50 protein-coding genes and 1 other RNA gene (2 of these 51 only partly in view) are annotated in these 57,671 nt (G+C 26.2%); 20 read left to right on the top strand and 31 right to left on the bottom strand.

What is annotated here, in order from left to right; all coding sequences use genetic code 11:
- Positions 1 to 527: the 3' portion of a polyamine aminopropyltransferase gene (speE, locus tag BU_RS01125; protein ID WP_009874167.1), read on the top strand. Its footprint begins 334 nt before the window's first position; the window shows 527 of its 861 coding nt (coding positions 335-861); its start codon lies off the left edge, out of view; it ends in the stop codon at positions 525 to 527.
- Between the two features lie 18 nt (positions 528 to 545).
- A complete protein-coding gene (gene speD / locus BU_RS01120) occupies positions 546 to 1,343 on the top strand; it encodes an adenosylmethionine decarboxylase (protein ID WP_010896004.1) in 798 nt (265 codons plus the stop codon).
- A gap of 172 nt (positions 1,344 to 1,515) precedes the next feature.
- Here the strand turns inward: speD and lpdA are convergent, their stop codons facing one another.
- From lpdA to BU_RS01095, 4 genes are all read right to left on the bottom strand, one after another.
- Complete coding sequence (gene lpdA, locus BU_RS01110) at positions 1,516 to 2,937, bottom strand: dihydrolipoyl dehydrogenase (protein WP_009874164.1); 1,422 nt, start codon at positions 2,935 to 2,937, stop codon at positions 1,516 to 1,518.
- A 44-nt stretch (positions 2,938 to 2,981) separates the two neighbouring features.
- On the bottom strand, positions 2,982 to 4,190 hold the full coding sequence (locus BU_RS01105; RefSeq protein ID WP_009874163.1) for a 2-oxo acid dehydrogenase subunit E2: 1,209 nt from the start codon (positions 4,188 to 4,190) through the stop codon (positions 2,982 to 2,984).
- Between the two features lie 12 nt (positions 4,191 to 4,202).
- Positions 4,203 to 6,866, bottom strand: coding sequence for a pyruvate dehydrogenase (acetyl-transferring), homodimeric type (aceE, locus tag BU_RS01100; protein WP_010896002.1), 2,664 nt, complete (start codon positions 6,864 to 6,866; stop codon positions 4,203 to 4,205).
- Between the two features lie 226 nt (positions 6,867 to 7,092).
- On the bottom strand, positions 7,093 to 8,142 hold the full coding sequence (locus BU_RS01095) for a GMP reductase (protein WP_009874161.1): 1,050 nt from the start codon (positions 8,140 to 8,142) through the stop codon (positions 7,093 to 7,095).
- 55 nt (positions 8,143 to 8,197) lie between these two features.
- On the opposite strand from BU_RS01095, the gene coaE reads away from it, so the two are divergent.
- Entirely contained in the window at positions 8,198 to 8,851 is a 654-nt protein-coding gene (gene coaE / locus BU_RS01090; protein WP_010896001.1) for a dephospho-CoA kinase, read from the top strand.
- Here coaE and BU_RS01085 read toward each other — a convergent pair.
- From BU_RS01085 to truA, 4 genes are all read right to left on the bottom strand, one after another.
- Positions 8,834 to 9,208, bottom strand: coding sequence for an NUDIX domain-containing protein (locus tag BU_RS01085; protein ID WP_010896000.1), 375 nt, complete (start codon positions 9,206 to 9,208; stop codon positions 8,834 to 8,836). The two genes, coaE and BU_RS01085, sit on opposite strands and share 18 nt — an antisense overlap.
- A 75-nt stretch (positions 9,209 to 9,283) precedes the next feature.
- Entirely contained in the window at positions 9,284 to 11,911 is a 2,628-nt protein-coding gene (gene secA / locus BU_RS01080; RefSeq protein WP_010895999.1) for a preprotein translocase subunit SecA, read from the bottom strand.
- Positions 11,912 to 12,140: 229 nt separating this feature from the next.
- Positions 12,141 to 14,423: a penicillin-binding protein 1B gene (mrcB, locus tag BU_RS01075; protein WP_010895998.1), complete on the bottom strand. Its 2,283-nt coding sequence runs from the start codon at positions 14,421 to 14,423 to the stop codon at positions 12,141 to 12,143.
- A gap of 71 nt (positions 14,424 to 14,494) precedes the next feature.
- A complete protein-coding gene (truA, locus tag BU_RS01070; protein WP_010895997.1) occupies positions 14,495 to 15,295 on the bottom strand; it encodes a tRNA pseudouridine(38-40) synthase TruA in 801 nt (266 codons plus the stop codon).
- Positions 15,296 to 15,551: 256 nt separating this feature from the next.
- On the opposite strand from truA, the gene dksA reads away from it, so the two are divergent.
- The 3 genes from dksA to panC all read left to right on the top strand — a co-directional run bounded on the left by dksA (position 15,552) and on the right by panC (position 17,786).
- Positions 15,552 to 16,007 carry an RNA polymerase-binding protein DksA gene (dksA, locus tag BU_RS01065; RefSeq protein ID WP_010895996.1) on the top strand — a complete coding sequence of 152 codons (456 nt, stop codon included), beginning with the start codon at positions 15,552 to 15,554 and terminating at the stop codon, positions 16,005 to 16,007.
- A 115-nt stretch (positions 16,008 to 16,122) separates the two neighbouring features.
- A complete protein-coding gene (panB, locus tag BU_RS01060) occupies positions 16,123 to 16,914 on the top strand; it encodes a 3-methyl-2-oxobutanoate hydroxymethyltransferase (protein WP_010895995.1) in 792 nt (263 codons plus the stop codon).
- Positions 16,915 to 16,928: 14 nt separating this feature from the next.
- Entirely contained in the window at positions 16,929 to 17,786 is an 858-nt protein-coding gene (gene panC / locus BU_RS01055; protein WP_009874153.1) for a pantoate--beta-alanine ligase, read from the top strand.
- Between the two features lie 43 nt (positions 17,787 to 17,829).
- On the opposite strand, the gene hpt is transcribed toward panC, so the two are convergent.
- The gene (gene hpt / locus BU_RS01050; protein ID WP_010895994.1) at positions 17,830 to 18,330 is read right to left on the bottom strand and encodes a hypoxanthine phosphoribosyltransferase; all 501 of its coding nucleotides are present in this window, start codon (positions 18,328 to 18,330) and stop codon (positions 17,830 to 17,832) included.
- Between the two features lie 658 nt (positions 18,331 to 18,988).
- Here hpt and thrA point away from each other — a divergent pair.
- The 3 genes from thrA to thrC are packed head-to-tail and all read left to right on the top strand — an operon-like array spanning position 18,989 to position 23,685.
- Complete coding sequence (thrA, locus tag BU_RS01045) at positions 18,989 to 21,439, top strand: bifunctional aspartate kinase/homoserine dehydrogenase I (RefSeq protein WP_010895993.1); 2,451 nt, start codon at positions 18,989 to 18,991, stop codon at positions 21,437 to 21,439.
- 20 nt (positions 21,440 to 21,459) lie between these two features.
- On the top strand, positions 21,460 to 22,389 hold the full coding sequence (gene thrB / locus BU_RS01040) for a homoserine kinase (protein ID WP_010895992.1): 930 nt from the start codon (positions 21,460 to 21,462) through the stop codon (positions 22,387 to 22,389).
- 6 nt (positions 22,390 to 22,395) lie between these two features.
- On the top strand, positions 22,396 to 23,685 hold the full coding sequence (gene thrC, locus BU_RS01035; protein ID WP_009874149.1) for a threonine synthase: 1,290 nt from the start codon (positions 22,396 to 22,398) through the stop codon (positions 23,683 to 23,685).
- A 75-nt stretch (positions 23,686 to 23,760) separates the two neighbouring features.
- Here the strand turns inward: thrC and ychF are convergent, their stop codons facing one another.
- The 3 genes from ychF to BU_RS01020 form a co-directional block, all read right to left on the bottom strand.
- On the bottom strand, positions 23,761 to 24,849 hold the full coding sequence (gene ychF, locus BU_RS01030) for a redox-regulated ATPase YchF (protein ID WP_009874148.1): 1,089 nt from the start codon (positions 24,847 to 24,849) through the stop codon (positions 23,761 to 23,763).
- Positions 24,850 to 24,889: 40 nt separating this feature from the next.
- The gene (gene pth / locus BU_RS01025) at positions 24,890 to 25,423 is read right to left on the bottom strand and encodes an aminoacyl-tRNA hydrolase (protein ID WP_010895991.1); all 534 of its coding nucleotides are present in this window, start codon (positions 25,421 to 25,423) and stop codon (positions 24,890 to 24,892) included.
- A gap of 187 nt (positions 25,424 to 25,610) precedes the next feature.
- Positions 25,611 to 26,222 (bottom strand): Fe-Mn family superoxide dismutase, encoded by a 612-nt coding sequence (locus BU_RS01020; protein ID WP_009874146.1) that lies wholly within the window; start codon positions 26,220 to 26,222, stop codon positions 25,611 to 25,613.
- Between the two features lie 219 nt (positions 26,223 to 26,441).
- Here BU_RS01020 and rnt point away from each other — a divergent pair, with 219 nt between their 5' ends.
- Entirely contained in the window at positions 26,442 to 27,107 is a 666-nt protein-coding gene (rnt, locus tag BU_RS01015; RefSeq protein WP_009874145.1) for a ribonuclease T, read from the top strand.
- Positions 27,108 to 27,250: 143 nt separating this feature from the next.
- Here the strand turns inward: rnt and grxD are convergent, their stop codons facing one another.
- Positions 27,251 to 27,577: a Grx4 family monothiol glutaredoxin gene (gene grxD, locus BU_RS01010; protein WP_009874144.1), complete on the bottom strand. Its 327-nt coding sequence runs from the start codon at positions 27,575 to 27,577 to the stop codon at positions 27,251 to 27,253.
- A gap of 130 nt (positions 27,578 to 27,707) precedes the next feature.
- Here grxD and ssrA point away from each other — a divergent pair.
- Positions 27,708 to 28,074, top strand: a transfer-messenger RNA (tmRNA) gene (gene ssrA / locus BU_RS01005).
- 39 nt (positions 28,075 to 28,113) lie between these two features.
- On the opposite strand, the gene BU_RS01000 is transcribed toward ssrA, so the two are convergent.
- On the bottom strand, positions 28,114 to 28,422 hold the full coding sequence (locus tag BU_RS01000) for an outer membrane protein assembly factor BamE (protein WP_010895990.1): 309 nt from the start codon (positions 28,420 to 28,422) through the stop codon (positions 28,114 to 28,116).
- Between the two features lie 132 nt (positions 28,423 to 28,554).
- On the bottom strand, positions 28,555 to 29,433 hold the full coding sequence (gene nadK / locus BU_RS00995; protein WP_009874142.1) for an NAD(+) kinase: 879 nt from the start codon (positions 29,431 to 29,433) through the stop codon (positions 28,555 to 28,557).
- Between the two features lie 116 nt (positions 29,434 to 29,549).
- On the opposite strand from nadK, the gene grpE reads away from it, so the two are divergent.
- Positions 29,550 to 30,116 carry a nucleotide exchange factor GrpE gene (gene grpE / locus BU_RS00990; protein WP_010895989.1) on the top strand — a complete coding sequence of 189 codons (567 nt, stop codon included), beginning with the start codon at positions 29,550 to 29,552 and terminating at the stop codon, positions 30,114 to 30,116.
- Positions 30,117 to 30,191: 75 nt separating this feature from the next.
- Here grpE and ung read toward each other — a convergent pair whose 3' ends face one another.
- Positions 30,192 to 30,854: a uracil-DNA glycosylase gene (gene ung / locus BU_RS00985; RefSeq protein ID WP_010895988.1), complete on the bottom strand. Its 663-nt coding sequence runs from the start codon at positions 30,852 to 30,854 to the stop codon at positions 30,192 to 30,194.
- Positions 30,855 to 30,931: 77 nt separating this feature from the next.
- Between ung and BU_RS00980 the strand changes: the two genes are divergently transcribed.
- Positions 30,932 to 31,525 carry a peroxiredoxin C gene (locus BU_RS00980; protein ID WP_009874139.1) on the top strand — a complete coding sequence of 198 codons (594 nt, stop codon included), beginning with the start codon at positions 30,932 to 30,934 and terminating at the stop codon, positions 31,523 to 31,525.
- Between the two features lie 122 nt (positions 31,526 to 31,647).
- Here the strand turns inward: BU_RS00980 and BU_RS00975 are convergent, their stop codons facing one another.
- Entirely contained in the window at positions 31,648 to 32,364 is a 717-nt protein-coding gene (locus tag BU_RS00975; RefSeq protein WP_010895987.1) for a DUF2076 domain-containing protein, read from the bottom strand.
- A 266-nt stretch (positions 32,365 to 32,630) separates the two neighbouring features.
- Between BU_RS00975 and gyrA the strand changes: the two genes are divergently transcribed.
- From gyrA to yfaE, 4 genes are all read left to right on the top strand, one after another.
- Entirely contained in the window at positions 32,631 to 35,123 is a 2,493-nt protein-coding gene (gene gyrA / locus BU_RS00970; RefSeq protein WP_010895986.1) for a DNA topoisomerase (ATP-hydrolyzing) subunit A, read from the top strand.
- A gap of 72 nt (positions 35,124 to 35,195) precedes the next feature.
- Positions 35,196 to 37,481 carry a class 1a ribonucleoside-diphosphate reductase subunit alpha gene (gene nrdA / locus BU_RS00965; protein ID WP_009874136.1) on the top strand — a complete coding sequence of 762 codons (2,286 nt, stop codon included), beginning with the start codon at positions 35,196 to 35,198 and terminating at the stop codon, positions 37,479 to 37,481.
- Between the two features lie 67 nt (positions 37,482 to 37,548).
- The gene (gene nrdB, locus BU_RS00960) at positions 37,549 to 38,679 is read left to right on the top strand and encodes a class Ia ribonucleoside-diphosphate reductase subunit beta (protein WP_009874135.1); all 1,131 of its coding nucleotides are present in this window, start codon (positions 37,549 to 37,551) and stop codon (positions 38,677 to 38,679) included.
- Positions 38,680 to 38,681: 2 nt separating this feature from the next.
- On the top strand, positions 38,682 to 38,945 hold the full coding sequence (gene yfaE, locus BU_RS00955; protein ID WP_009874134.1) for a class I ribonucleotide reductase maintenance protein YfaE: 264 nt from the start codon (positions 38,682 to 38,684) through the stop codon (positions 38,943 to 38,945).
- Between the two features lie 31 nt (positions 38,946 to 38,976).
- Here the strand turns inward: yfaE and pta are convergent, their stop codons facing one another.
- Together pta and BU_RS00945 are read right to left on the bottom strand one after the other, a co-directional pair.
- The gene (pta, locus tag BU_RS00950; protein ID WP_010895985.1) at positions 38,977 to 41,103 is read right to left on the bottom strand and encodes a phosphate acetyltransferase; all 2,127 of its coding nucleotides are present in this window, start codon (positions 41,101 to 41,103) and stop codon (positions 38,977 to 38,979) included.
- 44 nt (positions 41,104 to 41,147) lie between these two features.
- On the bottom strand, positions 41,148 to 42,365 hold the full coding sequence (locus BU_RS00945; RefSeq protein ID WP_010895984.1) for an acetate kinase: 1,218 nt from the start codon (positions 42,363 to 42,365) through the stop codon (positions 41,148 to 41,150).
- 83 nt (positions 42,366 to 42,448) lie between these two features.
- Between BU_RS00945 and nadE the strand changes: the two genes are divergently transcribed.
- Complete coding sequence (gene nadE / locus BU_RS00940; protein ID WP_009874131.1) at positions 42,449 to 43,255, top strand: ammonia-dependent NAD(+) synthetase; 807 nt, start codon at positions 42,449 to 42,451, stop codon at positions 43,253 to 43,255.
- A 7-nt stretch (positions 43,256 to 43,262) separates the two neighbouring features.
- Here the strand turns inward: nadE and sirB1 are convergent, their stop codons facing one another.
- From sirB1 to prfA, 3 genes are all read right to left on the bottom strand, one after another.
- Positions 43,263 to 44,072: an invasion regulator SirB1 gene (gene sirB1 / locus BU_RS00935; protein WP_009874130.1), complete on the bottom strand. Its 810-nt coding sequence runs from the start codon at positions 44,070 to 44,072 to the stop codon at positions 43,263 to 43,265.
- 159 nt (positions 44,073 to 44,231) lie between these two features.
- Entirely contained in the window at positions 44,232 to 45,065 is an 834-nt protein-coding gene (gene prmC / locus BU_RS00930) for a peptide chain release factor N(5)-glutamine methyltransferase (protein WP_009874129.1), read from the bottom strand.
- A complete protein-coding gene (prfA, locus tag BU_RS00925) occupies positions 45,062 to 46,147 on the bottom strand; it encodes a peptide chain release factor 1 (RefSeq protein WP_009874128.1) in 1,086 nt (361 codons plus the stop codon). The genes prmC and prfA overlap by 4 nt, the downstream gene beginning before the upstream one ends.
- A 207-nt stretch (positions 46,148 to 46,354) precedes the next feature.
- Here prfA and ispE point away from each other — a divergent pair, with 207 nt between their 5' ends.
- Together ispE and BU_RS00915 are read left to right on the top strand one after the other, a co-directional pair.
- Complete coding sequence (ispE, locus tag BU_RS00920) at positions 46,355 to 47,239, top strand: 4-(cytidine 5'-diphospho)-2-C-methyl-D-erythritol kinase (RefSeq protein WP_009874127.1); 885 nt, start codon at positions 46,355 to 46,357, stop codon at positions 47,237 to 47,239.
- Positions 47,240 to 47,358: 119 nt separating this feature from the next.
- Positions 47,359 to 48,306, top strand: coding sequence for a ribose-phosphate pyrophosphokinase (locus tag BU_RS00915; RefSeq protein ID WP_009874126.1), 948 nt, complete (start codon positions 47,359 to 47,361; stop codon positions 48,304 to 48,306).
- 77 nt (positions 48,307 to 48,383) lie between these two features.
- On the opposite strand, the gene BU_RS00910 is transcribed toward BU_RS00915, so the two are convergent.
- The 9 genes from BU_RS00910 to nuoH form a co-directional block, all read right to left on the bottom strand.
- Positions 48,384 to 48,578, bottom strand: coding sequence for a hypothetical protein (locus tag BU_RS00910; RefSeq protein WP_231834386.1), 195 nt, complete (start codon positions 48,576 to 48,578; stop codon positions 48,384 to 48,386).
- 306 nt (positions 48,579 to 48,884) lie between these two features.
- On the bottom strand, positions 48,885 to 50,120 hold the full coding sequence (gene folC, locus BU_RS00900) for a bifunctional tetrahydrofolate synthase/dihydrofolate synthase (RefSeq protein WP_010895983.1): 1,236 nt from the start codon (positions 50,118 to 50,120) through the stop codon (positions 48,885 to 48,887).
- A 1,125-nt stretch (positions 50,121 to 51,245) separates the two neighbouring features.
- A complete protein-coding gene (locus BU_RS00895; protein ID WP_164927326.1) occupies positions 51,246 to 52,706 on the bottom strand; it encodes an NADH-quinone oxidoreductase subunit N in 1,461 nt (486 codons plus the stop codon).
- A gap of 6 nt (positions 52,707 to 52,712) precedes the next feature.
- Entirely contained in the window at positions 52,713 to 54,230 is a 1,518-nt protein-coding gene (nuoM, locus tag BU_RS00890; protein ID WP_010895981.1) for an NADH-quinone oxidoreductase subunit M, read from the bottom strand.
- 96 nt (positions 54,231 to 54,326) lie between these two features.
- Positions 54,327 to 56,171, bottom strand: a complete 1,845-nt coding sequence (nuoL, locus tag BU_RS00885; RefSeq protein WP_010895980.1) for an NADH-quinone oxidoreductase subunit L — start codon at positions 56,169 to 56,171, stop codon at positions 54,327 to 54,329.
- The gene (gene nuoK, locus BU_RS00880; RefSeq protein ID WP_009874119.1) at positions 56,168 to 56,470 is read right to left on the bottom strand and encodes an NADH-quinone oxidoreductase subunit NuoK; all 303 of its coding nucleotides are present in this window, start codon (positions 56,468 to 56,470) and stop codon (positions 56,168 to 56,170) included. Before nuoK ends, nuoL begins: the two co-directional genes overlap by 4 nt.
- 30 nt (positions 56,471 to 56,500) lie before the next feature.
- The gene (gene nuoJ / locus BU_RS00875; RefSeq protein WP_009874118.1) at positions 56,501 to 57,013 is read right to left on the bottom strand and encodes an NADH-quinone oxidoreductase subunit J; all 513 of its coding nucleotides are present in this window, start codon (positions 57,011 to 57,013) and stop codon (positions 56,501 to 56,503) included.
- A 9-nt stretch (positions 57,014 to 57,022) separates the two neighbouring features.
- Complete coding sequence (nuoI, locus tag BU_RS00870) at positions 57,023 to 57,565, bottom strand: NADH-quinone oxidoreductase subunit NuoI (RefSeq protein WP_010895979.1); 543 nt, start codon at positions 57,563 to 57,565, stop codon at positions 57,023 to 57,025.
- 24 nt (positions 57,566 to 57,589) lie between these two features.
- A protein-coding gene (nuoH, locus tag BU_RS00865) for an NADH-quinone oxidoreductase subunit NuoH (RefSeq protein ID WP_010895978.1) crosses the window boundary here: on the bottom strand, positions 57,590 to 57,671 show its 3' end. It continues 887 nt past the right edge of the window; only the last 82 of its 969 coding nucleotides appear in the window; its start codon lies off the right edge, out of view; the stop codon is at positions 57,590 to 57,592.

Below are 57,671 nucleotides of genomic sequence, written 5' to 3'. Positions count from 1 at the left end.
ATATCATTGATTTGTGTAAAAAATATTTTCCAAATCATAGTAATCAGGCCTATCAAGATTCTCGTTTAAACTTGATTATTGATGATGGTTTGAATTTCATAAAAAGAACAAAAGAAAAGTTTGATTTAATCATATCAGATTCCACTGATCCTATTGGCTGCGGAAAGAATTTATTTCGATCAGAATTTTATTTTAATTGTAAAAATCATCTTGAAGAAAATGGTATTTTTGTAGCACAGAACGGTGTTTTTTTTCTTCAAAAAAATGAAACCATTCTTACTTATAAAAATTTAAAAAAATATTTTTATGATACAAGATTTTATCAAGCGAATGTTCCAACTTATTATGGGGGGGTAATGGTTTTCGCGTGGGGTACTAATAATATAGAATATCGTAAAAATAGTCTAGAAAAAATACAAATACGTATAAAAAATACAAAATTAGATTTTAATTACTATAATGCTAAAATTCATATAAGTAGTTTTTATTTACCTCAATATATTCTTAATGAATTAAATGAAAGTTAAAAATCCTTTCATAGGGGAGTGATTAAATTGCAAAAACTAAAATTATATGGCTTTAATAACTTAACTAAAAGCCTAAGTTTTTGTATCTATGATATTTGCTATGCTAATACCAATGATTCGCGTAATAGTTATATTTCTTATATTGATGAACAATATAATGCTATTCGATTAACTAAAATTTTAAAAAAAACCTGTTCAATTATTGGTGCAAATGTTTTAAACATATTTCATCAAGATTATGAACCTCAAGGTGCGAGTGTGACTATTTTAGTATGTGAAGAACCAATGAGTATGGAGAAGATCGATGCTTTAAATAAAAACATTGTATCATCTTCTGTGCTTGCTCATTTAGATAAAAGCCATATTTGTGTACACACATATCCAGAAAGTCATCCTCAAAGCGGCATTTGTACGTTTCGTGCTGATATAGAAGTCTCAACATGTGGAATTATATCACCCTTAAATGCTTTGAATTATCTTATACATCAATTAGAATCAGATATTGTAACAATTGAATATCGTGTGCGGGGATTTACTAGAGATATTCATGGAATAAAACATTTCATTGATCATAAAATAAATTCTATTCAAAATTTTATGTCGGATGATATAAAATCAATGTATGACATGGTTGATGTTAATGTATATCAAGAGAATATTTTTCATACTCGAATGTTATTAAGAGAATTTAATTTAAAAAATTATTTATTTAATATTAATTTAGAAAATCTAGAAAAAGAGGAACGTTCTTATATTAAGAAACTACTCTCAAAGGAAATGCGTGAAATCTATTATGGAAGAAATATATCTAGATAGACTCTGTTTTATAAATATTTAATTAAAACATGTATTTGCAAAAATTGAATAAAATATTTAATGTTTGTATAAACTACAATCAAATCTTATTAAAAAAAAGAAAAGATTATAGAAGTTTAATTTCTATAATCTTTTCTTTTTCTAAAAAAAATTTTTTAATAAAAAAAAATCATTATTTATTTAATTTGAAATTTAATACATCTGTTACTGTACCCTGAAAAACTTCTGCAGATAAACCGATTGATTCAGATAAAGTAGGATGAGCATGAATCGTCAAAGCAATATCCTCAGCATCACATCCCATTTCAATGGCCAATCCAACTTCACCAATTAATTCACCAGCATTAGATCCTACTATAGAACCGCCAATAATTTTATTATTTTGTTTATTAAAAATTAGTTTTGTCTTACCTATACTACAATTTGAAGCAATAGCTCTACCAGATGCATTCCAAGGGAAAATTGCAACCTCATAATTTATATTTTCTTGTTTAGCCTCTTTTTCACTCAATCCTACCCAAGCAATTTCAGGATCAGTATATGCAATAGATGGAATTACTTTAGGTTCGAAATAATGATTTTTACCAGAAATAACCTCTGCTGCAATATGACCTTCATGAACTCCTTTATGCGCCAACATAGGTGTACCAGCTACATCACCAATAGCGTAAATATGAGGTATGTTCGTTTTTAACTGATTATTTACTTGAATAAAACCAAAATTATTTATTTTCAACCCTATTCTATCTAATCCTAATGAATCAATATTAGGAGTTCTACCTATTGCTACTAATACAGCATCATACAATATATTTTTTTTGGGAATATTTTCATGTATCATGTCTACTATCAATGCATCTTTTTTCACTTCTACTTTATCTATATGAGTATTTAACATCAGATTAAATTGTTGATTAATAGATTTTTTATATATACTAGAAATATCTTCATCTATTACAGGAAGAAAATGATTAAAACGATCAATAATATCAACTTTCGAACCTAATGCACTATATATTGTTGCCATTTCTAAACCAATAATCCCACTACCTATAATTAAAAAATTGTTGGGTATTTTTTTTAATGATAAGGCATCAGTCGAATCCCAAATTCTTATATCATCATGAGGTATTGAAGGGATTTTAATTGGTTTAGAACCAGTTGCAATAATTGCATTATCAAAAAAAATAGTAAATTTATCTTCTGTATTTGTAACACAAAGACTTTTATCGGTCTCAAAAATAGCATGGCCTTGAAAAATTCTTATTTTTCTTTTTTTTCTCATACTACTTAAACCATCAGTTAGTTTATTTACAATATGCTGTTTCCAATTTTTAATTTTTTTAATATCAATATCTGGTTTATTAAAAGAAACACCTGTTTTATGCAATTCTTTTGCTTCTTTAATAACTTTAGCTATATGTAATAATGTTTTTGAAGGAATACAACCAACATTTAAACAAACACCTCCTAATTTATCATAACGTTCTATTAAGACAGTATCTAAACCTAGATCTGCACAACGAAAAGCTGCAGAGTAACCTGCTGGACCTGATCCAATAACTACTACTTGTGTATAAATTTTTTTATTCATTAAGACCTCTTAAAAAAAATTTAAGTAATGTGAAATAGCGAAAACTACATAATTAAAAAATGCATATCTGATAAAACTCTACTAATAAATGTAATAAAACGCGCTGCATAAGCACCATTTATTACACGATGATCATAAGATAAAGATAATGGTAACATTAAAGAAGGAATAAATTCTTTTCCATTCCATGACGGTTTTATCTGAGATTTTGAAATACCAAGAATTGCTACTTCCGGTGAATTGATAATTGGTGAAAACCAGCTTCCTCCAATACCTCCTAAATTAGATATTGTAAAACAGCCTCCTGTCATATCTTCAATATTTAATTTTCTTGTTCGTGCTTTTTCTGATAGCAATATTAATTCAGAAGATAATTGTTTAATATTTTTTTTATTGACGTCTTTTAAAACAGGAACAAATAAATCGTTATTTACATCTATTGCAAACCCGATATTAATATATTTTTTTAAAATAATTTTTTTATTATTAATATTTAGTGAACTGTTAAAAATAGGGAATTTTTCTAATGCATATGCAACTACTTTTATTATAAAAACTAAAATTGTAATATTTTCATTTGTTTTTTTTTGATTTCTCTTTTCGTTATTATATTTTTGACGAAACTTTTCTAATATAGTAATATCAACTTCATCAAATTGTGTAACATGAGGTATATTCATCCAATTCCGATGTAAATTATTACCAATATTTTTCTGGATATCACTTAATTCTAATTCTTTTGTTTTTGATTTCTTAGAATCACCAAAATTAATTTTATTTTTTTCTTCTATAAGATTCTCTTTAATATTACTTTGATATAGATCTAAATCTTCTTTTAAAATCCTATTTTTAGGTCCGGTACCAACAACATCGTATAAATTTATATTTAAATTTCGAGCTAAACGTCTTATTAATGGAGTTGCATGAAAAAAAATATCTTTTTTGAAATTTTTTTCAACCTTATTTAAAACATTATTATCTAAACAAATTTCTTCTTTTTTCTTTACATGAAAATCAATATTCTCCACTTCACATCTCATAATGAGAGCATCAGTTTTAATTTTTTCGCCAATTTTAATAAAGATATGCTTTACAATACCTGATATAGGTGAAGGTATTTCCATAGAAGTTTTATCTCCTTCCACAGTTATTAATCCTTGTTCTGGTGCTATTTTTTCATTAATACTTACTAATATTTCAATTATTTCTACTTCTTCTAAACCAATATCAGGCATTTTGACTTCTATATCCACTGTTTTCACCTCTCAAGATAAACGCGGATTAATTTTATTAGCATCAATATTAAATTTCATAATCGCATCTTCTACAACTTTTTTCTTAATATCGTTTATATTAGCTAATAAATTTAACGCAGCTATAACAATATAATAAGCATTCACTTCAAAGTGATCACGCAATTTATCACGACTATCTGAACGACCAAAGCCATCTGTGCCTAATACATGATATTCTTGAGAGGGAATGTAGTGTCGAATTTGCTCAGCGAATAATTTCATATAATCAGTAGCCGCAACGGTGGGGTTTTTATTCATAATTTGTTTAACGTATGCTATTTTGTTTTTTTCATTAGGATGAAGCATGTTCCATCGTTCACAATCTTCACCATTTCTAGCTAATTCTGTAAAAGAAGTAACACTATATATATCCGTTGTAATAGAATAGTCTTTTAATAAAATCTCTGCCGCTTCACAAACAGATCGTAAAATAGCACCAGAACCTATCAGCTGTACTTTTGATGTAGTACCATGTAAAGTTTTTAATTTATAAATACCTTTACAAATTCCTTCTTCTACACCTATAGGCATAGCAGGCATATAATAATTTTCATTAATTGTGGTAATATAATAATATATGTTTTCTTGAGAAGGACCATACATACGTCTTAATCCATCTTGAATAATTACAGCAACTTCATAAGCAAAAGCAGGATCATAAGATATGCAATTAGGAATAGTCAAGGATTGTATATGACTATGTCCATCTTCATGTTGCAATCCCTCACCATTTAAAGTAGTTCTTCCAGAAGTTCCACCAATTAAAAAACCTCTTGCTTGTTGATCTCCAGCCGCCCAAAACAAATCTCCTATTCTCTGAAAACCAAATATTGAATAATAAATATAAAAAAGAATCATAGGAAAATCATTAGTGCTATAAGAAGTAGCTGCTGCTAACCAAGATGAAGCTGCACCTAATTCGTTTATTCCTTCTTGTAATATTTGACCTTTTTTTTCTTCTTTATAGTATGCTAATTGTTCTCGATCCTGAGGAGTATACTTTTGACCACTAGAACTATAAATCCCAATTTTACGAAATAATCCTTCCATTCCAAAAGTACGAGCTTCATCCGCAATAATTGGTACTATTAAGTGTTTAATAGAATTATTTTTTAAAATAATATTTAACACACGTATAAAAGCTACAGTTGTAGAGATATCTTTTTTTTGCTCTTCTAATAATGATTGAAAATCTATTAATTTTGGTAAAATCAATTTTCCAGTAAAACTGGATAAACGAAAGGGAATATAACCACCTAATTTTTTTCGTTGCGAATGTATGTAACAATATTCTTCAGAATTTTTTTTAAAAGTTACATATGGTAATTTATTTATTTCATCATTTGATACAGGGATATTAAAACGATCTCGAATGTGTATTATTCCATTGATATTTATTTTCTTTATTTGATGAGCAATATTTTTACCTTCTGCTATTACTCCCATTCCATATCCTTTCACAGTATGTGCTAGAATTACTGTTGGTTTATATTTTGTTTCTTTTGCTTTTTTTAAAGCATTAAACATTTTTTTAGGATCATGTCCACCTCTGTTAAGTTTCCATATTTCTTCATCAGTCATGTCTTTAACTAAGTCGTATGTTTCTTTATATTTCCCAAAAAAATACTTACGAACATACGCACCATCTTTAGATTTAAAAGTCTGATAGTCTCCATCAACTGTTTCATTCATTAACTGAATCAGTTTGCCAGATGTATCTTTTTTTAATAAACAATCCCATCTACTCCCCCATATAACTTTTATAACTTTCCACCCTGCGCCATAGAAAAAACTTTCTAATTCATTTACAATTTTTCCATTTCCAACTACTGGACCATCTAATCTTTGTAAATTACAATTGATTATAAATATTAAATTATCTAATTTTTCACGAACTGCTATAGAAATAGCGCCTTTAGATTCAGGTTCATCCATCTCACCATCACCTAAAAAAGCATAAACTATTTGTTTTGAGGTATTTTTTAATTCTCGATTATGCAAATATTTTAAAAATTTTGCTTGATAAATAGCACAAAGTGGTCCTAAACCCATAGATACAGTAGGAAATTGCCAAAAATTTGGCATTAGCTTAGGATGCGGATAAGAAGATAAGCCTATTCCATCAACTTCTTGTCTAAAATTATCAATCTGTTCTTCGGATAAACGTCCTTCTAAAAAAGAGCGAGCATAAATTCCAGGTGAAATATGACCCTGGAAATAAACTAAATCACCTCCATCTTTATGATTTTTAGCTTGGAAAAAATGATTAAAACACACTTCGTATATTGTAGCAGAAGACTGAAAAGATGATAAATGACCACCTAATTCCAAATTTTTTTTTGATGCACGCAGCACCATCATGATGGCATTCCAACGAATAGCTGAACGAATACGCTTTTCTAAAATAAGATTTCCAGGATACTCATATTCATCTTCTCTAGAAATAGTATTAATATAATCACTAGTAAAAGAGGACCTAAAAAATTCTTTTCTATTTATTTTTGCAGTTTTTAAAACTTGTTCAATCAAAAAATGTGCTCTTTTATGACCTTCTCGGCGAATAACAGATTCAATAGCTTGCACCCAATCACGAGTTTCAATTGGATCCACGTCATTATATAAATTTTCTGACATGGTATAAATTCCTTATACATTATATATATTTAACGATTAGATTAATATTTCATCTAAAAAATTATTACAATTATTTTTTAACTTTAAAAAAATTTTATTGTGAATGCTCTTATATTTTTTTAAAAAAATCATAAACATCTAAAAAAAATCAATAAAATTAAATATATATATAAGTATAATTAATTTTATTGATTTTAAAATGTAAAATGTTTATAATAAATATTATTTATTCTTTAAAAGCATTAAATATACAATTTTCTTGCTCAGTGACTCGTATAAATGTAGTTCTTTTCGTTAGTTCCTTTAATTTTTCTGCACCGACATAGGTACAAGAAGAACGTAAACCGCCTAAAATATCACGTATAGTACTATCTACACCACCACGAAATGGTATTTTTACTGTTTTTCCTTCAGATGCACGATATCCTGCAATTTTTCCTTCATAACGCTGCATTGCAGAAACGGAGCTCATTCCATAAAAAATCATATATTTTTTTGACTTTTCTTCAATTATATCTCCTGAGCATTCTTTATGACCTGATAGCATTCCTCCTAACATGACAAAATCTGCACCGCCTCCAAAAGCTTTAGCTATATCTCCAGAAACAGTACAACCTCCATCACTAATAATTTGTCCATTCAAACCATGTGCTGCATCCGCACATTCTATAATTGCTGAAAGCTGAGGATAACCCACTCCAGTTTTAACTCGTGTAGTACATACAGAACCTGGACCAATTCCGACTTTAACTATATCAGCTCCAGAAAGTATTAATTCTTCAACCATTTCACCTGTAACGACATTTCCTGCGCAAATAATTTTATCAGGAAAATAATCTCTTACTAATTTTAAGAAAGAAACAATGTGTTCAGAATAACCATTGGCAACATCAATACAAATATATTTTAATTCAGAAGATAATAAAAAAATTTTTTTAATTTTTAAAAAGTCTATATTAGAAGTTCCAATTGACACAATTACATGATTTAATATCTCTTTAGAAGATAAACAGACAAAATTTTTCCACTCTTCAAAAGAGTAATATTTATGAACTGCGGTTAATATATTAAATTTCGATAAAGATTTGACCATTTCAAATGTACCTATTGTATCCATATTTGCTGCAATAATAGGTATGCCAGACCATATACTAGCGGAATATTTAAAAGAAAAACAACGCGCAAGATTAACTTGAGAACGACTTTTTAATATAGAACGTTTCGGTCTAATTAATACATCTTTAAAACCTAATTTAATATCTTCTTCAATTCTCATAAAATGATCGTCCTAATTTAAACATAAAATACTAACCATGAAAATTTAAAATAGTATGACTTATATTGTAGCACTTACTGGAGGCATTAGTAGTGGAAAAACTACTATCTCTAATGGTTTTAAAAAAATAGGTATTAACGTTATTGATACAGATATTATTGCAAAAAACATAATAGAAAAAAATCTACAAGTATCATTTTCTATTAAAAGAAAATTTGGAAAGAAAATATTAAATATAGATAATTCTATTAATCGATTGCTACTTAGACAGTATGTTTTTAATAATCATCATCATCGTTTATGGTTAGAAAATCTATTGCATCCTAAAATCTATCAAGAATCCAAACATCAAATAAAAATGACACAATCTAATTGGTGTTTATGGGTGGTACCACTGCTAGTTGAAAAAAAATTAGAAAAAAAAGCTCATCGAATTCTTTTAATTGATACTCCTGTAAAAGAACAAATAAAACGCACAGTCAGAAGAGACAAAATTAGCTTTTTAGAAGCTAAAAAAATTATTGCGTTACAATCTAGTAGAAAAACCCGAATTTCTTTATCAGATGATATTATTTTTAATAAAAAAAATTTTAAAAAAATTAATCTATATATTTATTATTTTAATTTGCTTTATTCACATTTATCAAGAATATATAATAAAAATAAAACAATAAACATCAAAAAGAATTTTTTAACGAAATTTTATTAAAATATTATTTTTTTTAAGAGCATTTATGACACTATGATTTGCAAGTGGAAAATCCAAAGCTCTTAAATGACATAAACGTTTCCAAAGATAAGTATAGCCCTCAATACTATAAGGTCGCCCTTTCCATTTTTTTTTTAAAAAAAAGTATAATTTTATTTTTTTTTCAGGATAAATATATTCTATATATTGAAAAAAATTAATTTTTAAGACAATAATTCCAACTTCTTCTAATAATTCTCTCTTTAATGCATGTACTATGTTTTCATGTTTTTTAACTTTTCCTCCTGGAAATTCCCATATATTTTTTTTATATTTCCCTCTAGTAATATAAACCTTTTTTTTTGATAATAATTCCAATTGCAGCTTCTACATAATTCACAGAGTCTATCCTTTATAAAAAAGATTTTCTTGTTTTATAAAAAAAATTAATAGTTACAAACTACCATGACAATACTTGTATTTTTTCCCTGAACCACATAAACAAGGTGAATTTCTGCTAATTTTCATAGTATTATTATGAGTTATTACTAAATGTTTATTTAAATCTATATATTTTTTTGCATAAGATGAATTAATTCTACTAAGAAATGAAACTACTTCAAATTTCAATAATTCTAACATGCTAGAAAACATATTAAAAGATTCTCGTTTATATTCTTGTTTCGGATCTTTTTGAGCATAACCGCGTAAATGAATACCTTGTCTGAGATAGTCTACAGCTGCTAAATGCTCTTTCCAAAGTGAATCTAATGTTTGCAACATAATAATTTTTTCTATGATACGCATATTGTTTGAACCAATTAATATTTCTTTATTTTTATAATTAATTCTAGCAAAATCAATTATTCTTTTTATAATTTTTTTATCTGTTAAATTTGGTTCTATATTTATCCAATCTAAAATAGGCGCATTTAAATAAAAATCTATATTTAATTTATCTTTTAAATCAGTAATATTCCATTTGTCGTGAAATGTATTTTTAGGTATATATAAAATAATGTTTTTTTTTAAAACATCTTTGAAAATATCATAAATCATTAATTTTATATCTCTTGCATCAATTAATTTGTTACGTTGAGAATAAATTGCACTACGTTGTTCATTAATAACATCATCGTATTCTAGTAGCTGTTTTCTAATATCAAAATTTCGATTTTCTACTTTTTTTTGAGCGTTTTCTATTGCTTTTGTTACCCAGGAATGCTCGATTGCTTCATTAAAAGCTAATCCTAATTTTTTCATCATATGAACAATTTTATCAGACGCAAAAATTCGCATTAATGAGTCTTCCATAGAAAGATAAAAACGAGAAGAACCAGTATCTCCTTGACGACCAGAACGCCCTCTTAATTGATTATCAATACGGCGTGATTCGTGGCGTTCGGTGCCAATTATATGTAGTCCTCCAGCAGAAACAACTAAATCATGTTCTGATTGCCATTTTTTTTTAATTTCTTCAATTTTCCTTGAAGTTATATTTTTATATTTATTTAATTCAACTTCTAAATTACCACCAAGAACTATATCTGTACCTCTACCCGCCATATTAGTAGCAATGGTAATTGATCCAGGTTTACCTGCTTGTGCTATAATTTCAGCTTCCTTAGCATGAAACTTAGCATTTAAAACATTGTGATTAATATTTAATTTTAACAATTCTTTAGAAATAATTTCTGACTTCTCAATAGATACAGTTCCAACTAGAACAGGTTGATTTAATTTTATACATTTTTGTATATCTTGAATAATAGCATTGATTTTTTCTTTTTCAGTCATATATACTAAGTCTGGAAAATCTTTACGTATCATTTTTCTATTTGTTGGTATTACAATAGTATCAAGATTATAAATAGAGTTAAACTCAAACGATTCAGTTTCAGCAGTACCCGTCATACCTGCTATTTTTTCATATAAACGAAAATAATTTTGAAAAGTAATAGATGCTAAAGTTTGATTTTCATTTTTTATAGAAACATTCTCTTTTGCTTCTATTGCTTGATGTAATCCATCTGACCATCTTCTTCCTGGCATAGTGCGACCTGTATGTTCATCAACAATAATCACACTATTATCTTTTACAAGATAATCAACATTTCGAACAAATAATTTATGCGCACGCAGTGCAGATAATACATGATGCATTAATATTATATTATTTGAAGAATATAATGATTCACCTGTATTCATTAATTTTTTATCAAATAATATTTTCTCAACTTTAATCAATCCTCTTTCTGTTAAATAGATTTGTTTTGATTTTTCATCAATAGAAAAATCTCCTGTTCCACAAAAAATATCTGAATCTTCTTTTTTTTGAGAATTTAAAAAAGGAACAATTTTATTAATTTCTTTATATAATTCAGAACTATCTTCTGAGGGTCCTGAAATAATTAAAGGTGTTCTAGCTTCATCTATTAAAATCGAGTCTACTTCATCAACTAAAGCATAATTTAATTTTCTTTGTACTCTTTCTTCAGGAGAAAAAACCATATTATCACGTAAATAATCAAAACCATATTCGTTATTTGTACCATAAGTGATATCAGATAAATAAGCTTTACGTTTAGAAAAAAAAGACATTTCGGATAAGTTTAAACCTACTGTTAAACCCAAAAATTCAAATAAAGGAGTATTTTTTTCAGCATCTCTACGAGCTAAATAATCATTCATGGTTACTATGTGTACACCCTTTCCATTTAATGCATTTAAATAAGCCGGCAATGTGGATGTTAGAGTTTTTCCTTCACCTGTACGCATTTCTGCAATACATTGTTTGTTCAAAGCAATTCCGCCAAGAATTTGAACATCAAAATGACGCATGCTAAAAACACGTTTACTCGCTTCTCTGACTAAAGCAAACGCTTCTGGTAATATATCATCTAAAGTTTCACCATTTCTTAATCGTAAACGAAACAGTTCTGTTTGTGCTTGTAATTCTTTATCTGATAACTTTTCAAAGTTTTTTTCTAATTTATTGACAGATAAAACTATTTTTTTGAACTTTTTTAAAATTCGATTATTATGGTTACTAAATATTTTAGTTAAAAATTGAATTAACATGTATAAATTCTCACATTAAAATTTTTCAAATTAAGTAAAAGTTAAAAATTTTTTATTATTATTCAAATGAACTGATTAATGATTCTATTTTAATTAATGCAAAACATAACTAAAAATTCAATTTAATAAAATACTCTAAAATAAATATTGATAATAGATAGTTAAATAGAATTTAAGTTTTAATATAGATTTATACCATCTCTCTTGAATAAAAATTTTATTTTTTATTTTAAAACAAGTTTTTCAACCAAAACAAAAAATTTTTTTTCTTTTTTATGGAAAAACGTTCTGATAATTTATCATTACAAATTTTTTTATTTTTTATCGACCATATTGGTAGCATTCGATTGTGCTGATTATTTTTTTTACAAAATAATTCTCCTAGATTGTTAATATAAAACATATTAATATTGTTTGGAGCTTTTAATACTAGTGGTACTGGACGCTGATATTGAAGGTATCTCTTGTAAATTTGCATTGCACCAGAAGAACTATATAATCTTGTTGTGTGGTTATTATCTCTTCCTATCCAAGTAATGACAATTTGTTTCCCGTCAATTCCGACAAACCAATTATCAACTAAATTATTTGTAGTACCAGTTTTTCCAGCTAAAGAAAATTCTTTAAAAATGGTTCCTAATGATTTTGCAGTTCCACTCTTAACTACTTGTTGCATACCGTATAGTGTTAAATAAGAAGCTTCAGAAGATTCTATATGTATTGATTGAGGCAAATTCTGATAAAGCACTTTACCATCATCAGATATAATTGATCTTACTGATGATAAAGACGACTTATAACCACCACTTCCAATTATTTGAAAAACTTGTGCTATTTCAAAAGGTGTTAAATTGATAGCACCTAAAGATATTGATGGCAGAGGAGTAATGTATTTTTTAGAAATGCCTAAAAGCAACCAGCTATCAACTAATTTTTTCAAACCTATATTTATACTGAGATTAACTGTGGGAATATTAATTGAATGAATTAATGCGTCTAACAAGAGCACTTTTTTACTAAAAGAAAAATTATTATTTTTTGGTGTCCAATATTGACCACTATCTAATTTAATCGAAAGAGGATAATTAGAAATCCAAGTATTTAAATGATATTTCTCTGGTTGTGATAAAGCAGTTAAGTATGTTATAGGTTTAGATAATGAACCAATAGAACGCCGAGTTTTTAAAGCACGATTGTAACCATTAAATTCTGGTTTAGAACTGCCAATAAGAGCTTGAACTTCTCCTGTAAATCTATCTATAACGATCATAGCAACTTCTAAATCCTTTAGTCTTTTTTTTCTTTTTAATATAGGTATTTCGATTTTTACTGCTTGTTCTACTGCATTTTGTGAAGTATAATCAAGAGTAGTAAATATCTTTGTTCCCGGAAAATTTTTAATAGGATTATAAATTTTTTTGTGAAATTCTTCACATACAAGTTGTATAAAAGAAGGATGAGATGAAATAATATTCCCTTTAGGCTGAACATTTAAAGATCGTTTACATAAATCTTTATAAATTTTTCTTGTAATATATTTTTGTTTATACAATAAAAATAAAACCAAATTTCTTCTTTTTAATGCAAGATTAGGATTAGTCCAAGGACTATATAAAGAGGCACCTTTGACCATACCAACTAATAAAGCATATTGTTCTAAATTCAATTCATTTATTGGTCTACCAAAATAATAAATACTAGCAAGAGGAAAACCTCTAATTTGTTCATCACCATCTTGTCCTAAATAAACTTCATTTAAATACAATTCTAAAATTCGATCTTTTGTATAAAATCTATCTAAAATTAAAGCCATATAGATTTCATTTATTTTTCGTAATATTGAACGAGTATTGGTTAAAAATAAATTTTTTATAAGTTGTTGAGTGAGAGTACTACCACCTTGAATTGTGCGGCCAGCCATTAGATTTACTAAAAAAGCTCGACCTATAGATGATAAGTGAATTCCATCATGCTCATAAAAATACTTATCTTCAATAGCTAGTAATGTTTTAACTAACATTTCCGGGTATTGATTGCGAGGAATAAACATTCGTTTTTTTGCTTCAGGAGATTTTAACATAGCAATTAGTTTGGGCTCTAAACGAAAAAAACTAAAATCATGATTGTTGTCAATGTTTTTAATTTTTACTAAAGTATCTTTATTAAAATACAATCGCGCATGAAATTCATCTTCTCGTATATCAGGAAAATCAAAAGCACGTCGTATAAATTCTATAGTATTATTTTTTATACTGTATTCTCCTGGCAACATAACTAAATCTACTTTTCTATACATTGTGCTTTTCAACAAGTGTAATACTTCTTTTTGAGAATATGAATTTCCTGGTTCTAAATTAACTATACGTCCATATATTGAAGTGGGAAAATTCCATACTTTTCCATTTATGAATCGATTTATCTTAACGTATAAATATAACCCATAACAAAGCGTTAAAATTAATACAAAAAAAAATACTTTTATAAGAAAATATTTTTTAAAATTAAAAAACATCAATAAACCCCTGAAATTTTATCGAAAATATTTTTCTAAAAATTAATAAATAAAAAATAATTTTAATTTTTTTATTTAAAGAAAATAGAAGTATATGCTGATCTCGGTAAATTAAAATGTAAGGGATATTCTACATATACTAAATACAAACCTTTAGCTGGTGCAGTGGCTCCTGCGTGACTCCTATCTTTTTTTTCCAATAAATCTTTTATCCAATATTCTTTTTTTTTAGATATTCCCACTTCAATTAAGGAACCAACAATATTACGCACCATATGATGTAAAAAAGAATTAGCAGTAATATCCACGACTACCCAGTTATGAAAACGAAATACATTTAATTTTGTAATATTTCTCCAAGGAGAATGTGATTGACAACCGAGTGCTCTAAAAGATGTAAAATCATGCTCTCCTAATAAAAATTGAGCTTCAAAATTCATTTTGTCTACATTTAGTTTTCTATAAATATGATTTAATTTTGTTTGAAAAATAGCAGAACGAAGACTATAATTATATATTATATAACGATAAGAACGTGTAATAGCACTATAACGAGCATGAAAATTTTCTGTAACTTCTTTTACCCATACAACAGAAATATTTTCAGAAAGATAACTATTTACACCTATCGACCAAGAAGATTTTTTTCTATTAGCTGTAGTTTTAAAGTGTATCACTTGTCCTATACTATGAACACCAGCATCAGTTCTACCTGCACACACTACATCAATCTTATGATTAGCAATTATAGATAAAGCTTTTTCGATTTCTTCTTGAATACTAGGTAAAATTTTTTGACGTTGCCATCCATGGTAATAACTACCATCATATTCAACTCCTAAAGCAAATGTTTTAACATTTTTTGCCACCATTTAAAAAGAACCCTATTATGAATATTGATAAAATAATGAATTTATTCTCAAAAAGAACTGTTTATGACTTGATAAATAAATAGAATTATATAAAAAAATATTTAATTATATTTTATGTTAACATAGTTTATTATAATAATTTCTTTACAAATAAAATAAGAAAATTATATTTTTAATATACTTTAAAAAAAATATTTTATTTAAAATTTTTCTTTATATTTGATATTTAGTAAAAATATTATCTTCGGAGAGAGCTATGGAAAAAGAAAAAAACAAAAAAACATCATCTTTAAATGTTCTTTCTATTGCTGGTTTGCAACCTTATCAAAAAAAAATAGATGAAGAATACATGAATAAAGATCAAATACTGCATTTTTATAAAATTCTTGAGACATGGAAAACTCAATTACAAGATGAAATTAACCATACTCTACTCTATATACAAGATAACGCGACAAATTTTCCAGATCCTATTGATCGTGCTACACAAGAAGAAGAATTTAGTTTAGATTTGCGAAATCGTGATCGTAGTCGAAAATTAATTAAAAAAATTGAGATAACTTTAAAAAAAATCAAAGAAAAAGATTTTGGCTACTGTAACTCCTGTAGTGTTGAAATTGGAATTCGTCGTTTAGAAGCTAGACCTACTGCCGATCTATGTATTGATTGTAAAACGTTAGCAGAAATTAGAGAAAAACAAATGACTGGTTAGTTTTATAGATTAAAACATTTAAACAAGGATATTCGACTAATTTGAAAAACTAATTCGGATATCCTTTATTAATTTCACATACATTATAATAATAATATCATTAAACGGAGCTAACATGGAGTCCATTACAATCTCTCAATTAAAGAATTGGAAAATAAATAAAAAAAAATTTGCAGCTATTACAGCTTATGATTTTAGTTTTTCTAGATTGTTTTCTAATTGTGGCATTCCTGTCATACTTATAGGAGACTCTCTTGGAATGACTATACAAGGTCACACTTCTACTTTACCAGTGAAGATTGAAGATATTGCATATCATACAAAAGCTGTCAGAAAAGGAGCTCCTAATACGTTCTTAATATCTGATTTACCTTTTATGTCTTATTATGACACTAAACAGGCTCTTAAAAACACAGCAAAAATTATAAGATCTGGTGCAAATATGATAAAAATGGAAGGTGGAAAATGGCTAATTGAAATTATTAGAGAACTATCTAATAGATTAATATTAATTTGCGGTCATATTGGTTTAATACCTCAATCTTTTCATTATTTAGGTGGCTATAAAGTTCAAGGACGAAAAGAAAATGACGCTAATAAATTAATAGATGAAGCATTATTATTAGAAGAATCTGGAATTAATATGCTTATATTAGAATGTATTCCAGAAAAACTAGCAAAAAAGATTACTGAAAGTTTATCAATTCCAGTTATTGGAATAGGATCAGGTAAAAATACTGATGGACAAATTCTTGTGATGCATGACTTATTAGGTATTACTGAAGGAAAAACACCTAGTTTTACAAAAAATTTTCTCTCAGAGAGCGATAGCATTCAAAAAGCAATTCAAAAGTATATATATGAAGTGGAACATAGTATTTATCCTAGCAAAAAACATAGTTTTTAAAAAATGGAGTAAATATGCATATTATAAAAACAATAAAAGTACTATATAAAGAAATAAAAATTCTTAAAAAATCAAATAAAAAAATAGGACTAGTTCCTACAATGGGTAATTTACATGATGGTCATATAAAATTAATACTATTAGCAAAAAAATATTCGGATATCATTATAGTAAGTATTTTTATTAATCCAATGCAATTTGATAATTTATCAGACCTGAAAAATTACCCTAAAACTTTTATGAAAGATTCTATAATATTAAAAAAATACCACGTAGATATCCTTTTTTTTCCTCATATAAATGAAATATACCCGAATGGCATAGAACATCAAACATTTGTTGAGGTTATCAAATTATCTAAAATTTTAGAAGGTCAATCACGACCTGGACACTTTAGAGGCGTTACGACAATTATTACTAAGTTATTTAACTTTATACAACCAGATTTTGCATTTTTTGGAGAAAAAGATTATCAACAATTATTAATTATAAAAATCCTTGTAAAGGAGTTGAATTATATGATAAAAATAATTAGCTTACCTACAATACGACTAAAAAATGGATTAGCTTTAAGTTCAAGAAATAATTATTTAAGTTCCCAAGAAAATGAAATAGCACCTTATTTATATAAAATCATAAAAAAAACATGTGAAAAAATTATAAAAGAAGATGATAATATTAGACCTAAAATTATTCATGAATCTAAAATATTATTAATAAAAAAAGGATTTTCTGTTGACATATTCGACATATACGATTATAAAAATTTAGAACATCCATCTAAAAAAGTCAAAAAAGTTATTCTTCTAGCATCTGTATGGTTGGGAAATACTCGTTTAATTGATAACAAAAAAATAATTTTAAATTATTAAAATTTACTTATTTTTTAAAAACTACTTTTCCTATGTTTGGAAGTTAACGATAAGATTGAGCATAATCAATACCATAACCTACTATAAAAAAGTTTTCTAAGATAGAAAAACCTATAAAATCAACGTTAATATTAACCTCGCGACACTCTGGTTTATCTAAAAGAGTGCAAATTGATAATGATTTTGGATTTCTAAGTTTCAAAATATCTAAAACTTTACTTAGAGTTTTTCCTGAATCAATAATATCTTCTACGATTAAAACATTTTTATTATAGATATCTTCATCTAAATCTTTAATAATTTTTACATCTCCACTCGATAACATCCCACGCCCATAACTAGAAGTTGTCATAAAATCTATTTCATGTTCAATATGAATTCTACGACATAAATCTGATATAAATATAAAGGAACCACGTAGTAATGCTATTAGTATCATTTTATTTCTGCTATTTCTATATTTCTTGGTAATTTCTTGACCCAATTCTCGAACACGAATATCAAGTTCTTTCTCAGTGATGATCACTTGAAGAGTATGTTTCATAATATTAATTAAATAGTTAGTGTGAATTAAATGATATGAAAAAACTTAAAAAAATATAATAATATTATATTAGAAATACACAATTTATTGAATAAATAAATTTCTAATATACAATAAAAAATAAAATATTTATTTTTTTAACTATTGCACTAATAATGATCATTATGTTATAAAAATTAATGCATCTAAAAAAGTTTTTAAAAAACAGTTCTTTTTAATATTTTAAAAAATGAAAATATATATTTTTTATATAAAAATATAATTTCTTTTATACCTAATTATAAAATATGAAATTTAAAAAAATACTATAATACTTTTTTAAGTATAAACAAATTAATTTTGTCATTGTAATATTTTTTTGTAGACATCAACACATCTGATTTTTGATAAAATCAAAAATACCGCTTTTACAGCATTCTAAATAAATAAAAATATTTTTAATTAATAATTAAATTATATTAAAAGATACTACCTAATATAATTAGGTAATACACTTTACGTATTTATAAAAAATATTGACATCTATTTACAGCCTCTTCACTAGAATAGCTGTTCTAATTATTATAACTAGTTATGATGTAGGCTTAAATAATCTTTAAAAACCTGCTCATACTTAAGGCGGGTTTTTTTGTGATATAAATATAAGGAATTATAAAATATGAAATTATTAAAATTTGGTGGTACATCATTAGCTAATGCAGAAAAATTTTTATCTGTATCTAGTATTATTGAAGAAAACACTCAAACAGATCAAATTGCGGTAGTACTTTCTGCACCAGCTAAAATTACTAACTATCTAGTAAAAATTATAGAAAACACTATTAAGAATAATCAAATTTTAGAAACAGTACATCTTGCAGAAAATATATTTATGCAACTAATAAACAATTTTTTAAATATACAATCTAATTTTCCTCATAAAGAAATAGAAAAAATTATAAAAAAAGAATTTAATGAGTTAAAAAATATCATACAAGGGATTTTATTATTAAAACAGTGTCCAGATAATATTCGTGCAATTATAATTTCTCGTGGAGAAATACTTTCAGTTTTCATAATGAAAAGTATATTACAATCTAAAAATTATAATGTAACTATTATTAATCCTGTTAAAAATTTAGTTGCTATAGGTGATAATTATCTTGATTCAACTGTTGATATATCTGAATCTAAAAAAAATATTCAGAACATGAATATTAATCAAAGTAATATTATTTTAATGGCTGGTTTTATTGCGGGAAATAAAGATAAAAAATTAGTGGTATTAGGACGAAATGGTTCTGATTATTCAGCTGCGGTGTTAGCGGCTTGTTTAGATGCGAATTGTTGTGAAATCTGGACTGATGTTGACGGAGTTTTTACTTCTGATCCAAGAAAAGTTCCAAATGCTCGTTTATTAAAATCAATATCATATCAAGAAGCAATGGAACTGTCTTATTTCGGTGCTAAGGTGCTACACCCTCGTACTATTGAACCAATTGCTCAATTTAAAATTCCATGTTTAATTAAAAATACAAATAATGTTAAATCTATTGGAACATTAATTTGCGAACAAAACTGTTCCGAAAAAGATTTCCTAAAAGGGGTTACTCATCTTGATGAAATAGCAATGTTTAATATATCTGGACCTCATATAAAAGATGTAGGAAGTGTAATTTCACGTATATTTACAATGATGTCTAGAGGAAATATTAAAATATTATTAATTACTCAATCATCTTCAGAAAATAAAATTAATTTCTGTGTTTACGAACATGATATTTATAAAATTTTATATTTATTCAATAAAGAATTTCAACTAGAATTAAAAGATGGTTTGTTGAATCCCTTCAAAATAAAGAAAAATTTATCTATCCTCTCAATAGTAGGATCGAATATCTATAAAAAACACAATATTGCGTCAAAAATATTTTCTGTTCTAGGCGCTTTAAAAATCAACGTCATTGCAATCTCACAAGGTTCTTCGAAACATTCTATTTCATTAGTGATTAAAAAAGAAAACATTTTAAAAGCTGTTCAACATGTTCATAATACATTGTTTTTTAATAAAAAAACTATTCATATGTTTTTAATAGGAATAGGTGGAATTGGCAGTACATTACTGAACCAAATATTAAAACAAAAACAATTTTTAGATAAAAAAAATATAGAAATTAAAATTTGTGCTATTGCAAATTCTAAAAAAATATTATTGTTAGACAATACAAATGATTTATCTAACTGGAAAAATGATTTTAAAAAATCAACTCAAAAATTTAATTTAGAATTGTTAAATAATCTAATAAAAAATAATCATTTTTCAAACTCAGTCATTGTAGATTGTACATCTAGTCAATTATTATCCGAACAATATGTAAATTTTATTGATAATAATTTTCATGTCGTTACTTCAAATAAAAAAGCAAATACCAGCGAATGGAATTACTATAAAAAAATAAGAAAGTCTGTGGCTCAAACAGGTAAAAAATTTCTATATGAAACTAATGTCGGTGCTGGATTACCTGTAATAGAAACTCTTCAAAATTTATTTAAATCGGGTGATAATTTAATTTGTTTTAAAGGTATATTATCTGGATCACTATCTTTTATATTTGGAAGATTAGAAGAAGGTATTTTGTTATCACAAGCTACTAGAGAAGCTAAGGAATTGGGTTTTACTGAACCAAACCCGTGTGATGATTTATCAGGTATAGATGTAGCACGAAAATTACTAATTTTAGCACGTGAATCTGGATATAATATAGAATTAAAAGATATTAAAATTGAACCTTTATTGCCAAATAATTTTAAAATATATGAGGACACTGATAAATTTTTATTAAAATTAAAAGAACTAGACGTATATTTTTCAAATAAAATCAAACAGGCGCTTAATGTAGGTAATGTATTACGATTTGTAGCAACAATAGAACAAAAAAGACAATTTTTTATAAAACTTGAAGAAGTTAATATTAATAATCCATTATACAAAGTAAAAAATGGTGAAAATGCACTAGCATTTTATACTAATTATTATCAACCAATTCCTCTGGTACTAAGAGGCTACGGTGCTGGTAACAATGTTACGGCGTCTGGAGTATTTTCCGACTTACTGCGTACACTATCATAAACGTCAGGAGCATAGTAATAATGATTAAAATTTATGCACCAGCTTCTATTGGTAACGTTGGAGTAGGATTTGATATTTTAGGTGCAGCAATTATACCTGTCAATGGTTCTTTATTGGGCGATTTTGTAACAGTAAAATTATCAAACAAATTTAATTTAGTTAATAAAGGTATATTTTCTAATAAATTACCTAAAAATACCGAACAAAATATTGTTTGGAAGTGCTGGTTAAAATTTTGTAATACCATAAAAAGAAATATTCCAGTTTCTATTATACTAGAAAAAAATATGCCTATTGGATCAGGATTAGGTTCTAGTGCCTGTTCAATAGTAGCTACTTTAGTTGCAATGAATGAATTTTGCGATAAACCCTTAAATTCAAAAGAATTACTACTTCTTATGGGGGAAGTAGAAGGCGAAATATCAGGCAGTATACACTATGATAATGTTGCCCCATGTTATCTAGGAGGACTTCAGCTAATATTAGAAGATTCAAAAATAATAAGTCAAACTATTCCAAATTTTAAAAATTGGTTTTGGATAGTAGCCTGGCCTGGAACTAAAGTTCCTACTGCAGAAGCAAGAGACATACTACCAAAAAAATATAAAAAAGAAACATGTATTAAAAATAGTCGTTATTTAGCAGGTTTTATTCATGCTTCATACAGTCAACAACCTCATCTAGCAGCACGATTGATGCAAGATTTTATCGCAGAGCCATATCGTATTAAATTATTACCTAATTATTTGTATGTAAAAGAAAAAATTAAAAAAATTGGTGCTATAAGCTCTGGAATATCTGGCTCTGGACCTACTATTTTTTCTATTTCTGATAACATAAATACAGCTCAAAAAATATCCGCATGGTTAACAGAAAATTATTTACAAAATACAACAGGATTTGTTCATATTTGTTTTTTAGATTCAAAGGGTGTACGTAAAATAGGATAAAAAAAAATGAAACTTTACAATTTAAAAAACCATAACGAACAAGTAAATTTTGAAGCAGCCGTAAAATTAGGATTAGGTCAGCAACAAGGGTTGTTTTTCCCTGTAGAATTACCTACTATTACTCCTATTGAATTATCAAAAATATTAAAAATGGATTTTATTACTCGTAGTACTGAAATACTTTCTAAATTCATTTGTCATGAAATATCTAAAGAAGAACTATATAAACATGTTAAACAAGCATTTTCATTTAAACATCCATTAAAAATAAAAATTACAAAAGATATACATTGCTTCGAACTGTTTCACGGTCCAACATTGGCGTTTAAAGATTTTGGAGCTCGTTTTATGGCTCAAATGATATTATTACTAAATAAAAAAAATGAATCAGTTACTATTTTAACTGCAACATCAGGTGATACAGGTGCAGCGGTAGCAAATGCATTCTATGGAATGAAAAATGTGCGAGTAATTATTTTATATCCTAAAGGCAAGATCAGTGAATTACAAGAGAAATTATTTTGTACTTTAGGTAGAAATATAAAAACTATATCAATTAATGGTAGTTTTGACGATTGTCAAAAATTAGTAAAAGAAGCTTTTAACGATAAAAAACTGAAAGAATCAATAGGATTAAATTCAGCTAATTCAATTAATATAAGTAGATTATTAGCACAAATCTGTTATTATTTTGAAGCTTTCTCTTTAATTTCAGAAGAACAAAGAAAAAATTTAGTAATAGCAGTTCCATGCGGTAATTTTGGAAATTTAACAGCTGGATTATTATCTAAATCTCTTGGTTTGCCAATCAAATCATTTATAGCATGTACGAATGCGAATGATACCGTACCAAGATTCCTTAATAATGGTACGTGGAATCCTAAAAAAACTGTATCTACAATTTCTAATGCTATGGATATCAGTCAACCTAATAATTGGACTCGAATTGAAGAATTATTTTATCGAAAAAAATGGGATTTAAAAAAACTTAGGTTTGGAAGTGTATCGGATCATACTACAGAAGAAACATTAAAAGAACTATTTAAATTAGGTTATGTTTCTGAACCTCATGCAGCAATAGCATATAGATTGTTGCGAGATCAATTAAAAGAAAATGAATTTGGCTTATTTTTAGGCACCGCTCATCCGGCTAAATTTAAAAATACTGTAGAAAAAATATTAAAAAATAAAATTTCACTGCCTTCTGAACTACAAAATAGAATTGATTTACCATTATTATCTCATAATATTAACCCTGTTTTTAGTAAATTAAAAACGTTTTTATTAGAAAAATAAATATTGCATTAGAGAGGATCATTTTTTTCCTCTCTAAAAAAACAACATATACAAAAATTTTAACAGTTAATTTTTTTAAACATTGAATAAAAAATGAATAATATCACCATCTTGAATATAATATTGTTTTCCTTCTGTTCTAAATTTTCCCATTTCTTTAATCTTGGCTTCACTTTTATATGTTATAAAATCTACATATTTAATAATCTGTGCTCTAATAAAACCTTTACTAAAATCACTATGTATTTTATGAGCAGCTTCAATACTAGTACTACCATTAGGAATTGCCCAAGCTCGAATTTCCTTATCACCTACAGTAAAAAAAGTTATTAAATTTAATAAATGATAACCAGAAGAAATAATACTATTTAAACCCAAAGTTTTTATATTAAATAATTTCATAAAAGATTTTTTTTCTTCATCGCTCATTTTAACTAGATCCAATTCTAGATTTGCATGAATAGGAATAACTATAGATCCTTCTTTTTTAGCAATTTCATTTAATTTATCTAAAAAATAATAAGATTCTTTTTCTTCATTAATATTGGCAATATACATTGTTGGCTTTAAAGTCAAAAAACGCAAATAACTAATTAATTGTTTTTCAGTTTTATTTAAATTAAGAGTTTTTAACATGAAAAACTGTTTCAAATGGTTAAGGCATTTTTTTAAAGTATTAATTTTTTCTTGTGTTTCTTTGTTTTTTAACAATGTTTTTTTTTGTAATTTTAATATAGTTTTTTCACAAAGATCAAAATCAGATAATATCAATTCGCTATTAATAATATCTATATCTTTAATAGGTTGCACTTGATTATAAATATGAGTAATATTATCATCTTTGAAACAACGAACAACATGTGCTATAGCATGCACATCTCTTATATTACCTAAAAATTGATTACCCAATCCTTCACCTTGAGATGCTCCCTTAACTAACCCTGCAATATCTATAAATTCTATGAATGCATTAACTGTTTTTTGAGGAGAAACAATTTGATTAAGATTATTAATACGTTCATCAATAACTGGAACGATGCCTATATTTGGTTTAATGGTACAAAATGGGAAATTAGCAACAGCCGAATTTCCTTTAGTTAAAAGATTAAACAGAGTAGATTTCCCAACATTAGGCAATCCTATTATACCACATTTAAAACCCATATCTCATGCGCCTTGAAAAATAGAAAATATTTTTATCTAATTAAAATTTTAAAATATTTGAAAGAACATTTTTTTCTATTGCATGTAAAATTGATTTTTGAATTAATATCTTCTCTTTTTTTGTGGGGTTTGATAAGACAAAAGAAGCTATTTGATCACGATTTATTGGGCGACCAATACCAATTCTAAATCGATAAAAATTAATATTCTTATTGAATGTGTTAACGATATCTCTTAATCCATTATGTCCATTATGTCCATAACTATATTTTAATTTTGAAATACCAGGTTGAAGTTCTAAATCATCATGAACAATTAATATTTCACTTAAATTGATATTATAAAAGGATGCCATTTTAAATACCGACTGACCATTTATATTCATAAATATATTCGGAATAAGTAATCGAATATAATTTGACTCTATATTTAGAGAGGTGGTAAAACCAAAAAATTTTTTTTCATTTTTAAAATTTCTTAAATAACTTTCTGCTAAAGAATAAAGGTACCAAGACCCTACATTATGACGTGTACTATGATATTCTTTTTTTGGATTAGACAACCCGACTATCATTTTTATAGTATTCAAGAAATATCCTTTAAACTCACAATAATCATTTTGATATTTTATAAGAGATATAAAAAAACATATAATATATATTATATGTTTTTTAAAAATTATACGAGCAACACTACTGACAAATTAATAAAATAGTATTGAACATATACAAAATAATAATAGTGTATTTTTTTTAAATAAACTATTTTTGCAGACGATTAGATGCTTCTTCCCAATTAACAACATTCCAAAAAGATTTAATGTAATCTAAACGTCTATTTTGATATTTTAAATAATAAGCATGTTCCCAAATATCTAACCCAATAATTGGATATCCATAAGTATTAGATATCAATTTTCCCATCAACGGACTATCTTGATTGACAGTAGAAACTATAGATAATACACCATTTTGATTTACTAACCAGACCCAGCCTGATCCAAAATGATTTAGTGCTACTGATTCAAATTTTTCTTTAAATTCATCAATAGTACCAAATTGTTTTTCTATTTCTATTTTTAGATCATTTGTTAAAACTGTTCCTGATTTTAAACTTTTCCAAAAAAAACTATGATTTATATGACCTCCTGCATTATTACGTAATGCATTTTTCTTTTCTAAAATAATTTCATTTAAAATAGATATTAATTCTTCTATAGGCAATGAAGAAAAAGTTGTATTTTCTAAAATAGAATTAGTATTATTGATATAATTTTGATGATGTTTAGTATGATGAATTTTCATAGTTTCTTCATCAAAAAATGGTTCTAACGCATTGTATGAATAAGGTAAAGAAGGAAGAACATAACTCATTTTATTTTCCTAAAGACGATGATAATAAAATTATGACATGATTTTTAAAAGCATTAAATGAATAATTTAATCTTAAATATTTTTATAAATTATAGTACAATTATTAAAGCATTCACAAGAATCATAATACATATTTTAAAAGTATCTACAATTAAAACTGTAATAATATAGAAAAAATTAACTAAATTAAACATAAAGTATTTTAAGAATGAGATCTTGATGTCTACAAACCAAGAATTTAATTTATTAAGCAATCGATTTCGTACTTTTTATCCTGTTGTTATAGATATTGAAACAGCAGGATTTAATGCAAATACCGATGCAGTATTAGAAATTGCTATAATAACATTAAAAATGGATGAATTAGGATGGTTACATAAAGAAGACACATTACACTTTCATATAGAACCATTCAAAGGGTCAATAATAAACTCCGATGCCATAGCTTTTAATAAAATTGATCCATTTAACCCATTGCGTGGTGCTATTAGTGAAAAAATAGCCATTCAATCTATATTAAAAAAAGTGCGAAACGGAATTAAAATACAAGGATGCAGTAGAGGAATTGTTGTGGCACACAATGCAAATTTTGATCACAATTTTTTAATGGCAGCGATTCAGAGAGTAAAAATAAAAAATAATCCTTTTCATCCATTTGCTACATTTGATACAGCCGCATTAAGTGGATTAGTAGTCGGTCAAACTGTCTTATCCAAAGCATGCAAAGCTATTGGTTTATCATTTGACAACCATCAAGCTCACTCTGCACTTTATGATACCTTGCAAACTGCTAATCTTTTTTGTGAATTAGTAAATCGTTGGAAACGTTTAGGTGGTTGGCCTGTTGATATAAAAAAAAATAATAGTACCTCAAATAAATATTAAAACCTAAGTAAGTTTTATATTTTAAAGTTTTTTTAATAAAAAAGATATGACATAAAGAACAAAGATCAATTTTTTTAATGCTCTTCGCTTCATGTCATATCTATTTTCATGTATATATTATTTGCGCCTATCTTCCTTAAAGATTAAGTTTGATATTTTTTTTTTACCTTTAATATTAGTTTTTTTAATTCACCATTTTCTAGCATTTCAAGAATAATACTACACCCACCAATTAATTCACCATCTATCCATAATTGCGGAAATGTTGGCCAATTTGCGTATTTTGGCAATTCACTTCTAATATCAGGATTTTCTAAAATATTTACGTAAGCAAATTTTTCTCCGCAAAACGATAAAGCTTGCACTGCTTGTGCAGAAAAACCACAACTAGGAGCTTCAGGAGTTCCTTTCATATAAATCAAAATAATATTATCTTGAATCTGCTTTTTTATTTTTTGAAAAATACTCATATTAATTTCCCTGTTCAAGTGTTATAAAAAATATATTTAAAATATTCATGTAAAAATTTTATCAAAAGACTCTGAAATAATTAATAGACAAAATTATTTTTTTTTGTAATACTACATTTTTAAAAAAAGAGGGGCTGTTTTTGGATTTGACAAAATTATCAACAAAGTAAAGTGCATGCCGAGGAACGGTTTGCCTCGATAAAAGCCGTAAAAAAATAATTGCAAATAATAAACAAAACTACGCTTTAGCAGCTTAAAAAACTGAATAAAGCCCTTCCTTCTTATCCTCCTTCTCTTAGGATGAGAAAACAGGAAGGTCAGAAAAAGAGAAAAACGTGGATATCAAGCTTGACGATAACACGAAGTAGTTTTTTCAAGCTATATACCTAATATGTGTTTTTCCAAATTAGGTAATGAATTCAATAAAGAAAAAACTAAGCATGTAGGGCTTTATTAGTAGAAATTTTGGACGCGGGTTCGAATCCCGCCAGCTCCAAAAAAAATTTTATAATATTTCGAATAAAGTTTGTCATAAATTATGTCATGTTAAACTTAAAAACTTTGTTATCTTTAAAATAAAGATTTAACATTTTTTTTGGATAAACATTATTATTTTTTGAATCAGATAAGTAATAATGATATATATCATCAAAAGAATCAGAAATAATTGGTATTCCAAAAATGTAAACTATTTGCTGTCTTGTCATACCAACGTAATTTCTATTTAAGATATTTTTATTTAAATGTGTTGCCTCTAAAACATCGAGATTATATTTGTTTTTATCTGATATTGAACAACTAGAAAAACAAATAATTATCAATAACGCTTTAATATAATTATTCATTATAATACCCTATCGCAGTTTAAATAAAAAATAATTAATATTTTTTATTCATATCCTATGATGTTCTTTCTAAAAAAATATGTTATATAAAAAATATTTTAATTAATTTTAGTTATCTTATTTTTAATAATTTTAAAAAAATTTTTTAGACCAACTTAGCTTAGATGTGAGAGTTTTAAAATAATTATAACTTTTAGGATGGATGAGATTTAAATAATAACAACTTCGACGAATAAATACACATTCACCTTTTTTGATTGTTAAAATAATCTGACTATCACAGCTTATTTTAAGATTGGTTTGAATATTTGAAAATTTTAAACAAATTATACTGTCGCTATGAATTACTAAGGGGCGTGCAGATAAAGTATGCGGAAACATTGGCACCAATACAATAGCATCTAAAGATGCTGCTATAATTGGTCCTCCAGCCGAAAGTGAATAACCGGTAGAACCGGTGGGTGTTGAAACAATTAATCCATCTGCGCGTTGAGAAAAAGAAAATTTATTATCAATATAAACTTCAAATTCTATCATATGAGCTAAATTCTTTGTATGTAAAACTACTTCATTAATTGCTATGCTAGATCTTGAAATTATCTTTTTTTGACAGACCTGTGCATCCAATAAAAATCGATTTTCTAGTGAATAATTACCAGATAATACTTCTGATAATTTTTTTAAACCAGTATCAGGATTTAAATCAGCAAGAAAACCTAGATTACCTCGATTAATTCCAATAATTTTAATATTATAAAATGATAAAACACGTGCAGCACATAATAAATTACCATCTCCTCCTATAACTACTGCTAAATCACAAAATTCCCCAATTTCAATTAATGTAGCAGTATTGGGATTATTCAATTTTAATTCTCTAGCAACAGTATGTTCAATAAAAACCTTGTAACCATTTTTTATCAACCATTCATAAAGAGTTTTATGTGTTATCAGTGCACTGTCATGACGGGGACGCCCAACAATACCGATACAAGTGAAATGTTGCTTCATTACATAAGAATTCCTAATAAAATAACATCTATTATATTATAATAGCAAACAGTCTTGAAAGATTAATTATAGGCTTTATAATATCTTAATCATCAACATCATAAATGGTAAATTTTATGGATAATAAAGAAAATAAATTAGATGAAAAAAAAATTTTCAAAAACAATAAGATAGAAGAAAAAAAAGAAAACTTGATTGATGCCATTACTGTGCAAAATCAAAAAATAGAAAATTTAAAACTAAAACTTCTTCAAAATCAAAAAAAAATAAACGATATTGAATTACGAAAATTAGCAAATATAGAGAATATAAAAAAAAATACTGAAGAAAAAATAGAAAAAATAAAAAAAACAGAAATTGAAAGGTTTTTAAAATCAATCATTCCAGTAATAGATTCTTTAGAAGATATTTTAAATTTATCTACTACAGTAGATATCAAAGATCAACCTATAATAAAGGGCATCGAGCTTACATTAGAATCTTTACTAAATATATTGAATAAATTAGGTGTTAAAATTGAAGGTCAAAAAAATAAAGTTTTTAATCCTGACATTCACGAATTAGTTTCAAGAGAATTATCTAAAGAAACACTACCTAATCATGTTATTTCTGTTAATAAAAAAGGCTTTACTTTTAATAAAATAGTTTTAAGAAAAGCAAGTGTTATAGTCGCTGAAAATTAATATTATTTTCTATTTTTAAAATTTTTTTTCAAAAATAATTTTTCACATTTAAAAATAGAAAAATTTTTTCTATTTTTAAATCAAAAACCAATTAATTGGTTTTTTTTTTGTTTTGAGTAATATTTTATTAGTTAAAGAAAAATGTTTACACCCAAAAAAACCTCGGTATGCTGATAATGGAGAAGGATGAGCTGCTTTTAATATATAGTGATTTTTTCTATTAATTAAATGAGATTTTTTTTGCGCATTACTACCCCAAAACAAGAAAACAACAGAATTTTTATACAAATTAATTACAGAAATAACTTTATCAGTAAAAATATTCCAGCCTATATTACTATGCGATTTTGGTTTTCCTGATTCGACTGTTAAAATACTATTTAATAAAAAAACACCTTGATTAGCCCAACTTTCAAGACATCCGTGATGAAATATATGTTCTTTTTTGAAATCAGTATTTAACTCCTTGTATATATTCTTTAGAGAAGGTGGTATAGTGACATGTTTAGGTACAGAAAACGATAAACCGTGTGCCTGATTTTTAGAGAAATATGGATCCTGTCCAAGAATAACAACTTTTATATCGTTAAAACTAGTTAAAAAAAAGGCGTTAAATATATCTTTTTGATCAGGATAAATTATTTTTTTTAAACGTTCTTTTTTAAGGAATCTAATTATATTAATAAAATATTTTTTTTTTTTTTCTTGAGATAAAACATCTTTCCAGGATAAAATCATATTTATTTTAAATTTCCATTGTTGATTAAAAATTAACAATAATTTTCTTTTACTAGTATAACACTATAGGAAAAAAAATGGTTTTAGTAACACAAAACGCACCTAACTTTATTGCTCCAGCAATTTTAAAAAACAATCAAATTGTTGAGCAATTTGATCTTAAAAAGTATTCTAATGGTCAATCGACCGTACTATTTTTTTGGCCAATGGATTTTACTTTTGTATGTCCCTCTGAAATTATAGAGTTCAATAAACTTCACTCAGAATTTAAAAAAAGAAATGTAAAAATAGTAGGTGTATCAATTGATAGTGTTTATGTTCATCAAGCTTGGCAAAATACATTACCTAAAAATGGCGGGATTGGAAAAATAAATTTTCCTATGGTATCTGATGTAAAACATGATATTCAAAAATCTTATGGAATTCAACATCCAAATCTTGGTATAGCACTGAGAGCCTCATTTCTAATTGATTCGAATTGGATTATACGCCATCAAGTTGTAAATGATCTACCATTCGGACGTAATATAACAGATATGATACGTATGGTAGATGCTTTAGATTTTCATAATAAATTTGGAGAAGTATGCCCTGCTAATTGGAAAAAAGGAGAAGAAGGTATAACAGCTTCTTCAGAAGGAGTTTCTCAATATTTAAGTAAATATTCTTAATGAGAGCTAAAGTCAGCAAAAAAAAATATTTTATGCTGGCTTTATTTTTTATATCTATTTTAATCTTATGACTGATATAATATGGAATATTATGAATTCAAACTTAAAATATATATATTTTTTTAAATAAAGTTGTCATTGTCAATATCGTCTGTATCATCAACATTATTATTAATACTTTCTTCACTTGATTCTCTAAAATTTATATCTGATTCATTGTATGAGTAATTTATTAAATCATTATCAGTGTTATTATTTAAAAAATTATTTTCTGTATACTCATCTGAAGATGATTGTTTAACGGTATCGAATATATCTTCTTCTGGTTTAGTGTGACTAAAAACATTCATCAACATATTACCTAAAATCATACCACCTGCTACACCTGTAGCTGTTTGTAATGCATTGCCAAGAAAACTACTACTCCTTGTATTATTTATTACTGGTGATGTTTGAGTCGTTGGTGAAATTGGAGAACTGGAATAGTTAGAGGGTAAAATATTTTCCTTTTTTTTCAATATGTTATTATCGTTAGAGATTATTTCAGAAGGAGATTTTTTTTTAAAAAAATTTGATAAAAAACTTGGTTTTTTATTTGTTTCTTCTCTATTTAATATTTTTATTTTTTTTCTTAACTCTTCAAGTTCTATACTCATTTTTTTTATAGCTGTTTCTTGAATCAATATTGTTTGGGCCATATAGTAAGAGGAAGTAGGTTGTTTTTTTGCTAATCTTTGAATTAGTTCATCGGCTGCATCATCTCTTTCAGGAGAATTTAATTCAGTTTTTTTTAAACGATGAAATAAATTTTCTATTAAATTTTTTTCTTCATCTGTCATAATAATATCTCCTCTCAAAATCAAATTAATAAACTAGTATATTTTCAATTATGACTTTTCAATAATTTTATTATTAAGTAATAATTGTTATTTATAATAATACTTTCATCTAAAATAAACAATACAAAAAAAAAAAAAAAGATTTTTTATTAATATAAGAATTACTTTTCATTTTAGAAAATTTTTCTTTAGATGCATCTAATAGTTTAATTATGTTATAATTTTTTACTTAATTTGATTTTTTCAATAAAAGAGATAAACTTTTTATGAAAGACCCTTCACGAGAAATCATACAGGTCAATATTGAAGAAGAGTTAAAAAGCTCCTACTTAGACTATTCTATGTCCGTGATAGTCGGCCGCGCCTTACCAGATGTTCGAGATGGTTTAAAACCAGTCCATCGAAGAATACTTTTTGCAATGTATATATTAAATAATGATTGGAATAAAGCATATAAAAAATCTGCTCGCATAGTAGGTGATGTTATAGGAAAATATCACCCACATGGAGATTCTGCTGTATATGATGCAATAGTTCGGATGGCTCAAAAATTTTCATTGCGCTATATGCTTATAGATGGACAGGGAAATTTTGGTTCTGTTGATGGAGATTCTGCTGCAGCAATGCGATATACAGAAGTTCGCATGTCCAAAATAGCTCATGAGCTATTAAACGACTTAGAGAAGAATACTGTCGAATTTTTACCAAACTATGATGGAACTGAATACATTCCAGAAATACTACCAGCAAAAATACCTAATCTTTTAATAAATGGTTCATCAGGTATAGCTGTAGGAATGGCTACAAATATTCCACCTCATAACTTAAATGAAGTGATTAATGGTTGCTTAGCATATATTGATAATAACGACATCACCCTAGAAGAATTAATTAAACATATTCCAGGTCCAGATTTCCCAACAGCTGCTATAATTAATGGAAAATCAGGAATTGAAGAAGCTTATCGCACTGGAAAAGGAAAAATTTATATTCGAGCACAAAACCAGATTGAAAAAAATAAAAAAAATAAAAAAGAATCTATTGTCTTTAATGAAATACCGTATCAAGTCAATAAATCTCGCTTAATAGAAAAAATAGCAGAATTAGTTAAAGAAAAAAGAATTGATGGAATCACTGCATTACGCGACGAATCTGATAAAGATGGAATGAGAATTGTTATAGAAATAAAACGAGAGGCAATAGCCGAAGTAATTCTCAATCAGCTATATTCTTTAACTCAATTGCAAATATCTTTTGGTATTAATATGGTTGCTTTATGTCAAGGACAACCCAAAACTTTATCTTTAAAAGAGATATTAAAAAATTTCTTGTCACATAGACAAGAAATCATTATAAGACGTAGTCTTTTTGAATTAAATAAGGTTCGCAACCGTATTCATATCCTTGAAGGATTGAATATGGCATTAATTAATATTAATGCAATTATTGAAATAATAAAAAATTCAGTAAACTCAATAGATGCAAAAAAAATTATAATTCAAAAAAACTGGAAATCTGAAAAAATAAATTATTTAGCTAAAAAACATGAATACTATTTCAGTGAAAAACAGGCACAAGCTATATTAGATTTACGTTTACATAAAATAACTAATTTAGAACAAGAAAAAATAATTATGGAGCACAATGATTTAATAAAAAAAACTAAAGAATTAAAAGAAATACTTGAAAATCCTAAGAAAATGTTTGAAGTTATAAAATCGGAATTATTATCAATACAAAATAACTTTAGTGATAAAAGACGAACTAAAATCACCGAAAATCATTCTGATATTAATATGGAAGATTTAATTAATCAAGAAGATGTCGTAGTAACACTATCTCATTCAGGATATGTAAAATATCAACCTCTTTCTGATTATAATGCTCAAAGACGCGGTGGAAAAGGGAAATCAGCTGCAAAAATAAAAGAAGAAGATTTTATAGAAAGTTTAGTAATAGCAAATACGCATGATACTATATTATGTTTTTCTAGTCGCGGTATTCTATATTGGATGAAAGTATATCAATTACCTGAGTCTAGTAGACATGCAAGAGGAAGACCAATAGTAAATTTGTTACCATTAAGCCCTAAAGAGAGGATTACAGCTATATTACCAGTACATAAATATCAAGATAACCTTAATATTTTTATGACTACAGCTCATGGAATAGTAAAAAAAAGTTCTTTAAGTCAATTTAAAAAACCGAGATTTGCAGGAATTATAGCCATCAATTTACATGCAAATGATGAGCTTATTGGAGTCGCTTTAACTGATGGAAATAACAATATCATGTTATTCACACAGAACGGTAAAGTAGTACAGTTTTTAGAAAATAGTGTTCGTACTATGGGTAGAACTGCATCTGGAGTTAAAGGAATTAAAATTAAGAAAAATGACAAAGTTGTTTCTTTAATTGTACCTAAAAATAAAGGAAGTATTTTGATAGCAACAAAAAATGGATATGGAAAACGTACGAAAATTTCTGATTTTCCTATAAAATCACGTGCTACTCAAGGTGTTATTTCGATTAAAATTACCAAAAAAAATGGAAAGATAATTGGAGCAATACAAGTTATAGAAAAAGATCAAATTATGATGATTACTGATGCAGGAACATTAGTTAGAATTAGAGTTTCCGAAGTTGGAGTATTAAAACGTAACACGCAAGGTGTAATATTGATTAGAACATCAAAAAATGAAAAAGTTGTTGCTCTACAAAAAATTGTAGATCCTATGATAGAAAAAATTGATCTATAGATGTAGATAATATGTATTAATAATTAAATGAAAATAAATTTTTTATACTCTTTATAATAAGTTAAATTAATGATGAAAAAAAATCTGTTTGTCACTAAACGTGATGGAAGAAAAGAAAAAATAAATTTAGATAAAATTCATAAAGTATTAAATTGGGCGTCAGAAGGATTAGATGACGTATCTGTGTCACAAGTTGAATTATGCTCACGTATTCAATTTTATAATAATATTACTACTATTAACATACATGAAACTATTATAAAAGCCGCGGCTGATCTGATTTCACAAGATACACCAGATTATCAGTATATGGCTGCAAGACTAGCTATTTTTCATCTTAGAAAAAAAGCTTATGGTCAATTTGAACCACCTAAACTATATGATCATGTAAAGAAAATGGTTGATTTGGAAAAATATGATGAGAATTTATTAAAAAACTACTCTTATAAAGAATTTTTACAAATGAATAGTTTTATTGATCATTGGCGAGATATGAATTTTTCATATGCAGCTGTAAAACAATTAGAAGGAAAATATTTAATACAAAATCGCGTTAATGGAAAAATATACGAAAGTGCGCAATTTTTATATATTTTAATATCTGCATGTTTATTTTCACAATATCCAAAAAATGTTCGAATGAACTATATTCATCGTTTTTATAATGCGATTTCTACTTTTAAAATTTCATTACCAACACCAATTATGTCTGGTGTCAGAACTCCAACTCGTCAATTTAGCTCTTGTGTTTTAATTGAATGTGGTGATAGTTTAAATTCTATTAATGCCACAACTAGCTCTATTGTAAAATATGTTTCTCAACGTGCCGGAATTGGTGTTAATGCTGGACAAATTCGTGCATTAGGTAGTCCTATTAGAAATGGAGAAGCATTTCATACAGGGTGTATACCTTTTTATAAACATTTTCAAAGTGCTGTAAAATCTTGTTCACAAGGGGGTGTAAGAGGTGGGGCTGCAACTATTTTTTATCCGATTTGGCATTTAGAAGTTGAAAGTTTATTAGTTTTAAAAAACAATAGAGGAATCGAAGAAAATAGAGTACGTCATATTGATTACGCTATTCAAATTAATAAATTAATGTATCAAAGAATGCTATCAGGAGATCAAATAACATTATTTAGTCCCTCAGATGTTCCTGATTTATATAAAGCATTTTTTTCTGATCAGAAAAAATTTAAAAAAATATATTTACAATATGAAAAAAATAAAAATATTAGAAAAAAAACTATTAAAGCATTAGATTTATTTTCTCTGATGATGCAAGAGAGAACTTCTACTGGACGTATTTATGTACAAAATGTAGATCATTGTAATTTACACAGTGCGTTTAACCCCGAATTGTCTCCAATAAGACAATCTAATTTATGCTTAGAAATTACGTTACCAACTAAGTCATTAAATGATGTGCATGATACAGATGGGGAAATAGCACTATGTACATTATCAGCTTTTAATTTGGGAAAAATTAAAAGTCTTGATGACTTTAAAGAATTGTCAATATTATCTGTGCGTGCGCTTGATGAAATATTAGATTATCAAAATTACCCAGTATTAGCAGCTAAAAAATCAGCTATTTCTAGACGATCCTTAGGAATTGGTGTAATTAATTTTGCATATTATTTGGCTAAAAATAAAGTACGTTATTCAGATGGAAGTGCACATAATTTAACACATAAAACCTTTGAAGCAATGCAATATTATTTATTAGAAGCATCTTGTGAATTAGCGAAAGAAAAAGGAGCATGTTCTTTGTTTAATCATACTAATTACTATTTAGGAAAATTACCTATAGATACATATAAAAAATATATTGATGACATATGCAATGAACCACTACATTTAGACTGGAATTTATTACGTAGTAAAATAAAAAAATATGGACTAAGAAACTCAACTTTATCTGCCTTAATGCCTTCAGAAACATCTTCTCAAATATCTAATGCAACAAATGGAATTGAACCGCCAAGAGGGTTTATTAGTATTAAAGTATCTAAAGATGGAATCTTACGTCAAGTTGTCCCTGAATATAAAAAATTACGATTACAGTACGAATTACTTTGGGATATTCCAAATAATACAGGATATCTACAACTAGCCGGTATTATGCAAAAATTTATTGATCAATCTATCTCAGTAAATACACACTATGATCCAGCAAGATTTTTAAATAACAAGATCCCGATGAAACAGCTTCTCTATGATCTTCTCTTGTCTTATAAGCTTGGTTTAAAAACACTCTATTATCAAAATACTCGGGATGGTTCTGAAGACGATCAAAATATTACATCTAAATCTATAACAGAAGATATTTGTGAAAGCGGATCATGTATTTTATAAAAATAAAAAAATAAAAATTTTTAGGAATATATAGTACAATATTAAATTTATCATTAGGTGTAATAACATGTCTTACACAATTTTCTCAAAAAAAAAAAATAATCAACTTAAAGAACCTATGTTTTTTGGACAACCTGTAAACATCGCTAGATATGATCAACAAAAATATAAAATTTTTGAACAATTAATTGAAAAACAATTATCGTTTTTTTGGAGACCTGAAGAAATAGATCTTTCTAGAGATAGAATAGATTTCCAAAATTTACCTGACAATGAAAAACATATTTTTATTAGTAATTTAAAGTATCAAACGCTACTCGATTCGATACAAGGAAGAAGCCCGAATATAGCCTTTTTACCAATCATCTCTATTCCTGAATTAGAAACATGGATTGAAACATGGTCTTTTTCAGAAACGATCCATTCACGTTCTTATACTCATATCATTAGAAACATTGTTAACTGTCCATCTTTAGTCTTTGATGATATTATTTCAAATAAAAACATTTATGATCGAGCTCAAAATATTTCTATTTATTATGACGAATTGATAAATTTAACTAGTTATTGGCATTTATTAGGTGAAGGTATTCACTTAATAAATGGGAAAAAAATTCATATCAATTTAAGATTTCTTAAAAAAAGATTATATCTATGTTTAATTAGTGTAAATGTTTTAGAAGCCATTAGATTTTATGTTAGTTTCGCATGTTCATTTGCGTTTGCAGAAAGAGAACTTATGGAAGGAAATGCAAAAATTATAAGATTGATAGCACGCGATGAAGCGTTACATCTAACAGGAACTCAACATATTTTAAATCTTTTAAGTAATATAAAAAATAATGAAAATATGGAAGATGTAGTTTTAGAATGTAAAGAAGAAGCTATTAATATATTTATTTCCGCAGCACAACAAGAAAAAAAATGGGCTTCATATTTATTTAAAAGTGGTTCGATGCTTGGATTAAATAAAGATATTCTTTGTCAGTATATAGAATATATTACAAATATTCGTATGCATGCGATAGGTTTTAAAATGCCTTTTAAAAAACAATCTAATCCTATTCCTTGGATTAATGATTGGTTGACTTCTGACAATATACAAATTGCGCCACAAGAAACAGAAATTAGTTCTTATTTAGTTGGTCAAATTGATTCAGAAGTATCTGATAATGAATTTAAAAAATTTGAACTATAAACATGCAATCCTCTATTATTGAAATAACAAATATTAAAAAAAAAATTGTTTATCAAACACAGATAACCTTGTTATTGGTTTTAGAATTAAACAATATTCATCTAGAATATCAATGTAGATCTGGATATTGTGGTATATGCCGAATTGAATTAATCAAAGGAGAAGTATTTTATTTAATAAAACAGCCTATGGCTGCTTTATTTAAAGAACGAGAAATTTTTCCATGTTGTTGTAAACCAAAAGGAAATATCACAATTAAAATTTAAAAATATATATTTTTTTATAAAAAATTCGTTTTTATTCAGATTGAATTGATGTTAATGCAATGGTATAAATAATGTCTTCCACTGAGGCACCTCTTGACAAATCATTTACTGGTTTTCTCAAACCCTGAAGCATTGGACCAATAGAAACTATTCTTGAAGAACGTTGAACTGCTTTATAAGCTATATTACCAGAATTTAAATCTGGAAAAATAAAAACATTCGCAGATCCTGAAATTGGTGAAGAAGGTGCTTTTAATTTAGCAACCTTATTTGAAACTGCTGCATCATATTGTATAGGCCCGTCAATTATTAAATCGGATCTTCTATTCTTAATAATAGAAGTAGCTTCTTTGACTTTTTCAACTTGACACCCAAATCCAGAACAACCCGTTGAATAAGACAACATTGCAATACGTGGTTCTATTCCAAACATTTTTGCTGAATCTGCAGATTGAATGGCAATTACTGCTAATTCTTCTGCAGTAGGATTGATATTAATTGCACAATCACCATAAATTAAAACTTGATTTGGTAACAACATGAAAAAAATAGATGAGACTAATAAACTTTGAGGATTAGTTTTAATAATTTGCAATGCTGGACGTATAGTATCAGATGTGGTATTTATGGATCCAGAAACTAATCCATCTACATGATTAGATTCCAGTATCAAAGTTGCTAAAACAGTATTATCTTCTAATTGTTTTTTAGCAGAAAATTCGTTGATATTTTTTCCTTTCCGTATTTCTAAAAAACGTGCAAGATATTCTTGTCTTACTGAAATAGGATCAATTATTTCAATATTTTTTTTTAAATTAATCCCGTTATCGTTTGCAATACTATAAATTTTTTTTGGATCACCCAATAACACACATTGAGCAATATTAGAATCACTGCATATTGCAACGGATTTTAATATTCGAATTTCATATGATTCAGGCAATTTAATACGTTTATTTTTTTTTTGTGATAATAATTTTAAATTATAACAAAATTCTTTCGGAGGATATATTACATTTATATTATATTTTTTTTTAAAAAACATAAAAGAAGAATGACAAAAAAAATTGGAAATATATCTCTGTAATTTTTTAATATATGTTATATCTTTTACAGAAATATCAAAGTTAAAGTTTTGCAATTGAGATAAAATCTCTATTGTATTTTTTTCTGTAAAAAAAATAGAAATAGATCTTTTAATTAAAAATTTATATAAAGAAGCAATATTTTTTTTTAATTTTAATATTCCCGTTAATATAATACACTTCACTTTACTACGATTCACATTACAATTTAAAACATTTAAAAAAACATCTACACGACTAAAAGAAACTATTACTAAAGTATTTAAAGAGTGTTTATTTAATAAATTTAGATGATGCGTATCGAATATGATTATTTCTTCTATGATATGATTTTTTTTTTGTACTAAATTAGTATGTTGTATATTTAAAAAATTAAAAAGATCTATTACACGTGTTGTTACGATGTTTCGATTCCAAGGAATACAGGCTATAATTGAGAAAAAATTATTTTTTAATATTTTTTTAGGCACTATTGTTTTTGTTTCATTTTTTATTTTTTTTAAAACTATCAACTTTTTTATAAAATCATATTTGTTTTCTAGAAAAGGAGAATTAATTTGATTAAAAATAACACCTAAAATATTTTTATATTTTTTTTGTTTTAAAAAAAAATTAATTTTTTTTTCTTTATTTTTAATATATTCGGGAGAAGAATTTTCTAAATTTGCTATAAATATTACTTCCGCATTCAAATTTTGAGAAATATCATAATTCATTTCTTCAGAATTAATACAATAATTATTTTTTATACCTTCAATTAGAATAAGTTCACGTAAAAATTTGTTATTATAATGTTCATCTATAACTTTATTTAATAAAAATGAATACTCTGGAGAATTAAACAAAACTTTAGAAAAATCTATGTAATCTACTGTATGAACGATTTTTGAAAAATATTTATTAATAACATGCGATGTACTATTAGATGAATTTTGTGTGCAGGAAAAATACAATATAGACTGAACAGATTTCTTTTTTATTTTTTTTTGATAAAAAAAATAAATGATACTCAAACCGATTGAAGTCAAACCAATATCTTTATCTAAAGGGATTAACATTATAATACGGGACATAATTTTCCTGTTATGATATATCAATATAAAATACTAAGAAATAACTATTTTCTATTAATTATACTATTAGTTTCTTGAGCTATTGCTAATTCTTCATCTGTTGTAATTACAAAAACTGGAGTAGAATTATCCTCAGTAATTAAACCGGATTTACCTCCTATAGTAGATAAGTTAAGATTTGAATTAATCTTAAAACCTAATAGAGATAATCTAGAAAAAACTAATTCTCTAATTAAAGGTACATTTTCACCGATACCACCAGTAAAAATAACAGCATCTAAACGATTTTCTAGTACACTTGTATAGGCGGCAATATATTTAGATAGACGATGACAAAAGATATCTACAGATCTTTTAGCATGTTTTTTACAATAATATTTTTTTTCAAAATAACGAAAATCACTACTAATTCCACTTAAACCTAATAATCCTGACTTTTTATTTAAAATTGTTTCAATTTTATCAATACTTAAATTGAGATGGTTATTCATAAAAAAAATAATTGAAGGATCTAGATCTCCGCTACGAGTACCCATAACTAATCCTTCTAGAGGAGTTAATCCCATTGAAGTATCTACACATATTCCATTGCAAATAGCAGAAATAGAAGATCCATTGCCTAAATGACATGTTATGATATTTAAAGATTTAAATTGTTTATTTAACATAAGAGATGCTCTATGAGCAACATAATTATGACTAATACCATGAGCACCGTAACGTCTAATACCATATTTTTTATAAAAATTATATGGTATTGCATATAGAAAAGAAGTTTCAGGCATATTACAATAAAAGGATGTATCAAAAACTGCTATATTTTTTCTTGATAAACTAGGATATTTTTCTATAATCATTTTTATGCCAATTAAATTAGCAGGATTATGTAGTGGAGCAAAAGATGATGCATCTTGAATACATTTAATAATATTACTGTCAATTAAAGTTGATTTTTTTATTTTAGTTCCTCCATGTACTACTCTATGACCTACTCCTATTAGATTTTTAAAAATATCTTTTTGTTGTGAAAAAACCTGTTCTATAATAAAATTTAAAGCGTCTTTATGATTAACATTTGCACCTATTTTTTTTTTATGTTTTGTTCCTAAACACTGCCATGTGATATATGTTTCTAATAAAAATAAACATTCTACTGATCCAGATAAATATTTTTCTTTATTATCAGGATTTAATATCGCAAATTTTATAGAAGAACTACCACAATTTAACACTAAAATTAAATTATTCAATTTTTTGTCCATTTTATTTATTTTAATAATATTAAAAAATATATTTTCTATTTTGTATATAAATATTTTCAATTTCTGAAAAATCAGGTTGATCTATGACACTTCAAAAAAAAATTATCGAATTACTGGGAGTAAAACCAGCAATTATACCAGAGATAGAAATAAAAAATTGCGTTGATTTTTTAAAAAAATATTTAGTTAATCATGTGCATATAAAATCTTTAATAGTTGGTGTCAGCGGAGGACAAGATTCAACATTGACTGCAAAATTATGTCAAATGACTGCTGAAACATTAAGAAAAGAAAAGAACGATATTACCTACCAATTTATTGCATTGCGCTTACCATATGGTATTCAATATGATGAAAAAGACTGTCAGGATGCAATTCGTTTTATACAACCAGACCAAATTTTTAATGTTAATATCAAAAAAGCGGTTTTAAGCAGTGAAAAATCTTTAAAAAAATCAGGTGTCATTATTTCAGATTATGTAAGAGGAAATGAAAAGGCTAGAGAAAGAATGAAAGTACAATATAGTATTGCAGCGATGAAACAAGGTCTTGTAGTTGGCACAGGACATGCAGCAGAAAATATTACTGGATTTTTTACAAAATATGGAGATAGCGGAACAGATATTAATCCTATTGCCAAGTTAAATAAACGACAAATTCGATTGTTATTAAAAAACTTAAATTGTCCAAAGCATTTATATTTAAAAAAACCAATGGCGGACTTAGAAGATGAGCATCCACAGCAAGATGATGAATCTGTTTTAGGTGTTACATATGATGCAATTGATTCTTATCTAGAACAAAAAAAAATAGATATTAGAAGTCAAAAAATTATTGAAGCACTATATTTAAATACATTACACAAACGTAATCTACCGATTACACAGTAAATAGTTTTTAATGTAAAATAGTTTTTTTTTGTTCAATAGAGTGAATTTGAATTTTAATGATTTCACTAATAGGATCTTCTGGACAATGTTCTACAAAATAAATCAAATCTGTTAAAGCAACATGATTACATTCTAATTGTGCATATATCAGTCCTCTATCACGAATTTCATAGGGATCATTTGGATCAATTTTAATTAATAAATTAGTAACATTGAGTGCTAATTCCATTTTTTTTTCTTCCATTAATGCGGCTTTTAATGTATCTAACATTTTTCGAATTACAGTAATAGATTCAGATTTATATAAATCATTTTCATATAATTCTGCTGTCGGACTAATATTACCTTTTAACCAAACTTCTAATGTATGTTGATCTAATATCTCTCCATTAAAAGGATTAATAAGCCATTTTTTTTCGTTGATCCAATCTGCTCTTAAAATAAGTTGAGTAGGAAAAACAACGGGATTTAATGGCAGTTTTAATGATTGAGCAATATGTAAAAAAATAATTCCTAGAGATACTGCAGTGCCTTTTCGTGTTTTTAGAACATTATCAATCCATAATGTATCTGAAAGCTTATAAACACCGCTGGCGCCACCAAAATTCCACTGAGTATAAAACAATTGCAGCAATTTTTCTAATTTGCGATCAGGTTCGTTTTCAGATGAAATGTAAGATTCAGCTTCTTTAATTCTATTTTTTAATTCAGTCAGGACACTATGTGAAGGAAAATCTTCTCGAATAGCCTGAGAAGCAACGATAATTGATTCAAACAGTGATAATTTAGAAAAATCAATATTAGAAAGAGAGTTCATATTATTAGTAATAGTAATATTTTTAAAATAAATAATAAAAATTTAAATGGTATAATTTTTTTATAAAAAATTTACTTTATATTAAAATATAACATTTTTTTTTGTTTTTGTTAATACAACATTTTTTGTTTTTACAAATTTTTTAAAATATATAAATTTTTATTTATCATATTTTTTCCCAATTGTTACACGATCGTTTCCTCCATAATCTTGATAAGATTCTATTTCATGAAAATTATATTTTTTAAATAAATACTGAACTTTTACTTTTTGTCGCCATCCGTGCTCTATCATTAACCAACCACCATAAAACAAGTAATGTTTCGAATTTTTTATTATATTCTCAATATCTGATAGTCCATTATTATCTGATATAAGAGCACTTAATGGCTCAAAAAAAATATCTTTTTTAAAAAATTTAATTTCTTTTTTACTAACATATGGCGGGTTACTTACAATAATATTAAATTTTTTTTTTATATTTAAGAACCAGTCACTAAAAAAGAAAGTAACATTTTTAAAATTTAATTTTGAAGCATTGATTCGAGCTATTGCAAGGGCGTTTTCTGATTTATCAATGCCGATAATATTCCAATTAGAATTGATACTAGCTAAAGCTAAAGCAATTGCTCCACATCCAGTACCTAAATCAAGAATACATGCAGAATTACTTTTAATTTTAGATAATGCTCGCTCGACTAAAATCTCTGTATCAGGTCTTGGAATAAGAGTATCATATGAAACACATAAAGACAAAGACCAAAACTCTTTTTCTTTTATTATATAAGCTATAGGTTCTCCTAAAGATCTACGATGAATTAAATGATTTAAGTATTTATATTGTTTTTCAGTTAATTGAATTTCATCAGAACTAATAATAAAACTACGTGTGTGTTTTGTAACATAACTTAATAAAAGTTCTGATTCAAATTTAGGATTATCGACGTGAGATAATTTTTGAATAGATTTTTTAATCCATTTTTTAATGTTCATGATTCTGATTTAGATAAAGAAGATAGCATATCAGCTTGATATTCCTGAATAATTGGATCAATAAGCAAATCTAATTTTCCTTGTAATACCTCGTCTAATTTATAGATAGAAAGATTAATTCTATGGTCTGTAATTCTATTTTGAGGAAAGTTATATGTTCTATTTCTATCAGATCGTTCTCCAGTACCTAATAAAATCTTTCTCATAGAAGAGCTTTCTTGACGATCTTTTTCTAATTTTGCCGCATAAACACGTGCGGATAAAATAGATAAGGCTTTCGCTTTGTTTTTATGTTGTGAACGTTCATCTTGACATTCTACTACATTGCCTGTAGGGATATGAGTGATTCTAATGGCAGAATCAGTGGTATTGACATGTTGCCCTCCAGCGCCAGAAGATCGAAAAGTATCAATTTTTAAATCAGAAGAATTAATTTCTTCTTTTTCAGTTTTAGGAGTCACAGGCATAACGGCAACTGTACAAGTTGATGTGTGAATTCTTCCCTGTGATTCTGTTTCTGGTACTCTTTGCACACGGTGGCCACCTGATTCGAATTTTAAGCGACCACATGCACCTCTTCCTGTAATTTTTGCAATTATTTCTTTAAATCCTCCTTTTTCACTTTCACTAGTATTCATTATTTCTACTTTCCATGAATAACTTTCAGCATATCGCAGATACATTCTAAATAATTCACCTGCAAAAATAGACGATTCATCCCCTCCGGTTGCAGATCGAATTTCAATGAAACAACTATGTTTATCATTAGGATCTTCAGGTAATAATAATTGGTTAATTTTTTTTTCTAACGCTTTCTTTTTTTTATTAAAAAAATATAATTCTTCTTCAGCCATACCTTGTATTTCTACGTCATTTAACAAGATATTGACATTTTCAATATCAACTTCTAGTTTTTCCCATTCAATAAAATATTTTATAATTTCTGAAAGTTTCAAATATTCTTTAGATAAAGTCTTTAAATTTTCACGATTCGAAATAACATTTTTCTGTGTAAGCATTATTTCAATTTCTTGGTAGCGATTTCGTAAAGATTTTAATTTATTTAAAATAGAATTATTCATAAAAACCTTCTATTGCTGAGTGTTTTAAAAAAATTAATTTTTAATTAATATTAAACAATGTATTATTAATGTAATCAAAAATACAAAAATACTTTTTATTTAATCTTTTTTAAAACGATAAAATGTAAATATCTATACGATAGTGATTATAACATTTTAAATGTTTCTATTGTAATTTTAATAAAAATTAATATAAAAATATTTTAAATGAACAAACGAAACCAAAAAAAAATGATTTATACATGTTTATCTCCCGCAAAAATTAATCTTTTTCTATATGTCACAGGTAGACGAAAAGATGGATATCATAATATACAAACATTGTTTCAATTTCTTGATTATGGTGATCAATTCAAAATAATTGCTAATAAAACAGGTAATATTGAATTATTCACTGAAAAAAAAATTTTTATGAATGTACAAAATAGTATTATTATTGCTGCTAAACTATTAAAAAAAACTGCACTCTTACAAGGTAAATTACAAAATTCTAGTTATGGAGCAAAAATATTTTTAAAAAAAAACATACCTATGGGTAGTGGATTAGGAGGAGGTTCTTCAAACGCTGCAACCACTTTAGTTGTTCTAAACAAATTATGGAATACACAATATACATTGAAAGAACTATCTTTATTAGGACTCAGAATAGGGGCTGACGTACCTGGTTTTGTTATGGGCAATACAGCTGTTATTGAAGGAATAGGAGATATATTATATCCTATTGTGCAAAAAGAAAAATGGTATTTAGTTGTCTATCCTTGTATTAATATTTCAACACGTTATATGTTTTCAAGTCCATTTTTAATGAGTAATACAGCTAAAAAATCACTCCAAGTATTATTAAAAACACCTTTTAAAAATGACTTCGAAAATATAGCAAAAAAACAATTTGTCCCAATAAAAAAATTAATTAGAATGTTATCTTCATATGCGCCTTCACGCATGACTGGCACAGGATCTTGTGTTTTTTCTGAATTTGATAATAAAAAATCTGCACAAAAAATTTTTTCCGTGTTACCTAAAAACGTCCAAGGGTTTATAGCAAAAAGTGTTAATATTTCACCATTGCATAAAACTCTTTATAAACGATAATATTGATTGTTAGAATAAGAAAATATTTTAATGGTAATTTATTTAATAAAATATTTTTGAATAGAAAATATTATTATCGAATACATAAAACTACTAATTCAAAATAAAAAAGGTTCTTTATGCCTGACATGAAACTTTTTTCTGGAAATTCTATTCCTAAACTAGCAAAATTTATTGCAAATCGATTATATATCAACTTAGGAAAAGCATCTGTCGGTCGATTTAGTGATGGCGAAATAAGTGTTCAAATAAATGAAAATGTAAGAGGAAGTGATGTTTTTATCATTCAATCTACCTGTTCACCAACGAATGATAATATTATGGAATTAGTTGTGATGGTAGATTCCTTAAGAAGAGCTTCTGCGGGAAGAATTACTGCAGTCATACCATATTTTGGATATGCTCGTCAAGATCGCAGAGTAAGATCGGCTCGCGTTCCTATAACCGCAAAAGTAGTAGCTGACTTTCTATCCAGCATTGGAGTAGATCGTGTATTAACAGTAGATTTGCATGCAGAACAAATACAAGGTTTTTTTGATGTACCTGTAGATAACGTATTTGGCAGTTTAATTCTTTTAGAAGATATGCTTCAAAGAGAGCTAAAGAACCCTATTGTTGTTTCTCCTGATATTGGTGGAGTTGTAAGAGCTAGAGCAATTGCTAAACTTCTTTACGATACTGATATGGCGATTATCGATAAAAGAAGACCTCGTGCTAATGTATCTCAAATTATGAATATTATTGGAGATGTAGCTAATCGTGATTGCATTTTAGTAGATGATATGATAGATACAGGCGGAACTCTTTGTAAAGCTGCTGAGGCTCTTAAAGAACGAGGTGCTAAAAGAGTTTTTGCATATGCAACACATCCTGTTTTTTCTGGAGATGCACCAAAAAACTTAAAGAATTCAGTTATTGATGAAGTAGTTGTATGTGATACTATCCCATTATCAGAAAATATTGAGTTACTACCTAATGTACGAACATTAACCTTATCAGGTATGTTAGCAGAGGCAATAAGACGAATTAGTAATGAAGAATCTATTTCTGCTATGTTTGAACATTAAACATCTGATTTAAATTGCTAAAATTCTAAGCACACTATAATTTTTTATATTGATACACATCATAATGTGCTTAGTCTCTAAATTATATCTAATAATAAAAAATAATGTTTATATTTTAAAAAAAATAATATTAGAAAAGAATGATTTATATAATAATTATAGCGATTCTGATCAAAATAACTAAAAATAAAAAGAAGAAAAAACACTAATAGTATACTACGAAATATTCCAAATAGACCTCCTAAAATAATATTGTAATAAGATATTTTCATTTTTCTTATAAGTTTTCTCATAAAAAAGTTTAAAACATGTTTTATAATAAAAAAAAAATAATCATCACTAATATTAAAATTTTATTTTTTAAAAAAACATTCTGAACTGCATTAATAAAAAACGAACTAAAGTAATCATATTTATTAAAAAAATAAAAATTAAAAAACCAAAAATAAGAAGAAACTATTTCTTGATATAAACCACGTGATAAACCAAAAAAAAATGAAATAATAATGAAAAAAATAATAATATAATCTAGTAACAACATAGATTTTTCCAAAATCATATTTTTTTGTGTGTTATATTTATATTTTTAAAGAAAGAAATTCTGAAACAGTTAAAAAAGAACCGAAAATTATAATAGCATCTTCTTTTTTTACTAATATCAAAGCTTTTTTATAAGCTATTTCAATACTTTTTAAAATAGATGTATTGTGAATAGGAAAAAATTTTTTTAATTCATGTTTGGTGGCAGTTCGAATCGTTTTCAAGGGGGCAGTGAACCAATGATGAATTTTATTTGCCAGAGGATCAATAATACCCAAAATATCTTTATCTTTTAATATGCCTACCACTGCATATATTTTTCCGGTTATATTTATTTCATCTATTTTTTGAGATAAATAAAAAGCAGCGTTAGGATTATGAGCTACGTCGACAATAATATAAGGAAAGGTAGAAATAACTTGAAATCTACCAGGCAATTGAACATTAGAAATAGATTTTCTTATAATTTTTTCTTTTATTTTAAAACGAGAATAATATAGAGTAGATAAAGCAGTAGCTGCACTCGATAATGGTACCTGAGTCTCAGGTAAATTATACAATTGTATGGTAGAATGAAAAAAATTCCAATAATTTCTTTTTTTTTCCCATGACCAATCTATATCAATTTTCTTTAGTATTGTTTTTTTTTCTTTAGCTATTTGATACATAGAACAAGGTATATCAGTTTCTCCAATAACAGAAATTTTATTTTTTCTAAAAACTCCACATTTTTCACGTGCGATGCTTATGCGATCTCTTCCTAAAATAGAAGTATGATCTATACCTATATTAGTTATTATCGATATATCAGAATCTATAATATTAGTAGCATCTAATCTTCCCCCTAAACCTACTTTTAGTATAATACAATCTAATGAATACCTTTTAAACAAAATTAATGCAGCGAGTGTAATAAATTCAAAATAAGTTAATAAAACACCATTTCGAACTAGTTCTACATTCTGAAAAGAATCAATATGTTCTTCTTCATGAAGAACAAACCCATTAATTCTAACTCTTTCTACAAAATTTATAAGATGAGGGGAAGTATATAGTCCTACTTGATAACCCGAATCTAATAACAATCTTTCTAATACTGCACAAGTAGTACCTTTTCCATTAGTTCCTGCAACAGTAAAAATAAAAGATTCCGACTTTAATAAACCGAGCTTTTTTGCAAGAAATTTTAATTCAGTAAGATTATATATTCTTTTTTTATCTAACTGCTCTAAATATTTAAGCCAGAGAGATAAAGAGTAATTTTTATTAATCATAGCACTCTTATTTTTTTGTAAAAAATAATTGAAAATCTTCTGATGAGAAATAGAACAACATGTAAAGACCTAAATATGTCTTATATATTTTATAATCTTATAAAAAATTAAATTGTATAATACGTTATGGTAAAAAATTTTTTATTTTTTTATATTTTTTTAAAAAATTAAAATATAAATATCTATATGTAAAATTATGTGTTTAAATAAAAAATTATTAATATTTTTTATTGTATAATATATTATTAATTATAAATATAACTAATACAATAATTAATATTATCAAAACAGTTATCAATATTAGAATAATAAAAAAAAAATTTTCAAAATTATTTGGAACATGATAAAAATTCATAACCCCTCGGATAATCTATGTTTTATCATGTAATTTTTTCTATATATATAAAGAAGATATATAAATCTTAGATCTAATACAAAAAAATGTCCGAAATACTATCTACTGTAAAAATCATCTTAGTCAGATCTATTGCAATCAAAGATACAAATAAAAGAGGGATGATAAAAATTTTTTATTATTTGCATCTTTACTTATTCTAAAAAATCAGATATTAGAAATATTCTAATACTGTTTTTTATGAACTAGTTTTATTAGAAAAAATAAATTTCTAAGCCTATTAATAAAAAAAATTACACGAGCATAATAATTAATAACACTTAAAAAATATCTGACAATAAAAAACTATTATTCAGAATAATGTGAAAACTTCGCATACTAATATAGTAGTATTTTTTGAAAATTTATCAGTATTTTAGAGATTAAAAAATAACACACTGCATTAAAATATTATCTATTAAAAATAAGCTTTCTAACACATACCTAGTAAAAAAATAATATAATTTTTTTAATTAGTAATTTCATACATTTTATTTTTAATAACTAGACAGAAAAATATCAAAAAAATAGCACAAATATAAAAATTATAATAAAAAAAAATTTTAAAAATTATTTTTTATTTTTTTGTATATACAATAGTCTATCATAAATATGATTAGATCGAAAAAAATACTTCAAAAGTAATAGCATATAAAAAATCGGCCACTAAAAATACCTTTTTTATTAGTAAAAATTTTTTTAGTATTATAAATATATTTTCAAAAATAATATTATATAGTACATTTAATTAAGCCAATTAATGGATTAGGATATATACCTAAAGCTAACAGTATTATTCCTGAAATACATATTACTATACCAGAAGGAGTATAAACCCAATTCAGAGGTATATTTAAATCTCTTTTAAATAATTTCGATGGGTGTAAATATAAATTTAAAATTATTCTTAAATAACAGTATAAACCTAATAGACTTCCAATTAGAAAAGCAAAACCTATTAACCATAAATGTTCTATCATAACAATTGATAATATATAAAATTTTCCAATAAACCCTAAAGTCATTGGAATACCTGCAGATGAAATCAAAACTAAAGTCAATACACTAGATAAAAGTGGATGAGACCAAAACAACCCTCGATATGAATTTATTGAACTAGCATTATTATTTATATGTGAAGTTGAAATTAAATTTACAATACCAAGACACGCTATATTACTAAATAAATAACCACATAAATATATCGCACTAGCTTCTAAAGAAAATGAATAATTCTTATGTGATACAAGCAATACTATCAACAAATATCCTATTTGAGATATAGATGTATATCCTAAAAATCTTTTGATGTCTTTTTGAAAAAGAGCCATCAAATTACCAACTAATATAGATAAAATAATTATCAACGATAATATAAAATATATTACTTTGTTGTCTGAATTAGAAAAATATGATAAAAAATTTAATAGTACGCTAAAAACAGAAATTTTCCCGGCAGTGCTAAAAAAAGATAATACTGATGTTGGAGAGCCTTGATAAATATCAGGAGTCCATAAATGAAATGGTACAATTGACAGCTTAAAAAATAAGGATAAAAGTATCATGCTTATTCCAAACAGCACTACTAATATTTCTTTTTCAGATGCAAAATTAAAACTCTTATGTATAGATAAAAAATCAAGACCTCCAGAAATCGAATAAACCCATGCAATACCAAATAATAAAAAACTAGAAGAAACGCCAGATAAAATAATATATTTTAATGAAGACTCTAAAGAGTATTTTTGATATCTTGAATAAGCAATTAAACCAAACATAGGTAAAGATATTAGTTCAATATTAATAAAAAATGACGCCATATGATGAGATATAGTTAATGATATTGCACCTAAAGTTGAAATAATTACTAATAAATAAAACTCCTCTTTGTTAAACGGATATTTTAATAACCACGGATATGAAAAAATACACGTACAGATGCTAGAAATTAAAATCATTCCGATATATAAAATAGCATTACTATTAAAATGAAATAATATACTTACGTTTATAGGAATAATTTCAATTAAAAAATATAGTGAACATAGGGCGAATATAAGACCTAATATACTGAATACAGCAACAAAAAAATGATTTCGATTATAAGAAATAGATAATATGACTGTGATAACAGTTAACATTATAATCAACAAAGGCAGCAATGCTGTTAATTGTTGTAAATTTATTATCATTACTAATTAAGACCTTATCTTTAGAATGGAATTATTAAATTCTTTTTGAATATTGTGTATAGAATTATATGAAACATCTATAATTTTCTGTGGATTTAAACCTAAAAAGACTAATGTAAAGACTAACGCTATTATTGTCCATACTTCTTGTTTATTTATGAAAAAAACTTTAATATTTTGTTTGCATGGGCCATAAAAAATTTTTTGAATAACATTCAGAGAATAAATAGAAGAAAATACAATACCTATCGTCGCTAATATAGATACTAAGGGAAAAACTTCAAATACTCCTGATAAAATTAAAAACTCACCAATAAAATTTCCAGTTCCAGGAACTCCTAAATTTGCCAAAGAAAAAAATAAAGAAAAACCTGGAATCCAATAAATACAAGACCATAAACCCCCCATTTTACTCATATCTTGAGTTTTAAAACGTTTATAAATTTGACCAGATAAAATACACAAAGCAGCAACAGTTAAACTATTTGATAACATTTGAATAACTACTCCTTGAAGAGCCCTTTCGTTATTACTATAAATCCCTATTAAAATTAAACCCATATGAGAAACAGAAGAATAAGCAATTAATCGTTTAATATTCGTTTGAGAAAAAGCAATCCAAGCTCCATAAAATATACTAATAATACCCCAAAAAACTGCAATTAAAGAAAAACTTTTCGTAGAATCGGGAAATAAAACTAAATTATATCGTAAAAGAGCATAAGGAGCTGTTTTTAATAACACACCAATTATTTCTACTGAACCGCAAGAAAGAGATCGAGAATGTATATCAGGTAACCATCCATGAAACGGAACAATAGGCATCTTTATTGCGAATGATAAGAAAAAACCTATCATAACTATATATTCTACATATATATTAATCGGTTTATTAATTAATAAATTATAATTAAAAGTTAATATATTAGTGCTATAATAGTGACTAAAAACTAATAACAAAATAGAAGATAGCAATATTAAACCAGAAGTTTGACTATATAAAAAAAACTTATTAGCAGCTAGAAAATTTTTCTTTTTTTCAGTTTTATCACTCCATAATGCAATTAAAAAATACATAGGTATTAACATAATTTCCCAAAAACAAAAAAATAAAAAAAGATCACAAGAAATAAAAACACCAATAATACCAGTGAAAACAAGCATAAAATTAAAATAAAAAAATCCTTCATTTTTTTTAATTTCATTCCATGAACATATAATAGCTATTATAGATAAAAAAGAAGAAAAAATAAGCATTATAATAGATAAACCATCAAGTGCAATGTTGAATTCAATACCAAATCTTGAGATCCAAGGGACGATTAATTGACAATTCCAATTAGGGTAATGTCTTATCTGAAAAATATGATAATTTTCTTGAAAAAATATTTGTATTACAACTAATAATGTTGCAATTATTCCTGATAGTGCAATCCAGCGAGGAAAATTATTGTGCAATCTAGGAGAAAAAAAAGAAAAAAAACTACTCAAAAATGGGATGATAATTAATAAAGAAAGTAACATTGCACGTATATTCCTATTATTCACTATGACTATTTAATCAACAGAATTATTTTATATTTTTAAAACAATAATAATATATTAATAAACACACTGTTTTTAATTAAAATAAAAAAATAACATTAATAAAAAAATAAAATTAATACCTAATATCATTGAAGCTACGTACCATCTCACATAACCATTGCTAGTTTTTAATAAGTAAAAGTTAAATATCTGCGTGACTTTTAAAAAATAATTGATAATTTTATTAAGTGGATCAGCCGATAATCTCTTAGATATATATAAATAAAAATATACAAAAGATATTTTATAAAACCAATTAAAACCCCATCCTTTTAAAAAAAAATAATATAAATATCTCATGAATTTAAACTGAAAAATTTTATCTAGAACATATAAATTTTTAATCCAAATATAGTAAGATAAATATATTCCTGATAAAGATAATATACTGCATATTATTTCAAATGCGAACTTGTGATCTATTGGGGTATAAGACAAAGGAAATACATCTGATAATGGAGGTGATATGTACGAACCAAATACAGTAGACAATAATAAAAGCACAAATAATGGAATGTTATGTTGTAAATTCGTAGATGAGTCTGCTGTATGAATATTTTTACCATGAAAAATAACAAAAATCATTCTGAATGTATAAATAGCAGTTAAAAAAGAACAAAATAAACCGATTATAAAAAAATCAATACACCCGCTTTTTAAAACACTAAATAAAATATTACCCTTGCTATAGAATCCGGCTGTAATTAAAGGAAAAGACACTAAGGATGCCCCACCAACTATAAAGCTAATATATAAAAAAGGAAGTTGTTTACGTAAACCACCCATTTTAAATATATTTTTTTCATTTTTACATGATTTAATCAATGAACCTGCAGATAAAAATAGTAATGCTTTAAAAATGGCATGCATAATCAAATGTGTAATTGCCGCACTCCACGCTTTAACTCCTAAAGCTAAAAACATATATCCTATTTGACTCATTGTAGAATAGGCTAAAATGCGTTTTATATCCTTTTGTACTAAGGCAGAAATACTGGAAACTAATATTGTCAATGTACCGATTAATCCTACTAAATATAATATTCCAGGAGTTAGTAAAAATAAAAAATGTGTTCTTGCTATTAAATATACACCTGCTGTTACCATAGTAGCTGCATGTATCAAAGCTGAAACAGGAGTCGGTCCAACCATAGCATCAGATAACCAAGTTTGTAAAGGTAACTGAGCTGACTTTCCAATCACTCCTAATAATAAAAAAAGTGTAATATAATCTAAATAATAAAAATTTTCTACATTTAAAAAACTTGATAAGAATTTAATTTCTTGGAAATTAAAACTATTAAATTCTCTATATATTAAAAACATTCCAATCATTAAGAAGACATCAGAAACTCGAGTTAAAATAAAGGCTTTAAAAGCACAAAGGTTATTTTTTAATTCAGTATAATAAAACCCAATCAGCAAATAAGAACAAACACTGACACCTTCCCATCCTAAATACATAAATAGAAAATTATCAGCAAGCACTAAAACCGACATACTGGCTATAAATAAATTAGTATATGCAAAAAAACGTGACTGGCCTTCTTTGTATCTCATATACCAAGAAGAAAAAATATGTATTAATAATCCAACACCTGTAATTACAAATAACATACTTAAAGACAGTCCATCTAAAAAAAAACCAAAATCAATCTTAAACTCATTAATAGATAACCATTTCCACAGTATCTGAGTAAAAACTTGATTATTATTTTTAAGAATACTAACACCATAAAAACAAGTTATAAAAAATGATATAAATATAGAAAATATACCTATATTTAAAGTATATCGTTTGAAAATAAAATCTTGTATAGTAGATAAAAATAAAAACCCGATTAGTGGAAATAAAATTATGAAAAAAATAATACTCATCCATTCATCTCACTTAAAATATCAATATTTAATGTTTTCTTTCGCCTATAAAGTTGTAATAATAATGCTAAAGCTATACTGGCTTCTGATGCGGCTAAAGTTATGACGAATATATACATTATTTGACCATCTGCTTGATGCCAGTAACTACCAACTACTATTAACGCTAATCCAACAGCATTCATCATTATTTCTAAACTAATTAATATAAATAATATATTACGTCTGACAATTAAAGATGTTAAACCTAAAATAAATAATATTAATGATAAAAATAACCCGTGAAATAAAGAAATCATGAATTATTGCCCTTAATAAAGATCAATTAATTACAAAACTTTATTTTTATCTACATTTTTTTCGGTTCCAATATGAAAAATAACGACTAAAGCAGATAATAAAAGAATGGAAGACAGTTCAACTAAAAATACATAAGGACCAAATAAATTTATACCTACTATTTTTGAATCAATTAAAAATCCATCTATTTTTTTATCTCTTAAAAAAAATATTGCATAAGTCATAGATAAAAGTAATATTAATGATAAAATACTTGGTCCGATCCAAAACCTAGGTTTTAAATAGTGTGCTTCTTCTAAATTATATTTATCACTTATATTAAGCATCATGATAACAAAAACAAATAATACTATAATAGCTCCTGCGTAAATAATTACTTCTAAAGAACCAGCAAAAAATGCTCCTAATGAAAAAAAAACACCAGCTATTGATAAAAGAGAAATTATTAAATACACTAAGGAATACACTGCATTTTTTTGAATAATTACAAAAAAAGTAGAAACGACTGCTGCAAATGAACACACATAAAAAACAAATTCCATAAAATCTCCTTATGGCAATAAATCTTTTACATCAATAGGTCTAGCTTGAATCTCTAAATCACCTGTTTTTTTACCTTTGAGAGTTACACCGGAAAAGTTATAAAAATCATAATTTGGATATTTACCTGGACCTGAAATTAATAAATCTTTTTTTTCATACACCAAATCTTGTCTTTTGAAATCAGATAGTTCAAAATCAGGCATTAATTGTATTGCAGCTGTGGGGCAAGCCTCCTCACATAAACCACAAAATATGCAACGAGAAAAATTAATTCTAAAAAATTTCGGATACCAACGACCATCAGTTTTTTCAGATTTTTGTAAAGAAATACAATCAACAGGACAAACTACAGCACATAAATTACATGCAACACAACGTTCTTGTCCATCTATATTACGAGTCAATATGATACGACCTCGATAACGAGGGGCAAGATATACTTTTTCTTCTGGATATAATTTAGTTTCAGGTTTAGAAAAAATATTTGCACCAATCATAAAAATACTTCTGATTTGTGTAAAAAATCCAATAATAATATTTTTTAATGTCATAAATAAAAAAATCTCTTAAAAAATTTATACCAAAATTAAAAAAGCAGTCAAAAATAAATTAAACAATGTTAATGGTAAACAAAATTTCCATCCAAATAATAATACT

The organism is Buchnera aphidicola str. APS (Acyrthosiphon pisum) (assembly GCF_000009605.1).
GTDB lineage: Bacteria > Pseudomonadota > Gammaproteobacteria > Enterobacterales > Enterobacteriaceae > Buchnera > Buchnera aphidicola_I.
The sequence above is the reverse complement of the archived record's forward strand: the minus strand, read 5'-3'. Positions and strand labels throughout refer to the sequence as shown.

What these genes read in the sequence shown, in the direction of transcription:
- lpdA (WP_009874164.1), bottom strand. Translation starts at nt 2,937, where the DNA reads ATGAATAAAAAAATTTATACACAAGTAGTAGTTATTGGATCAGGTCCA.
- aceE (WP_010896002.1), bottom strand. Translation starts at nt 6,866, where the DNA reads ATGTCAGAAAATTTATATAATGACGTGGATCCAATTGAAACTCGTGAT.
- BU_RS01095 (WP_009874161.1), bottom strand. Translation starts at nt 8,142, where the DNA reads ATGAGAATTGAAGAAGATATTAAATTAGGTTTTAAAGATGTATTAATT.
- coaE (WP_010896001.1), top strand. Translation starts at nt 8,198, where the DNA reads ATGACTTATATTGTAGCACTTACTGGAGGCATTAGTAGTGGAAAAACT.
- secA (WP_010895999.1), bottom strand. Translation starts at nt 11,911, where the DNA reads ATGTTAATTCAATTTTTAACTAAAATATTTAGTAACCATAATAATCGA.
- mrcB (WP_010895998.1), bottom strand. Translation starts at nt 14,423, where the DNA reads ATGTTTTTTAATTTTAAAAAATATTTTCTTATAAAAGTATTTTTTTTT.
- truA (WP_010895997.1), bottom strand. Translation starts at nt 15,295, where the DNA reads ATGGTGGCAAAAAATGTTAAAACATTTGCTTTAGGAGTTGAATATGAT.
- dksA (WP_010895996.1), top strand. Translation starts at nt 15,552, where the DNA reads ATGGAAAAAGAAAAAAACAAAAAAACATCATCTTTAAATGTTCTTTCT.
- panB (WP_010895995.1), top strand. Translation starts at nt 16,123, where the DNA reads ATGGAGTCCATTACAATCTCTCAATTAAAGAATTGGAAAATAAATAAA.
- panC (WP_009874153.1), top strand. Translation starts at nt 16,929, where the DNA reads ATGCATATTATAAAAACAATAAAAGTACTATATAAAGAAATAAAAATT.
- hpt (WP_010895994.1), bottom strand. Translation starts at nt 18,330, where the DNA reads ATGAAACATACTCTTCAAGTGATCATCACTGAGAAAGAACTTGATATT.
- thrA (WP_010895993.1), top strand. Translation starts at nt 18,989, where the DNA reads ATGAAATTATTAAAATTTGGTGGTACATCATTAGCTAATGCAGAAAAA.
- thrB (WP_010895992.1), top strand. Translation starts at nt 21,460, where the DNA reads ATGATTAAAATTTATGCACCAGCTTCTATTGGTAACGTTGGAGTAGGA.
- thrC (WP_009874149.1), top strand. Translation starts at nt 22,396, where the DNA reads ATGAAACTTTACAATTTAAAAAACCATAACGAACAAGTAAATTTTGAA.
- ychF (WP_009874148.1), bottom strand. Translation starts at nt 24,849, where the DNA reads ATGGGTTTTAAATGTGGTATAATAGGATTGCCTAATGTTGGGAAATCT.
- pth (WP_010895991.1), bottom strand. Translation starts at nt 25,423, where the DNA reads ATGATAGTCGGGTTGTCTAATCCAAAAAAAGAATATCATAGTACACGT.
- BU_RS01020 (WP_009874146.1), bottom strand. Translation starts at nt 26,222, where the DNA reads ATGAGTTATGTTCTTCCTTCTTTACCTTATTCATACAATGCGTTAGAA.
- rnt (WP_009874145.1), top strand. Translation starts at nt 26,442, where the DNA reads ATGTCTACAAACCAAGAATTTAATTTATTAAGCAATCGATTTCGTACT.
- grxD (WP_009874144.1), bottom strand. Translation starts at nt 27,577, where the DNA reads ATGAGTATTTTTCAAAAAATAAAAAAGCAGATTCAAGATAATATTATT.
- BU_RS01000 (WP_010895990.1), bottom strand. Translation starts at nt 28,422, where the DNA reads ATGAATAATTATATTAAAGCGTTATTGATAATTATTTGTTTTTCTAGT.
- nadK (WP_009874142.1), bottom strand. Translation starts at nt 29,433, where the DNA reads ATGAAGCAACATTTCACTTGTATCGGTATTGTTGGGCGTCCCCGTCAT.
- grpE (WP_010895989.1), top strand. Translation starts at nt 29,550, where the DNA reads ATGGATAATAAAGAAAATAAATTAGATGAAAAAAAAATTTTCAAAAAC.
- ung (WP_010895988.1), bottom strand. Translation starts at nt 30,854, where the DNA reads ATGATTTTATCCTGGAAAGATGTTTTATCTCAAGAAAAAAAAAAAAAA.
- BU_RS00980 (WP_009874139.1), top strand. Translation starts at nt 30,932, where the DNA reads ATGGTTTTAGTAACACAAAACGCACCTAACTTTATTGCTCCAGCAATT.
- BU_RS00975 (WP_010895987.1), bottom strand. Translation starts at nt 32,364, where the DNA reads ATGACAGATGAAGAAAAAAATTTAATAGAAAATTTATTTCATCGTTTA.
- gyrA (WP_010895986.1), top strand. Translation starts at nt 32,631, where the DNA reads ATGAAAGACCCTTCACGAGAAATCATACAGGTCAATATTGAAGAAGAG.
- nrdA (WP_009874136.1), top strand. Translation starts at nt 35,196, where the DNA reads ATGAAAAAAAATCTGTTTGTCACTAAACGTGATGGAAGAAAAGAAAAA.
- nrdB (WP_009874135.1), top strand. Translation starts at nt 37,549, where the DNA reads ATGTCTTACACAATTTTCTCAAAAAAAAAAAATAATCAACTTAAAGAA.
- yfaE (WP_009874134.1), top strand. Translation starts at nt 38,682, where the DNA reads ATGCAATCCTCTATTATTGAAATAACAAATATTAAAAAAAAAATTGTT.
- pta (WP_010895985.1), bottom strand. Translation starts at nt 41,103, where the DNA reads ATGTCCCGTATTATAATGTTAATCCCTTTAGATAAAGATATTGGTTTG.
- BU_RS00945 (WP_010895984.1), bottom strand. Translation starts at nt 42,365, where the DNA reads ATGGACAAAAAATTGAATAATTTAATTTTAGTGTTAAATTGTGGTAGT.
- nadE (WP_009874131.1), top strand. Translation starts at nt 42,449, where the DNA reads ATGACACTTCAAAAAAAAATTATCGAATTACTGGGAGTAAAACCAGCA.
- sirB1 (WP_009874130.1), bottom strand. Translation starts at nt 44,072, where the DNA reads ATGAACTCTCTTTCTAATATTGATTTTTCTAAATTATCACTGTTTGAA.
- prmC (WP_009874129.1), bottom strand. Translation starts at nt 45,065, where the DNA reads ATGAACATTAAAAAATGGATTAAAAAATCTATTCAAAAATTATCTCAC.
- prfA (WP_009874128.1), bottom strand. Translation starts at nt 46,147, where the DNA reads ATGAATAATTCTATTTTAAATAAATTAAAATCTTTACGAAATCGCTAC.
- ispE (WP_009874127.1), top strand. Translation starts at nt 46,355, where the DNA reads ATGAACAAACGAAACCAAAAAAAAATGATTTATACATGTTTATCTCCC.
- BU_RS00915 (WP_009874126.1), top strand. Translation starts at nt 47,359, where the DNA reads ATGCCTGACATGAAACTTTTTTCTGGAAATTCTATTCCTAAACTAGCA.
- BU_RS00910 (WP_231834386.1), bottom strand. Translation starts at nt 48,578, where the DNA reads ATGAAAATATCTTATTACAATATTATTTTAGGAGGTCTATTTGGAATA.
- folC (WP_010895983.1), bottom strand. Translation starts at nt 50,120, where the DNA reads ATGATTAATAAAAATTACTCTTTATCTCTCTGGCTTAAATATTTAGAG.
- BU_RS00895 (WP_164927326.1), bottom strand. Translation starts at nt 52,706, where the DNA reads ATGATAATAAATTTACAACAATTAACAGCATTGCTGCCTTTGTTGATT.
- nuoM (WP_010895981.1), bottom strand. Translation starts at nt 54,230, where the DNA reads ATGTTACTTTCTTTATTAATTATCATCCCATTTTTGAGTAGTTTTTTT.
- nuoL (WP_010895980.1), bottom strand. Translation starts at nt 56,171, where the DNA reads ATGAGTATTATTTTTTTCATAATTTTATTTCCACTAATCGGGTTTTTA.
- nuoK (WP_009874119.1), bottom strand. Translation starts at nt 56,470, where the DNA reads ATGATTTCTTTATTTCACGGGTTATTTTTATCATTAATATTATTTATT.
- nuoJ (WP_009874118.1), bottom strand. Translation starts at nt 57,013, where the DNA reads ATGGAATTTGTTTTTTATGTGTGTTCATTTGCAGCAGTCGTTTCTACT.
- nuoI (WP_010895979.1), bottom strand. Translation starts at nt 57,565, where the DNA reads ATGACATTAAAAAATATTATTATTGGATTTTTTACACAAATCAGAAGT.